This is a genomic window from Staphylococcus sp. HMSC034G07 (assembly GCF_001835975.1).
Lineage (GTDB): Bacteria > Bacillota > Bacilli > Staphylococcales > Staphylococcaceae > Staphylococcus > Staphylococcus ureilyticus.
Window position 1 is genome coordinate 102,487 of the sequence record NZ_KV826593.1, and the last position, 49,228, is coordinate 151,714.

Consider the following 49,228-nt stretch of genomic DNA (forward strand, 5'->3'; position numbering starts at 1 on the left):
GAGGTGACCAATCTTTGAAACGTATCTTTATCATTGCATTGTTATTAAGTGGAATATAAATTTCTTTGCCTTTTACTCTATCAGTGACATGTGCAATTAGTTCAGCTTCACCACTATCTGAAATCAACTTAACTTCTGCCCCTTCATGAATATCTCTTTCTTGTGCTAGTTCTGGAGATACTTCTACGAATGGTTGAGGGACTTTATATGCAAGACCTGGTACTTTATAAGTCATGTTTCCTTCATGGAAATGCTCTAATAAACGACCGTTATTTACATGTAAATCATATTTTTCATTCACTTTAAAGAAATTATCGAAAGTTAAAGGATAGAAATTCGCTTTACCATCTTCAAAGTTAAATCCATCTAAATACAATGTTGGTTGATCCGTGCCATCTTCAGCCACAGGCCATTGTAAACTATTGTAACCATCTAATCGGTCATAGTTCACGCCCGAATATGATGGTGTCAGTTTAGCAATTTCGTCCATAATTTGACTTGGGTGCGTGTAATTCCAATCATAACCTAGTGTTCTAGCTACATCTTGAATAATGACCCAATCTGGTTTAGATTCGCCTTTAGGTTCAAGGGCTTGATATAAACGTTGGATACGGCGTTCAGTATTCGTAAATGTACCTGTTTTCTCTAGTGAAGGACATGCTGGTAAAACTACATCTGCATATGAAGCAGTGAAAGTGAAAAACTCATCTTGTACGACTAAAAAACCAACTTTTTCTAGTGCAGCTTGTACATAGTTGATATTTGAATCAACAATACCTGTATCTTCACCATATAAATACAATGCGTCAATTTCACCTGCGTGAATACCTTCCATCATTTGGTGATTATCTTTACCAGGAACACTCGGTAATGTTTCACCATATTCTCTTTCAAATTTTGCACGAATTTCATCGTCTGCTACTTTTTGGTAACCAGGGAATTGATCAGGCATGCTACCCATGTCACTACATCCTTGTACGTTGTTGTGACCACGAAGCGGATATGCACCAGTACCTGGTTTTCTATAATTGCCTGTTGCTAATAATAAGTTAGAAATTGCTGTAGACGTGTCACTACCAATATCTTGTTGTGTGACACCCATAGCCCACGCAATTGACACTGTTTCAGCATTAACCATTTGATGTGCAAAATCTATGAGTGCTTCTTTTGAAATACCTGTTGTATCTTCGGCAAATTCCATTGTAAATGGTGCTAAAGACTTATGATATTCATCGAAGCCATTTACCCATTCATCTACAAATGCTTTATCATGCAAGTCATTATCTATAATATATTTTGTCACCGCTGATAACCAAACTAAGTCAGTACCAGGTTTAGGTTGATAGAAGTTGTCAGCTCTTTCTGCCATTTCATGTTTACGAATATCAAAAACATTTAATGTGTTGTTATATAATTTATGTCCACGCTTAATGCGAGAAGCAATGACTGGATGTGCTTCAGCAGTATTTGTGCCTATTAAAACAACCATATCAGCAATTTCAAGATCATTGATTGAACCCGAATCACCACCATGACCTACAGTTCTAAATAATCCCTTTGTCGCAGGTGCTTGACAGTAACGAGAACAGTTATCGACATTATTCGTACCAATTACTTGTCTCGCAAGCTTTTGCATTAAATATGATTCTTCATTAGTTGCTTTTGAAGAAGAAATAAATGCTAGACCATCAGATCCGTGAGAAGCTTTTACTTTGTTAAAGTTTTCAGAAATTACTTGTAATGCTTCATCCCACTCTACTTCTTCGAATTGATTATTTTTACGTACTAATGGTTTAGTTAATCTTTCCTCTGAATCAATGTAATCCCAACCAAACTTACCTTTCACACAAGTTGCAATTTTGTTGGCTGGAGATTCGTGTTGAGGTTGAACTTTCAATACTTCTCTTCCTTTTGTCCATACGTCAAAGGAACAACCAACACCGCAATATGTACATACAGTCTTAGTTTTTTCGATGCGTTCTTCACGCATCGCCGCTTCAGAATCAGATACTGCAAATAGTGGGCCATAGCCTGGTTCTGCTTTTTTAGTTAAGTCAATCATCGCAGCAAGTGAACCTGGCTCTAAATCTGTCATATAGCCTGCGTTTCCTTCCATGTTTACTTCTAACATAGCGTTACAAGGACATACAGTTGCACATTGACCACAACCAACACATGATGAATCGTTAATTGTTGTATCATTATCCCAAATCACGCGTGGTTGTTGACGTTCCCAATCAATCGTTAAAGTTTCATTGACTTGGACGTCTTGACACACTTCCACACATCTTCCACAAAGAATACATTGGTCTGGGTCGTAACGATAGAAAGGTCCATAGTCTTTTTCATATGGTTTTTCCTTATATTCATATGTTTGATGTTCGAGACCCCATTGATCCATTGTATTATGAATCTCACAATCACCATTGTTATAATCACATACTGTACAATAAAGCATGTGTTTTTCTAAAATACGATCTAATGCTTCTTTTTGACTTGTTTGTACATTATCATTTTGTGTATTTACAATCATTGGTCTATCTATCGTCGTACTACAAGCACGTTGCATCACACCGTCTATTTCTACTGTACACGTATCACAAGTTTCAATTGGACCAAGCGATTCGTTATAACATATAGAAGGTACAAACGTATCTTGTGATTTAATAAATTGTAGTAAATTTGTGCCGGGTTCCACAAGATAATCTTTGCCATCTAATGTAATAATTAAATGTTCTTGCATATTATTCACCCCTATTAATTTTATAAAGCCCGTGTTTATGAATCAAAGATGTCTGACAACATTCCATCTTAAAAGCCCCACACTTTTTGGTAATGTTATTTATATTGTATATGTAAATCAATAAAATGTTAAGGCTTTCCACTGATTTTTAACTGTTTAATATAAGTTTTAATTTATAGTGTTAAATATTCTCTCTGAAAATTATTATTTTAGTGACAAAAATAAAATACACGCAACCAATACAGTGGTTGCGTGTATTTATTAAATTAGATACCTAAATTATCTTTTATATCGCTTTCTATTTCAGATAATGAACTTTGGCTAGGTACAAAATAATATAGACCATCATCTTGTATGCCACCTTGACCTTCTAATTGATGGCGGTGAACATTATCATTTGCATCTTTATAATTACCTCTAACTTTGTTCAACTCACCTAAAGTCAAATCAGTTTTTACATTATCTTCAACGTGATTCATCAAAGAGTTAAAATGCGTAACTGAACTGATACTTGTCAATTTGTTGGCAAGACCTTGTATAACTAATTGTTGACGTTCTTGTCTACCAAAGTCGCCGCCAGCGCCTTCTTCTTTACGACTTCTTATAAACGCCATTGCTTCTTTTCCATCCATTCGAGACTTTTGTCCTTCATTAAATTGGAATCCATCATATGAGAAGGTAGCGTTACTAGTGACATCAATACCTCCAACAGTATCTATCATATCTTTCATTCCATCCATGTCTATCGTTGCATAGTGATCTATCGGCACATTCAATAGTTTTTCTACTGATTTCACTGCCATGTCAGGACCACCATACGCGTATGCATGATTTATTTTTTCAGTTGTACCTTTACCTACGATATCTGCTTGAGTATCTCTAGGTATGCTCACAATTTCAGTAGATTTCTTCTCTGGGTTGATAGACAACACCATAATCGTATCACTACGCTGTCCTCCGCCATTAGCAGCTCTTTTGGCATCTGAATCTACACCAAATAAAGCAATCGTAAATGGATCTCCATTATTAAGGTTGGCTTCTTTTTCCCTCAAAGATGACTTATCCCTATCCAATGGATTATGTATTGCACCACCGACAGAAAATATTTTAAAACCTAAATACACAACGGCTAAAATTGCTAAAATTAATAATAAACCCAAAAACCACAAAAATACTTTTGCGGGCAACCCCATTTTCTTTTTATTATATTCGTTAGAACGATTCACCTTTTTCATTCTCCATTCTATATTCGATTTTCTATTTCAATTAATTATAGATTATATAGTAAAATTATTTAATGAACATGGTGCTTAAGACCTATTGTTAAATAATTAATATTTTAAAATAATTATTTTTGATACCCAGATCCTGAATTTAGAATCGTCAACATTTCTTTATGACAAGCTTTGTTACTTATAATAAATGGTCCCGCTTTCGCAAAATCTAAAGTTGAATTATTTAACGTCGTCATTGTCAATCCCAATTCTTCAGCGAATAAAAACTGTGCAGCGATATCCCATGGTTTAGGATTTGTATTTACATGTGCGCCAAATTGTCCTAAAATTACGCGCACAGAATCTAAGCCACATGAACCAATGAAACGATATCCAAATGAAGCATCATTTAAATCATGAATCGTATCATCATTCATTACCAAAGTATTAAATGAAATAATCGCGTCTTCTAATTTTAAATCTTCAGGCTGTTGCAATAATTTACCATTCATATATGCGCCTTGGCCCTTGATAGCTTTATAAAGCTTGCCGTGTGGATAATCATAAATGTATGACAACGTAGGTTCACCATCCACAAAGTAGCCTAATATAATGCAATAATCTTCCTGTTGCTTAACTAAATTTGTAGTACCATCAATCGGATCCATGACCCATACATGACCCTTTTTTGCTTGAATACCTTCATTCGATTTTTCTTCCGCAAAAAGTTGGTGATTTGGAAAATGTTGCTGTAAAAATTGCTCAAAATTTTGTTGAATAGATTTATCTACATTAGTCACTAAATCAAATCGATTTTTTTTCGTTGAAGTAACCATTTGTTTTATTAATTGTGGGATAATATCATCTAATGTTGTTAACCAATCTCTAACTAAATTATCTATATCTAATAATGTTTCTTTATTCATTTGCGACCTCCTCTTTAAGCGAATCACTAAATTTTTTCATTTTAATTATTTCATATGTATAATTTGTTTTATTTTATCATATAAATATAATTACGGTAACAAACTATTCGATTCACTATCGTCCGATAAATGATTTCATTATTCTATACCGATAAGTATGATATTCAATAAAATGATAAGAGGCTGAGACAATTTAATTGCCCCAGCCTCTTATAGAAAGGAAAGTAAGTAATAAATATTGAAGATGTTTGCTTAGTAACTCGTACGAAAAAGATGTTAACAAAACTATATGTAATAGCCTACCCCTTTGTCATCTTTTCGCTACCCCCTTGTTACTAATTATTATACTAACATAAACAACTAAAAAATGTAAGCGTTTTCTATAACTTTTTTTAAAACTTTATAAATGTCGTCATTGTCACTTTTATGCTATAATGAATGTAATATGTAATCATTTGGGAGGTGACTTTCTAATGAATAAACGCGAAAGGCAAAATAAATTGGTACAAGCCATACAACAAAATAAGCAAATTACCGCTTCAGAACTCGCGACAGACTTAAATGTATCGAAGCGTACAATTTTAAGAGATATTCAAGATTTAGAAGATCAGGGAGTAAAAATTCTAGCAAAACATGGAAAATTAGGTGGTTATCAACTCCAAGAGACGCCAAATAGTTATGAGCTCGAATTAACTGATAAACAACTCACCGCTTTATTCTTAGTATTGAATGAAAGTCAATCATATACTACACTTCCATATAAAGAAGAGATAAACGCAATTATTAAAAAATGTTTAAATTTACCTTATACGAAAATGAGACGGGCGCTTAAAAAGCTAGACCGATATATTAAATTCAATCAACAAACACATGTTGACTTGCCGCCCATTTTTTCAGAAGTCTTAATCTATTGTACCGAAAGAAATGTGATGGCTATGGAGTATAATAAAAATAATGAGATTATGACTGAAAATGTAATTTTTATAGGCTTATTATGTACAGACGGATTATGGAAAGCAGTTATTTTTGAAATTGGTCTCGGTAAAACTAATGAAATACCTATTGTTGATATCCATGATATTTCATATTCATTTGAGAAAAAAATAAAAACACAAGATATTACTATCAATAACTATCAACAATTTTTAAATCCCACTGAGTCCTAAAAAACTCAGTGGGATTTTTTCAACCTTGTCCATTATGTATATAACGTAATTAGCGTAAAAACAAATGAGATTAAATTATTGAGCATATGAATACTTACACTTGCAATGAGTTTAAAACCTGATTTGATGTATGCATAGACCATAGCAATCGCTAAAATTAAATAACTTCCTATTTCTAATGGAGATTCTGCTCCCATTACATGCATTAGTGAAAATAGAATGGCTGAAATAACCCCCATAACAATAGCATTAAATTTCTTCCCTAATTCACCTATCAGTAAATGTCTAAAAAATATTTCCTCCACTAATGGTGCACCAATTACAATTAACAAAAAAGTAAACGGTAAAAATGACGGCTGATCAAATAAATTCATTAGTTCTAATTCATTTTGAGTTTCATTAAACCCAATACCATTGGGTAACATTTGCATCACCATGTTATAAATTCCACTACAAACCATCATAACAATCGTCACGATGATAAGAAATAAATAATGCTGCTTTATAAATGCTATATTTCTCTTCAAATTTATTTTAAAATCCTTGGTATGTAAAAAATAAAAGCTAAACACAGTAACTACATATGATAGCAGTTGTACAACCACACTTATTTTGATCACTATTTTTTCTGTTAAATGATCTACAAAAATAAAACTAAATAAAATACCAATCACTGTAAAAACAATCATACTTACAATTAAAATCGCAATAAGGAAAAAGTCTTTCCATACAATATCTTTAAAACGATATTTTGTTTTTTCCATTTTTTAATAGCCCCTTTAAGTTCATTTTTAATTTTATAGTGTATATCCTACCATGCTTAACAAAATCAGAAAATCATATTCATCATTTTAAATTTTTTTAAGAAAGGATGCATTTTATGTATAATTTAGAATTTCATCAACTCGCTCAACGCATTAACCAACTATTAAACTTAATTGAAACTTATAAGTTTGCTATCGTTACTCAAAATAAAAAGAAAGCACAGTACAAACAAGATATCCAACAGTTTATTAAAGACGAACTTATCGTGTTTTCAGACATCAGCTTACAACGATTTTCTTTGCCCCATTATAATTATTACCAATTCCTTTTAACCCATGACACCAACCCCATTGAAGAACTCACTATTGGAAATACAATTAAGTACCTCGATACCTTACAAAATCAATTATTGGAAACACAAAAGTTATTGCAAGCGTTTTTGTAATAATATTTCAAAATGACATTTTTTTAAAATTAAAATTGTAATACTTTTTCATGTGTTGTAAAATGAAATCGATTACAGCAATATAGGAGTGATAACAATGCATGGCTTTTCTATTTATTTAGGACAACCCATTGATAAATCATATATTAGACGAATGATTGCTTTGGGATATACGACCATTTTCACATCTGTACAAATTCCAGAGGAAGACGAAACATCTAAATATCGCTATTTGGGAGAACTTTTAAATTATTTATCAGACGAACAACTTACGTATATGATTGATATCAATCCTTCATTGCTGGATCAATCTTTTTATGAATTCTTGCAATCATATCATCATGCGCAATTTATGATTCGTATTGATCACAGTACTTCTATAGAAATTATTAATGACATTATCCAACATGGTTTTCACTGTTGCTTAAATGCCAGCATACTTTCTGAATCACTACTTCAACAGCTTTATGAAAAACTAGATGATTTTACACACTTATGCTATTGCCATAACTATTATCCACGGCCAGATACAGGTCTAACAACTGAATTTGTTCATATTCAAAACTCACTAATTTTAAAGTATAATCCAAACGCAACGATCTTCGGTTTTATTCCAGGTACTACAAAACGTGGCCCCCTTTTTAAAGGTTTACCAACCATAGAATCAACGAGAGCACAACACCCTATTGAAAGTGCACAGCTATTATTAGATCATCTGACAACACAAATTTTGATTGGTGATACTAAAATTAGCGCACCACTAGACGAACAATTAATGAATGTATTATGCCATAGAACTTTCACACTCACAATTGATTTATTAGATATTCAAGTAACTAAGATATTACAGCAACCTCACACTGTACGACCAGACAACCCGCAAGATGTAATTCGCTCACAAGAAGCTAGACACTATTGTACAAGTGAAATTAATGCTTATAATACAACAGTTCGAAACACTGGTACAGTTACCATCGATAATAAACTGAACGGACGTTATCAAGGAGAATTACAACTTTTGAAAACTGACTTACCAGCGCATCCTCACGTTAATGTTATAGGTGAAATTTGTGAAGCTGAGCGCAGATTGATTCGTTGTATGAAGCCCAATGATACATTTAAATTTATTATAAAAACAAGGGAGTAGAAATTTATGAGTGATTTAACTACTGAATCTAGAAATAAAGCGACAATGCATTTAGATGAGATGTCTATAACAGAAATTCTTAAAACAATGAATGATGAAGATCAAAAAGTCCCACAACAAATTAGAAAAGTCATACCAGACTTGACTAAAGTCATAGAAATCACTACAAAACAATTTAGAGCTGGTGGTCGAATTATTTATATCGGTGCTGGAACAAGTGGAAGGTTGGGGGTGCTTGATGCTGCTGAATGTGTGCCCACATTCAATACGTCTCCAGATGAAGTCATTGGATTAATTGCAGGAGGACAAAGAGCCATGACTGTTGCTGTTGAAGGTGCTGAAGATAGTACCTCCTTGGCTGAAGAAGATTTACATCATATTCACCTTAATGAAAAAGACGTTTTAATCGGTATTGCTGCTAGTGGTAATACACCTTATGTTATCGGCGGATTAAAGTATGCGAATCACATTGGTGCACATACTGTTTCAATTTCATGCAATTCAAACACTAAAATAAGTAGCATAGCTAAAAATGCAATTGAAGTTAATGTAGGTCCTGAAGTCTTAACAGGTTCTACAAGATTAAAATCTGGAACAGCTCAGAAATTAATGCTTAATATGATTTCAACAATCACAATGGTTGGCGCCGGTAAAGTTTATGATAACCTCATGGTTGATGTAAAAGCTACAAATCAAAAATTAATTGACCGTTCCATACGCATTATACAAGATATCTGCGACATTTCTTATCAACAATCTGAAAAACTATATCATGCTGCAGATCATAACCTTAAAGTTGCTATCGTTATGCATATGTGTGATACATCAAAAGCAGATGCACAACAGCGTTTAGAAAAAAATAATCACATCGTTAAGCAAGCAATCAAAAATTAAACCAAATACTTAAAATAATTTATGTATATAGGAGGGTTTTATGATGTCTAAAGAACAAAAACTTGCAGAAAGTATTGTAAATGCAGTTGGCGGTTTAGAGAACATGGAAAATGTTATAAATTGCATGACGCGTGTAAGAATTAAGGTGCACGATGAAAATAAAGTTAACTATGATAAATTAAAATCGACAGAAGGTGTAATGGGCGTTGTCAAAGACGACCGTGTACAAGTAGTCGTTGGACCTGGCACAGTTAATAAGGTAGCTGCTCATATATCTGAAATGAGTGGTGTGCGTTTAGGTGAAACCATCCCTCACCAAACTAAAGATTATAAAGCAGAAACTGAAGCAAGAGCCAAAGAAAACAAAGCCGCTTTTCAAAGTAAACAAAAACGTGGCAAATTCAATAAATTATTAAAAACAATCGCTAATATATTCATCCCATTGATTCCAGCATTTATTGGTGCAGGTTTAATCGGTGGTATTGCTGCAGTTTTAAGCAACTTACTAGCTGCAGAGGTCATATCTGGCTCATGGATTACGCAACTTGTTACTGTTTTTAACGTAATTAAAGATGGTATGTTAGCATATTTAGCCATTTTCACTGGTATCAATGCTGCTAAAGAATTTGGTGCGACACCAGGTTTAGGTGGTGTTATTGGAGGAACGACATTACTAACAGGTTTAACAGAAGAAAATATGATCACTAATATTTTTACAGGCGAACCTTTACAAGCAGGACAAGGTGGTATTATCGGTGTTATCTTTGCTGTTTGGTTATTGAGTCTCGTAGAAAAGAGATTACATAAAATTGTACCAAATGCCATTGATATTATCGTAACACCTACGATTACTTTGTTTGTTATCGGATTATCAACAATCTTTATCATTATGCCTTTAGCTGGTTTTGTTTCTGACGGTTTAGTATCCGTAGTGAATGGTGTTATTAATATTGGTGGCGTCTTTAGTGGCTTTATTATTGGTGCTTTCTTCCTACCATTAGTTATGTTAGGATTACATCATATATTTACGCCTATTCATATTGAGATGATTAATCAATCTGGTGCTACTTACTTACTACCAATTGCTGCTATGGCAGGTGCAGGGCAAGTTGGTGCTGCATTAGCGCTTTGGGTAAGATGTAAGAAAAATACTACTTTGAGAAATGCAATTAAAGGTGCACTGCCTGTCGGTTTCCTTGGTATTGGCGAGCCCTTGATTTATGGGGTCACGTTACCTCTTGGTAGACCATTCTTTACCGCATGTATTGGTGGCGGTATTGGTGGTGCAGTGATTGGTGGTATTGGACACATCGGTGCTACCGCTATTGGACCAAGTGGTATTTCATTGTTACCTTTGATTTCAGATCATATGTACTTAGGATACATTGCAGGATTAATCGCTGCTTACATCGGTGGTTTCCTCTTCACCTTCTTTTTAGGTACAACAAAATCAATGAGAGAATCTGATAACTTAGGTGGTTAAACTATGACCAACGTACTTTATAAAATTGATAATATATATGAAACTTTTACAAAAAGTGAAAAAAAAATTGCTGATTTTATTTTAAACGAACCTCATCGTATCATTAATATGTCTGTCCAAGACCTTTCAAATGAAATTAATACAAGTACAGCATCCATTGTACGTTTTAGCAAGAAAATAACAGAAAAAGGGTTTCAAGAACTTAAAATTACAATTTCACGTTATTTGCCTGAAGATGCAATCAACAATAATCATATGGAATTAATTGATAATGAATCCGTCGATATTATCAAGTCTAAAATGTTAGCCCGAGCAACAGATACAATGAGTTGTGTTGCTTCACAAATTGAACAACATCACATCGATGACATCTGTGACACATTAAAACATGCGCGTACCATATTTTTATTTGGTTATGGGGCATCACTCGTTATTGTTACAGATTTATATCAAAAATTATCTCGGATTGGTTTAAATGTGCGCTTAATACAAGAAACGCATTTATTAATGACTACCATGGCTACTCATGATGAACAAGATTGTATTATTTTTGTAACCAACCAAGGTAGTCATAGTGAAATGCAATCTATGGCAAAAGTTGCAACTGACTATAATATACCTATCATCACGATTTCAAGCTCGAACAATAATCCTGTAGCTAAAATTTCTGATTATACTTTAATTTATGGTCAAACTGATGAGAATGAACTACGCATGGCCGCAACAACATCATTGTTTGCACAACTTTTTACGGTAGATATTCTTTATTATCGATTTATTGCTTTAAATTATCAACGTTCGTTAGACTCAATCACACAGTCTAAAATGGCACTTGATAATTATCGTAAACATTTGTCTAAAATCCAGTTTAAACACTAAATCATTGCTACCATCACTTTTTAAATAACATCATAAACGAGAACGACATAGAAATCACATTTTAATAAAGGATTTCTATGTCGTTCTCGTTTTTAATCTATCGCTAACACTATTTATTTGCTAGTTGCTTACTTTACATCGTTTTGAAAAAAGTCGAAAATATTTTTGGCATTATCAGTATTATCAATATTTCCTTTAAATTTATCACTACCAGGGCCATATGCATAAGTATTTACATCTTCTCCTGTATGACCATTAGTAGTCCAACCAGTATTTGATTTGTCATTAATTGGTTTTTGTACAGCATCTTGAACCTTTTGTAATTGACTTTCATATGCTTTTTCATCTTTTTTAAGATCTTTAAGTTTTTTAGCTTCATCTTTTATTTTATTCATTTGATCTTCTGAAACTTCAAAACCGTAACCATCTTTAATGACTTTCTCCACATTTTTGCCTTTGCTAATTTCTTCAGTCATATATTTACCTGAATGTTTCATTTGGTGAATGGCATCTGGGTTCCAAACGTAATCTTTACCTTTCGCAATAGACATACCACCTGTAGAATGATCTGCAGTAGCTACCACAAGTGTATCTGGATTTTCTTTTGCATAATTCATAGCATATTCAAATGATTTTTCAAATCCAGACATTTCTGACATTACCCCAGTTACATCATTTGGATGCCCTGATTTATCTATAGAAGCGCCCTCAACCATTAAAAAGAATCCTTTGTCGTTTTGTTTTAATTTATTTACGGCACTATCAGTCATATCCACTAATTTTGGATTTTTATCTGGTGCGTCTATTTGTAATGGCATATCATTATCTGCAAATAATCCTAATACTTGTTTACTTTTGGAATTTTGTAGTTCATTTTTATTTGTAACCACATCGTAACCATCTTTTTTAAATTTGTTTTTTAAATTGCCATTGTCTTTCCCAAAATACTCAGCACCACCACCTAGTAGTACATCGACTTTATGCTTGCCATTAATTTTATCATTGTAAAATTGTTTAGCAATTTCATCCTTTTTATCACGATCATCAACGTGTGATGCGTATGCAGCAGGCGTGGCATCTGTAATTTCAGCCGTAGATACGAGACCAGTTGATTTACCATTTTCTTTAGCTTGTTCTAATACTGTTTTAACATTATTTTTATTAGCATCGACGCCTATAGCTCCATTATATGTTTTTTGTCCTGAACTAAATGCGGTTGCACCAGCTGCTGAATCAGTAACATTTTCTTTTGGATCATTAGGGTTTGTACGTTGACTCCCTATTAGATATTTATCAAAAGCGGTCTGATCCATTTCTTTAGTATCTGGATTATCTGCAAAATAACGATAAGCAGAATTATACGAAGGTCCCATACCGTCACCGACTAAAAAGATAACGTTTTTAGGATTTTTTGTATTACCCATATAAGCTACATCAGCATTCTGATTTGAATCTTTAGACTCATCTTTTTTCCCTGCAGCATAAGTCCCTTGTACACTCCCTAATGATGAACCGGCAATGATTGTCCCTGCAATCGTAGCAGTAGCTAGTTTATTAAGTATTTTCATATAATAACTCCTTTAGATATGTATTATGACCTCAACTTTATTCTAAAGCACGAGTTTTGAGTGAGTATTTTTATATTGTTAAATTTTTGTAAAAGCATTTATGTAAGTGTACTAACGTAATGACGGATATACAAAAAAAGTCATAAATGATACAAAAAATGTATCATTTATGACTACTTAATATTGCTGACAAATTGATGTGTTATTATATTTTTTAAAGTTGCTGATCATCACTTAATTTATGATAGCCTTTTAGATAATAGAACAATGTCATAAAACCTAAGAACACGATACCAATAACAACTGAAACAACTGTTTCTTTATTAAATAACATGCCGATTAACACCATGATAAAGAACGCCATTGTAATATAATTTGTTATTGCGCCGCCTGGCATTTTAAAAGGATGATTTTTGAGTTCTTCGCTGTGATTTTTTCTGAATCTTAAATGACTAATTAATATCATAAACCACGGTACCATACCTGGTAAAATCGAGGCACTGTATACGTAAACAAAAATACTATCTGCCCCTTTAATAAATAAAGGCAAAATAACATTTAATAACGCACCAACTAAAATACCAATTGCTATTGCAGTAACCGTCCAAATAGGAACACCATTTTTCATAACTTTACGGAAAAATTTAGGTAACATGCCCTTTTGAGATAAGTTCAACGTCATTCGACTAGCGCTAAATATACCAGAATTACATCCTGACATCGCTGCAGTCAAAACTACAAAGTTAATGAGTCCAGCAGCAAATGTAATACCCACTTTTGCAAATGTTGCAACAAATGGACTGCCAATGTTTCCTAATTCATCCCAAGGATAAACAGTTACAATAACGAAAATGGCTCCGATATAGAAAATTAATATACGCCATATAACACCATTAACCGCACTTTTAATATTTTTTTGTGGATCTTTCGTTTCACCAGCAGTAATACCGATTAATTCAACACCTTGATAAGAACCAATTACAATAGAAAGTGCGAAGAAGAAACCAATCCAACCATTAGGCATAAAGCCACCATGTGACCATAAATTAGAAAGACCTATAGCCTCTCCACCATTACCAAGTCCAAAGAAAATCAAACCGAACCCTGCAATAATCATCAAGATAATAGTTACTACTTTTATCATTGCAAACCAAAATTCAAATTCACCAAAAGCTTTAACTGATACTAAGTTAGCACCAGCCAACAATAATACAACTATAATACCTGGTATCCATTGTGGTAAATCAGGAAACCAATAATTCATATATTCTCCAACGGCGATAACCTCACTCATACCTACAACAACCCATTGGAAAATATTACTCCATGCTGTCAGATAACCAGCAACTGGATTTATGTAATCACTTGCAAAGTTTGCAAAAGAACCTGAAGTCGGGTGTAAATATACCATTTCCCCCATAGCTCTCATCACTAAAAATAAAAACAGCCCAGCTATTAAATAGGCAAATATTACTGAAGGCCCTGTCCATTTAATCGTACTTGTCGCCCCCATAAAGAGTCCGACACCAATCGTTCCACCAAGTGCTATCATCCGCATTTGACGTGCACCTAGTCCCCTTTGTAATTCGTTATTCTCATTCATCATTCAAACCCCATCTCATTCAAATATAAGTGAAAATAATTCACTTATTATGACGCTATTATACTATAAATTCTAAAAATTAAAACAATTATTTTTCATTTATGTAAGCCCTTACATATGTTTTTATTTTAGATTACTTTTAGAGAAAACGCAATGTAAATTTTCATTTCAATATGATAGAGAGCAATTAAATACTATATTTAGTTAATTGAGTGTCACTATTTAATTATGATTATTTTGTGAATTATTTCACAAAAACACTGTAACATAGTATACTATTTTTAATTAATAGAAAGTGAGGATAAAGTTTTGAACGAAAAAAATATTAAATGGGATAAAGTTTTTTATGGTAAAGCGTGGGTTCATCATGTCGTAGAGACAATTCGTGCCAAAGATATTTTACAAAGTTTTTATTTAAAACGTTATCTATTACGTGCCGTAATGGCTGGTTTTATTTTAGGTGTGATTACAGTTTTTGTATTGCTCATTAAAGCTTCATTAGCCTCTGATATTCCAATGGGCGTTGCAAATATAGTCGGTGCGGTTGCATTTAGTTTTGCTTTAGTGTTAATACTTTTTACAAATTCCGAATTATTAACGAGTAACTTTATGTATTTTACAGTTGGACTGTATTATCGCGTCATTTCGCCAATCCGCGTTTTTAAAATATTTGTACTCTGTTTTATTGGTAATGCCTTAGGTGGATTGGTGTTCTTCTTATTGATTCGTTCCTCAGACATTATGACACCTGAGATGATGCAACAATTAGAAGCTACAATTAATCATAAAACACTAACGGCAGGTTTTGTTGCCATTCTTATAAAAGGTATTTTTGCTAATTTCTTTATAAATATATCGCTTGTCATAGCTATGCAAATTGATGATGTTTTGGCAAAAATGTTTGTCATGATGTTTGGTGTATCCATTTTCGCATTTATGGGTTACGAACACGTTGTTTATAATACCGTATTATTCGCAGGTGGAGTCGTTTACCAAAGTGATGTACTTTCAGCCATGCCTGCTTTAATCAATTTGCTGGGGGCAGGTATCGGCAATTATATCGGAGGCGGTTTAGTAATAGGCTTGTTCTATGCTTATTTAAACGACCATAAGCAATATCAAAAAAGTAAAGTACAATAACTACAACTTGCGTTATTGTAATGATGAGCTAGAGTCTAACGTTCATGAAGTTATAGTTCCTAATTTTATATGATATAATGCTCAATAGATTTTATTATAAAGGAGTTCAATATGAATAAACATCTATTGAAACGTACAATCACAGTTTCAATTATATTTGGTATATTATTTTTCCTAATCAATTATTTTAGCGATAGTGATGTTTCTGCCGGAAATTTAATGCTAAAAAGTTTACTAACAATTGTTGTATTTGGGATACTATATTACTTAATTTTTACTATTGTAAATTCACCAGAGCGAAAATATAAATTTGGTATTACATTACCTATTTCACTACTAATTGCAATCATAATCAGCGCTATGTTTTCTGCTTTAAAAATCGGTATCATAACTGGATTGATTATTGGTATCATTGCAGGGTATATCTGGGAATATATCGATACTCATAAAAATGGTGGTGATAAATCATGAGTATTTTCATTGGTATTGTTGTTATCATTTTACTAAGTGTAAGTTTAATCCCTAATTTAAAAGCTGTAAAAAAATCTAAAGCTGCTGGAGAAAAAAATCCACGTTTTGCAATTATGGTAGGTATTGATTCTATATTACTCGTATTAGTTATTGTGACACTAATACTTCAATTTTTAAAATAGACTATCATTTTTCATTTCGATATTATAAAACCCCTTATTGAAGCATTTTCCAATGTCAAAATAAGGGGTTTTATATTAAAATTGATTTTGTAAAATAAGATAATATAAGGCCAAAGCTCCCAATAAGTAAATAAGACTTCCAACCATAAATGACCGGAATTGTATTTTTAAGGGGACTTTTTTATTAAAAATAGGTCCTAAAACTAAATTTCCTATTGCTAAAACAATTGGGCCTCCTAAAAAAAATAAAATTAAATAACCATTCATACGTTAGCCTCTACTTTTTTCAAAATATTTTTCAATGATAGCTGTACCTGATATGTCTTTATCTAAATATACTATGTTACTAAAATCTTGTTTTTCCGTCATTTCATTCGTATTTACAATAACATCTAAACCAGCATTCACCGCTGCAGTTGCCCCATTGACTGAGTCTTCTATAGCTAAACAATTAACAGGATTATAGTTTAATCTTTGAACTGCTGTTAAATATAGTTCGGGACTTGGCTTTATTTCTTCTACATCCTCTCGTCCAACAACAACATCAATATACGCATCTAATCCTAATTGATCAAACGTTGGTTGAATATCGTTTCTAAAACTACTTGTCGCAATAGCCATGGGTATATGGCGCACTTTACAATAATCCATAAGTTGTTTCATATGTGTAACTATCGGTAAATGTATACTCGTTTCATTATGCTCTTGATATATTTTTTCTTTACGTTCTTGTCCTAGTTGGTCTTCTAGATACTGATGCAATTCTGAAGCCAATCCCCCAATAGATTGACGATAAAAATCTAAACTAATTTCTTCCAAACCATAATGATTTAAATGTTTATTTATTATTTCAAACAAGTGCTTTTCTGTATCTATAATTGTACCATCAAAATCAAATATCACAGCACGATACATACATTTCCCCTCCTATAATTTAACAAAATTGAATCAAATTATTGTCAGTGTATCATATTTTATACTTCTCTAGCCTATCAAAGACAGAGATAATATAAACTAAGAGAAAAACACGAAAAAATTAATGTTTTCCTCTTAGTTTAGAACTTCATATTAATTTTATCTTAAAATCAATGATACTTACCTTTTATTCCAGTATTTTGCAAGTATTGGACCTGTAATATTATGTATTAAGCTGAACACGGCTCCCGGAACTGCAGATAATGGGTTAAAATGTACTGTAGCTAAAGAAACTGCTAGCCCTGAATTTTGCATACCTACCTCTATCGATACTGCCTTTTTGTCCGGTCGGTCTAATTTTAGGATTTTGGCAAATGTATAACCGAGTATATAGCCAATCAAATTATGAAGAATGACAACCGCAAAAATAAGCAATCCTGTGGCTAAAATTTGTGCTTTACTACTACCAACTACAGATGCAAGTATTAATGAAATAGCTACAACGGAAACGATTGGTAATGCAGTGGCAGTCTTGTCAGCAAATGATTTGAACAGTTTTTGCAGTACAAACCCAATGATTATTGGTATTAAAATCACTTGAACGACTGACCAAAACATACTGATAAATGAAACTTGTAACCATTCATGCGCAAATAAATATATTAAAGCTGGTGTTAACAATGGTGCTAGTAATGTTGAAACACTTGTGATAGCTACTGACAATGCAACATTTGCATTTGCTAAGTAACTCATAACGTTACTAGATGTACCACCTGGACAACATCCAACTAAAATCACACCAATTGCAATTTCTGGAGGCAAATGAAACAGTTTAACAATTAAAAATGCACTTAAAGGCATAATCGTATACTGCAAAACCACACCAATGATTACAGATCTAGGTGCTTGAAATATGATTTTAAAATCTTTGGGGTCTATGGTTAATCCCATACCTAGCATAACAATTCCTAGTAAATAAGGTACCCAATTACTTAAAGTAGAAAGTTGCATTGGAAATATAAAACCAATAACAGCTGCAATAAGCATCCATACTAAGAACGTATTCGTTGCAAACTTACTTACTTTTGATAACATCTAAAACACTTCCCTCTCTGTATTAATAAAGAAGAATGTATCATATTTTGAACATCTAAACAACAGAATTTTCTAAATATTTTGACTTTAAAACCCTAGGAATTTCCAAAAATTTTATACTTCGTTCTAAAGACCTAGTGTCTTCTTTTAAAAAGAGTGGTACAATTTAATAGAATTTAAAACATGTATAATTTTAAGGGCACTAAATATTAATTTTAATATACGTATGTCACTTTATATAGATATGGAGGTATAATATGTTTTTAGATAAAACTGAAACGTTTGTTTTAAACATCAGTGGTTTAAATAAACGTCATATCCGCAAAAATTTGTTAAAACTTTTGAAACAAGTCCACTTTTGTAAATCGTTCAAATTTACTATTTTCAAAAAAAATCATTTATATGCTTTAGAAGTGAATTTACCTAAGCAACAACTACCATATTTGATTAGTTTTCTTAGCTTCCACAATTATTTAATCTATCAAATTTTAGAAAATAATCATGCACAAGACCTACTAGACTTGGATCATTTACTATTATCATCTAAGCGTTTCGAAATCGCTGTTGACGGCCTTCATGATGCATTTATTAAAGACAAAGTTATCGACATTATGAATTTACTCAATCACACTGAAACAATTGTTTATACCTTCAATCGAAATACCATCAACGTTTCTTGTTCGCCTACAGTATTCTCTAAATTAATTCACGCTATCGCAACACACAACATTGATGTTTACAGTGCTACCTACCAACCACGTTTAATGCATAAAACGAGAATTTCTTAAAAACATTAATGTACGACATCACTCACATATACAGTAAAATTGATTTAGCTACCATTTCACGATATTTAATCAACATAAATCATGTATACAAGAATCTAGCATCCAATCATAAACGTCTATTCTTATTGTAATTGTATAGAAATGACGTTTTTTTATGTGGACACTTATAAACAAAATAGAATGTAAGACCCATCTTCGCGCCGTGTATACCATGTCTACTAACAAGCATGCAAAAATTAATTGATGCGTTATTGATAAAAAATTGGACTAATCCATTAATGATTATCATATGGATTAGTCCTTTTTTGTGCATAAGTTTTATATGCAATCTCGTTATTATTTATTTTTTTCTTCAAATACTAAATTTTCAAATGCTTCTCTGACTTGAGGTACAGACATACCTACTACGACTTGCACATTTTTCCCACTTTTCACTAAGCCATGTGCCATTTGTTTATGCGTAAAGTAATCACTATCCTCAACTTTATTGACATCATTCACTGTCAATCTTAAACGTGTCGTACAATTTGTAACGTCTTTAATATTTTCTTTGCCACCTAGACCTTCTAAATAATAGATTGCTTTAGCTTCAAACTCGTTTGCTGACTCAGTTTTTTTAGCAACTTGTGCTTTACCGTCTTTATTTTTATAGTCATCTTTATTATATAATTTCATATCCTTATCGTCTTTTTTACGTCCAGGAAGTGGAATATTAAATTTTATAATTAAAAACTTGAACAAGAAGAAATAAATCGCTGTAAAACCGAAACCTATTGCAATTTGAATAATATAAGTTAACCAGTGATTTTGGGCTAAAGGTATCCAATTCGTAGCAAAGAAATCTAATAATCCTCCACCAAAGTTACCTACTAATCCGAAACCATACATTAACGTATCCATCGTTGCTGCTAAAATTGCATGTAAAACGAATAAATAAGGTGCAATAAATAAAAATGTAAACTCTAATGGTTCAGTGATGCCTACAACAATCGCTGTCAATGTTGCTGGAATTAGTAATGCTGCAATTTTCTTTCTATTTTCTTTTGGCGTCGTTGCATACATTGCTAAAGCAATACCAATTGAACCAAAGACTTTTCCGTTACCTTGTAACATAAAGCCATATGGGAATAATTCTTTTAATGGTTCTTTACTTTTAGCAAATTCATTTACATGTTCGAACCATTCTGCTTTCAATCCATGATTCACAACAACAGGACCTACTTCTATTGGTGCATATATAAAGTGATGTAATCCAGTTGGTATCAATACTCTTTCTAAAAAATGATACAACCACACACCTATATAACCCGAGCCAATAATAAATCCTTGCAGTGAAGAAATACCATTTTGTACCGTTGGCCATATGATGCAAGTAATTAAAGCAATTGGCAACATGACAAAAAATGAAATCGTTACTACAAATGTCAAACCTTGAAATACACCAAGCATTTCAGGTAATTTTTTACTATAATATCTATTATGTATCCATGTGACAATGCTTGAAATAATAATACCGCCTAGGATATTCGTGTCTAATGTTTCTATACCAGCAATCGCTTTTAATCCCGTTACATTTTCTACACCCTTTTCTAAATTTGCTCCGAATGTATGCGGCCATTGCGTTAATATGGCATTGATAAAGGTATTAAACATTAAGTATCCCATTAATGCTGACAGTGCTGCATGTCCAGGTGCTTTTTTAGCTAAAGATAATGGCAAGCCAACAACAAATACCACTTCCATGTGATTAAATATTGTCCAACCACCAGACTCTATCACTGACCATATTTTGAACCAATTTGTACCTTCTTCAGCAATACTCCCCATTATTGAAGGATTTTTAAATAATGTTGCTAAACCGAGTACAATACCAAAAAATGCAAACATCAATACAGGTACAATCATTGCACTTCCAAATCGCTTTATAGCATTCATATAAAGTTCCCCTTTTCTAAATTTCCAAAATAATTCACTTATGATAATTGAATATCTCTCTATTCAAATGATTATGGATCAATTTACCATCGATTTTATAGTAAACGCTTACATCAGAACAATAGTTTGACGCCATTACGAACAATTTTGTACAATAAGATTATATTTTCAAAACTTGAAAATATTTTCAAAATTCTGAGGTGATAACGTTGCTTTTAGATGAACGCATAAATAACAATTTTAATAAATTAAATGAAAACGACCTACAAATCGCTCATTTTATAAACACACATATATCAGATTGTAAAACAATGAAAATCCAAGATTTAGCGGCTTATACACATGCATCAAATGCAAGTATTCATCGTTTTACTCGTAAGCTCGGCTTTGATGGCTACAGTGATTTTAAATCATACTTAAAATTTGAATCTGAACAAGTCCATCAATTACCTTCTGACTCTATGAACGCTTTTAAACAAGAAATTGAAAATACCTTCACTTATTTGGAGCGTATCGATTACGACCTAGTTACTGACAAAATATATCAAGCCGAAACGGTATATTTATATGGCACAGGTTTAGCTCAAATGAATGTTGCGCAAGAAGCTCAAAGAATTTTATTGACCATACATAAAAATATTATTGTATTACATGATGTACATGAATTTAAAATGGTGTTAAATAAAGCTTCTGATAATGATTTGTTTTTTATTATTTCTTTATCCGGCGAGACCGATCACTTATCCGATATAACGAATTTACTGCAACTGCGTCAAAAGTATTTCATTTCTATTACTACGCTTCAAGACAACACCTTGGCTCAAAAGGCAAATTATAATATCTACGTATCAAGTAACACTTTTTATTTAACAAACGGCATTGATTATTCCAGCTTTATCAGCTACCATATTTTTTTTGAAACGGTACTACGTAAATTTAATGAGCGTATACAATACGGTCAATTCACACAAAATAATTAACATATCAAATAAAAGAAAGCTGGACAAATTAATTGTCTCAGCCTCTTAGTCAACATCTCAATTTATTACACAAGTGGGACTGATACATGAGCTTCTGCCCAAATATGCCTGAGTCCCACTTTTAATTTATTGAGTTAGGTTGTAATGATTTTTTATTGTTCCTCTTCATATTCTTCTAGTGTTGTTTGCAGCTTATCAAATAACATTTCAAAACCATGCGCAGTAGAATCATGATATTCCTTTTTCTTTTGCTTATACTCTAATGATGTCAATCTGCGTTCCCTAGGTACATAAGCTGTATAATTAAAAATCATTTGGGTTATGCCTGGTTCTCTTTCAAACATCTCTACTTCAATTGTATCTTCAGAGTCACTTAATTCAGGCATCCCTATCGTCATTACAATATATTCATTTGGGTTCAAAGTAACGTAAGAACCCTTCACTATATTTTCTTTCCCTTTACGAACATCAATAATTTCATAGCTTCCGTTTTGTACAGCGTCTATCTCTATTGATTTATTCGTTCGTTCAGTTGTCATAAACCATTGTTTAAGAAATCGTTGCTCAGTCCAAGCTTGATATACTAATTCAGGTTCAACTTTAAACAGTCTTTCCAACTGAATTTCTACGTTTTCATTTTCCACATTATATCTAGCCATGATTGTTCACCTACTTTCACTCTTATAACTATTCTAACTCATTATACTAGACTTCTAAACAATAATACTATGAAATTCAACTTTCCTTTATATCCCCTTTAAAAGTGATAACCTATTTATTCTATCGTTATTAATCAGTAAACGTCAAAATTTTCCCTTTTTTAATACTATCTTACTTCTTAAAAAATAGGACAAACAGTCTATATCAAATAATATAAACTGTTGCCCTTTCTTTTAATCAACTTTTTTATTTTAATCTTGGTAATCTAAAGAAAATTGCAATTAGGCCACAAACACCTAGAATGATCGGATAAATTGAATACGGCATTAATGAAACTGGTGAGATAGACGCAACGCCTGCTGCTGCTATAACTTGCGGACTATAAGGTAATAAACCTTGGAAACAGCTCGCAAACATATCTAAAATACTTGCAGATTTCCTAGGATCAATCTCGTATTCATCTGCAATATCTTTAGCTAAGGGGCCTGCCATTAATATAGAAATTGTATTATTGGCAGTCGAAATATCCGCAGCACTCACAAGTCCCGCTATACCTAATTCTGCACCGCGTTTTGATTTAACCCTATTGCGTACAAAATTTAATAGCCAAGTGATACCACCATTATGTTGTATCAATGCTACAAGTCCGCCAATTAATAGTGCAATAATCGCAATATCCTCCATACCAACAATTCCTTTTGAGATTGAACTAAGCAAGCCTGACCAGTTGAATGATCCATCAACCAGTCCAATAATCGCAGATAATACGGTACCACCAATCAACACTATAATTACATTTATACCTGCCAGCGCTAAAATCAATACCAATAAGTATGGAATAACTTTAATAAAGTTATAGTCATATGATTTCGTAGTATCTATCTGAGCACCATGCGTTAAAAACCAAAGTACTATAACTGTAAATAGCGCACCTGGTAATACAATCTTTATGTTCACCTTAAACTTATCGCTCATTTTAGTCTTTTGAGTACGAACAGCGGCAATTGTAGTATCCGAAATCATTGATAAATTATCACCAAACATTGCACCACCAACGACAGTAGCCATTGTTATCGCTGCAGATACATCCGTCGCCTGACTCAAACCAAAACCAACCGGCGCTATAGCTGCAACTGTACCGACTGAAGTACCCATTGAAAGTGATACAAACATACAAATGATAAATAAACCGACGATAATTAAGTTTTCTGGAATAAAGGATAGTCCTAAATTTACCGTCGACTTGACTCCCCCCATATCTTCTGTAGTTTGAGAAAATGCACCCGCAAGTAGAAATATTAACATCATCAAAATAATATTTGAATGTCCAGCGCCTTTAGTAAATACATCTACTTTTTTAGAAAATGTTTCTTTTTTATTTATCAACAAACCCACAATGGATGCGATAATAATTGCAACATTGAGTGGCATTATTGAAAAGTCACCAGTAATAACGCCCACACCTAAAAATATACCTACAAAAATGATTAATGGCACAAGCGCCCATGCGTTACCTTTTTTATTTTCCGTCATACAAAACCAACTTTCTTTAACATTACTTTTTTAGTCAATCATTCATTTTGCTTACCATAAAAAATAAAAAACTCTTTTCTCATAGAAGAAAAGAGTAAATCGATACATCTTTAATCTTATCTTCTAGCACACTTTATGCTACTGGAATTGGCACACGCATTACCATGTTGCCGAAGTTTCAATGGGCCAGTCCCTCCACTTCTCTAGATAAGCTATTTTATTTATTTTATAACAGTACACTATTCATGCCACTTCGTCAATTATATAATCATAATATGAAATGATATTTTACTTCAAAGGTTATTCCGTTGGCCGAACAATCGTAAATGTATCACCGATCGTGGCATAATCATTTCCAGCTAAACGGCACACGGCTTCTAGTGCCTGTGCATTAATCTTACTGTCTTCAAAATACACGTTTTCATTAATATGAAACATCACGACTTCTCCAATGATTAGATCTGACCCCTCATCAGTATCTCCTAATGATATAATCCGCTCTAATTTACATTCCATACGTATTTTCGCCTGTTCAATACCAGGTACAGTTATCAGTTCTGAGTCGACAAGGGTTAACGCTGTTCGTTCTAATTCATTTTCAGTACGATCCAATGGTGCAGCTGTACGGTTAATTTGCTCTACGTTTGTTTCATCAGTGATATGTACTACAAAATTTTCAGTCTCTTCAATATTAAGTGAAGTGTCTTTACGTTTACCTTCTGAGCGTCCTGTAGAAATCATAATCATCGGTGGTGCACTGTTCACCACGTTAAAAAAACTGAACGGTGCCGCATTTAACTTACCATTTTTATCTTGAGATGTCACAAAGGCTATTGGCCTAGGTATGACACTACCACTCAATAATTTATAGTTTTGTCTTTTAGACAATTCACTTGCTTTAAAATGTTTCACAAAAATTCACTTTCCTTTCATAAATAAAAAGTGGCTATGTCAAAATGTAAGTGCATAACTGTTCATTTAAGCACGAATCACTTTGAAATAGCCATCTATCAAATTAATCTAATTGTGTACCACCTGTAACCCCGTATACTTGGCCAGTAGTGTAACTTGATTCATCAGCTGCTAAATGAACATAAACGCCTGCTAATTCTACAGGTTGACCTGCTCTGCCAAGCACTTCTTTTTGTCCAAATGTTGGAATTTTGGATTGTGGTTGTCCACCTGATATTTGAAGTGGTGACCAAAATGGTCCTGGTGCAACACAGTTAACACGGATGCCTTTAGCTCCTAGTTCTTCAGACAAACTTTTAGTTAGCGATATGATTGCAGCTTTTGATGCTGCATAATCATGTAAAATTGGACTTGGGTTATAACCTTGTACAGATGACGTTGTCGTAATTGTAGCACCTGGTTCAAGATAATCAATCGCTTTTTGTACAATCCAAAATATTGGATACACATTCGTTTCAAAGGTTTCAGTAAATGACGCTGTATCGAAGCCCTTTAGTGTATCTCTATATTGTTGATGTCCAGCTACGAGTGTAACATTGTCTAATCCACCTAACGCGTGATATGCACGTTCTACTAACTCATAATTGAATTGTTCATTGCGTAAATCACCCGGTATTAGCACAGCTTGTTGTCCTGCCGATGTAATAACTTCTTCTACTTCTTCAGCATCTTCTTGTTCTGATGGCAAGTAATTGATTGCAACATCAGCACCTTCTTTAGCATACGCAATAGCTGCTGCTCTACCAATAGCTGAATCTCCACCTGTTACTAACATCTTTAAACCTTTCAATCTACCATAACCGGTATAAGAAGTTTCTCCACAATCTGGTTTAGGGTTCAGATCTTTTTGTAAACCTGGAACGGGTTGCTCTTGTTTTGGAAAATCTGCATTTGAATATTTCTTTCTAGGATCTTGAGACGCCATGCTTAATCCTCCTCAAAAAATAATGGTTGTAATTATTTTTTACCCAAATTAAATCGCCCATAACACAAGATTATATTTTTAAGTTTCGTTCAATAATTTCTGTACAAATGTTACAAAGTAATCTGGTACTTTTTCTAAAATGCGTTCATCGGGATCATATTTGGGGTGATGTAAATCATAGTCACTATTAGATCCAATAAAAACAAATACACTTGGATACTTGTTGGCAAACCCAGAAAAATCTTCACCAATAGTTAATGGCTGTTCCATTATATTCACATTGTAACCTATTTGTTTAGCAACGTTAATTGCATCGTCTGTTAATTTTTCGTCATTGATTACTGCACCTGGTAATCGTATATATTGTGTTTCAATTTCAACATCAAATACTTCTGCCAATCCACTCCCAATTTCTCTCAATCTCTTCTCAATGAATGTGCGAATACCTTCATCAAAACTTCTCACTGTACCTTGTACATAAGCTTGATCTGCAATAACATTCCATGTATTACCACAAGATACTTCTCCAATCGTTACGACTGCATTATCAAAAGCAGATAAATTTCTGCTGACGATGGATTGAACACTATTGATTAATTGACCTAACACGATGACTGGATCATTACCTTGTTCAGGCTTTGCTGCATGTGCACCTTTACCCTTAATTTTAAATTCAAAGCGATCTACAGAGGATGTCACGGCACCAGATTTCACTGCCAATGTACCTATATCCATAGTAGGATAATTATGATAACCAAGCACAGCTTTTGTACCATCAATGGCACCTGTCTCAGCTAATTTAACAGCACCATATCCCAGCTCTTCGGCAGGTTGAAAAATAAAACGTACTCTACCTTTTAATTGATCTTCAATTTCTTTTAATTTTGTAGCTGTTGCTAAAATACTTGCCATATGGATATCATGACCACAAGCATGCATAATACCTTCATTAGTTGATGTAAATTCATGTACAACTTCTTCATTAATTGGCAAAGCATCTATATCCGATCGAACAGCAATAAACGTATCTCCTTGACCTACTTCAGCAATCAAACCAGTTTCCAACGGTATATCTAAAATTTTAATTTCATAACTTTCTAAAATACGTCTTAATCGTTTCGTTGTTTCATATTCATCATCAGACAATTCTGGAAACTGATGAAATGTACGTCTCCATTTTACAAAGTCTTCATATTGTGGCATGACATGTCACGTCCTTTCTAAATTTATAAAACGTTTAAAAATATAATATAGTATTGTTACAATCACAACGCCGAGCGCTAAATTATTAGAGATTAAAATAAGCACCATCGTAAGTATTACCATGAATCCATTTACTAAAGGTGACTTACGTATAAAGGGTATTGTTCGTCTATCAAATGTATTCAATGAAATTGTAATAAGCACGGTAGCTAAAACAGCCATTGGAATATGTCCTATAATTTCACCAAAAACAAATAAACTTACCAGTAAAAAACTACCGGTAACAAAAGTTGAAACTCTAGAGTTCGCACCCATTGTTACATTAAAACGCGATTGACCAACAAGCGCACTTCCACCATAACCACCAAATAATCCTACTACTAAATTAGCTATGCCTTGACCTATTGATTCACGATTTTTATCACTAGTCGTAGCTGTTACTTCATCCATCATTCTTGCTGTTAAAGTCGTTTGAACGATTGCAACAATAGCCATCATCAAACCATAAAACAATGTAATTAGGAGAAAGTTAACATTTAATATTTCAATAGGGATAGTTGGATAAGGTAGTTTAATATGTATTGAAGACAAATCGTGCACATATTTTATATCAGGTTTTAATACCCACGAAAATATTGTCAGTATAATAATGGATATCAATGGTGCAGGTATAATTTTGATATATCGAGCGCCCAACCAAATAATAAAAAATGACATGATTGCAACGATATAAGTTGCCATAGAAATACCTAAAATATTCTTTAGCTGAGATGTAAATAATAATATACCTAGTGCATTCATAAATCCAATTACAACACCGACAGGTATCAATTCTAACCATTTATTAATTTGAAAATACCCAAATAAAATTTGGATGATACCCATAAATAAGGTTGCTAAAATGACAGCTTGCAATCCATGACTTACAGCTAAAGGTGCTACGACTAAAGATACACCACTACTTGGTGCTGATACCATCAAGGTTCTATTTCCAGTAAAGCTAAGTACAAGCATCATTAAACCAGTACTTAACATACCGATTGTCGGATTCACACCTGCTATAAATGAAAAAGCAATTGCACCAGGTAACAATGCAAGTGCAAGTAATACACCTGAAAGTGTATTCTGTACTATGTTACCTTTCCATTGTTCAATATACCCAGCATTACTCACACCGTACTCACCCCCAAGCCCCTTTAATTACTATACTATCATAATTGTCAAAATATTTTATTAACTTAATTTTTTGCACTTCTAAATTTCTATTTTTAGAAAACTTGAATAAAAAAATAAGAATAGAGCGAGGACAAATCAACATTTTTGATTCCATTCCTCACCCTATTCATCTCTAATAATCTTATTTTTAATTTTAATTACAGTTTCTCTATTAAAGTTTTACACGATTATCAAAGAGCACTTTACCATCTTTAATAACTCTTTCTGTATGATTAATACCATAATGATATGGAATATATTCATGATTAGGTACATCCCAAATTACAATATTTGCTTTATCTCCCTCATTGATGGTACCTGCATCAACGTCAATTGCTTTAGCTGCATTGACTGTCACTGCATTCCAAATTTCATTTGGAGATAATTTTAATTTTAACGCTGCAATAGACATCACCAATTGTAAATTATTAGTCACACAACTACCTGGATTGAAGTCAGTAGCTATCGCAATAGCGCCATCGTTATCTAGCATACCTCTTGCATCTGCATAACCTTCCTTATCAAGATAAAAAGTTGTCCCTGGTAATAATACTGCAACAGTATCACTATCTTTCAACTTTTGTTTACCTTCTTCACTAGATGCAACTAAATGATCCGCAGAGATAGCATTTTCATCAATTGCAAGTTCTAAACCACCTAATGGATCGATTTCATCTGCATGAATTTTAACATCAAAGCCTTGTTTTTTAGCTGCTTCCATGTAAGATTTAGATTCTTCCACAGTAAACACGCCTGTTTCACAGAAAATATCGGCAAAATCAGCATATGGTTTAACTTCCGGCAATAAATCTATCATTTCTTGTAAGAAATCTTGGTTAGACTCCGCATCTTTAGGCACAGCATGTGGCCCAAGGAAGGTATGTTTCATGTCTAAATTATATTTTTTTGCTAATCGATTTGAAACACGCAATTGTTTAAGTTCATTTTCTTTATCCAATCCATAACCACTCTTACTTTCAACCGCTAAGACACCGTGTTGTAACATGGTTAATAGATTTTTTTCCGCTTTTTCAAAAAGTTCGTCTTCCGTCGCTTGACGTGTGGCTTCTACAGTAGAAAGTATACCGCCACCTTGTTCAAGTATTTCTAAATAAGACACACCTTGACGTTTGAGTGACATCTCATGTTCACGTGAGCCTCCATGTACAAGATGCGTATGTGCTTCTACCAAGGCAGGTGAAACGACTTTTCCTGAAGCATCTATTATTTCTTTTGCATCATATGCATCAGAATGTTCACCCGCATAAACAATCTTGCCATTTTTCACAACTACTGTACCGTTTTCAACAATATTTAAATCATTTAATTCTTTTCCTTTTAAAGGACGTTCGGTAGCTTTCGTTAAAATTAATTGTTTAATATTTTGAATGATTAAGTCGTTCATTTTTTATCTCCTTTTCTTGTAATCATTGGAATGTGTATGCCTTTTTCATTTGCTACATTAATTGCTGATTCATAACCTGCATCAGCATGTCTTACTACTCCCATACCCGGATCCGTAGTTAATACACGTCCTAAACGTTTATCTGCTCTTTCTGAACCATCAGCAACTACTACCATGCCTGCATGTAATGAATAACCCATACCAACACCACCGCCATGATGGAATGAAATCCAAGATCCACCTGCAGCAGTATTGATTAATGCATTTAAAATAGCCCAATCTCCTACAGCATCTGAACCATCTTTCATACCTTCAGTCTCACGATTAGGACTGGCTACTGAACCTGAATCTAAATGGTCGCGACCAATTACAATCGGTGCAGAAATTTCACCTTCACGCACAAGTCTATTTAACGCTAGACCCATTTTCGCACGTTCTCCATAACCTAACCACGCAATTCTTGAAGGCAATCCTTGAAACGCAATTTTCTCCTGTGCTAAATCTAACCAACGAATAAGTTTTTCATTTTCAGGGAACAACTTTCTCATTTCTTCATCAGCACGTTCAATATCCTTAGGATCCCCACTTAATGCTGCAAATCTAAATGGCCCCTTTCCTTCGCAGAATAACGGTCTAATATATGCCGGTACAAATCCAGGGAAATCAAAAGCATTTTTTAAGCCATCATTATATGCCACCTGTCTTATGTTATTTCCATAATCAAAAGCGACCGCACCCTGTTTTTGAAATTCTAACATTAGTGATACATGCTTATGCATTGAGGATTGCGATTCTTTCACGTATTGTTTTGGATCTTTATTACGAAGTGCACTTGCCTCTTCTAATGAATACCCTTGTGGCACATATCCATTTAAAGGATCGTGGGCACTCGTTTGATCCGTAATAATGTCAATTTTAAATCCTTTATCTAAAATTGCTTGATGTACATCGACCGCATTACCGACCAAGCCAATAGATAATGGCTTGCCTTGTTTGCGTGCATCTTCCGCTAACGTTAATGCTTCGTCTAAATCTCGTGTTTTCACATCACAGTAACGTGTATCAATACGCTTATCAATGCGTGTTTCATCTACATCAACTCCGATAACAACACCACCATTCATCGTAACTGCCAATGGTTGTGCACCACCCATGCCACCAAGACCAGCAGTTAATGTAACCGTACCATTTAATTTGCCATCAAAATGTTGATTAGCTAGTTCACCAAATGTCTCATATGTACCTTGAACGATACCTTGTGAACCTATGTAAATCCAACTACCCGCAGTCATTTGTCCATACATCATTAAACCTTTTTGATCTAATTCATTAAAATGATCCCAGTTTGCCCATTCAGGTACTAATACAGAATTTGAAAGTAATACACGTGGCGCCTCTTCATGTGTTTTAAATACAGCAACTGGTTTGCCTGATTGAACTAACATCGTTTCATCAGCTTCTAATGAACGCAGTGTGGATTCAATTGCTTCGAATGCCTCCCAGTTTCGAGCTGCTTTCCCTATGCCACCATAGACAACCAAATCTTCGGGTCTTTCTGCAACTTCAGGATCTAAATTATTATATAGCATTCGTAATACTGCTTCTTGTTCCCAACCTTTACATTCAATCTCTAAACCTTTTTTTGCTTTAATATTTCTCATGAACAATCTCTCCTTCATCGATTTTAAATTCAACCTTTGTTTTGATATTTAAAATATCCATAATGCAAATGGAATTGTAATCAGTAGTGTGAGTACTACTCTTTCAAACCAAATAATCACAAGTTTTCCTATCGATATTTTAATTTCAGTAGATAATATAACCGGAACAACGCTTGAGAAAAATATAATCGCTGAAACACTCATGACCGCTACTGTAAATCTTGTTGCTAAATCTGCTGATTGTGCAATCGCAGCTGGTAATAACATTTCAACAATTGAAATCGTTGAAGCCTGTGCTAATACCCCTACATTTTCTACTGGAAAAATGCTGATAAATGGATAAAAGATGTAAGATATATATTCGATTACTGGTGTGAATTCTGCGATTACTAATCCTAGAAAACCAATTGACATGATAGAAGGTAAAATTGCTATAGTCATTACGACACCATCTCTCAAATTTTCAAATACATTGTCAATTAATGACTTAGACTGTTTCACAGCTAATTTTGCTTCTAACCAAGACTCTTTTAACAATGGCATGTTTCTGCGAATCTCTTCTTGATATGGTTGGTCTTTATATGTCGTATGCTTTTCAAATCTGATAGGTGGGAGTTGTACGGTAATAGCAGTAACAATAAATGTCACTGCGAGTGTAAACCAAAAATATAAATTCCAATGCTGAATAATACCTAGTGTGTTAGCTACAATAATCATAAACGTAGCGGAAACCGTAGAGAACCCTGTCGCTACAACTACTGCTTCTTTATGTGTGTAACTACCACTCTTGTAGACTTTGTTTGTTATCAGTAAGCCTATTGAATAACTACCAACAAATGATGCTACTGCATCGACCGCTGACTTTCCTGGTGTCTTAAATATCGGTCGCATTATCGGACGACAAATCACACCGATAAACTCTAACAATCCAAAACCTACTAAAAATGATAAAAAAATCGCTCCTATGGGAATTAAAACACTTAATGGTATGGCTAACTTTTCATATAAAAATGGTCCAATACTTTCTTTTAAAACAAAAGCAGGCCCTATATTGAAAACAACCATGAAAGCGATGAATACCCCTACTACTTTGAATAAGCTAAAAATAATATTTGTTTTCGATTCATTCCACCTTTGATTGAGAAATGGATGAATTGCACCAATAATAATTAAAATCAATACATAATATGGTAAAACTGGTTTCACTATTAGCGTAATCCATTGCACAATATGATCAATCATAATGGTTGATTGACCTTGTATAGTCACAGGAACGAAGAAAAATATAATACCAATCAAGCTATAAATGAAAAATCTCCACATGTACTTCACGCCCCTAACATGAAAGTACGACTCCCTCTATATCTAAAAGTATAATATGTTATTATATAGACTACCAATATCAATAAACTAATTATTAATAGTTTCAAACTATAAATACGCAAATATATAGGAGTGACATTCAGATGAAAATTGTTCAATTAGAATATTTTATTGCTGTCGTTAAATATAATAGTTTTACAAAGGCAGCAGATTTTTTGCATATAAGCCAACCGTCTTTAACTAATACAATAAAAAAAATAGAAGCTGATTTAGGTTATGATTTATTTTTAAGAACGACCAAGGATATCAAAATTACTGAAAAAGGTATTCATTTTTATAACTACGCAATTCAGCTCGTACAAAGTTATCATCAAACGCTAGAAAAAATGTATGATTTAAAAATGGGACATGCACCTAAAATCAAATTTTCTATTCTTGAATCATCAAATCAATGGATATCACAAGTAGTTGCTATGCATCAAAAAGAATATGCAGATCAAACGTATCACGCTTCAGAAGTACATGATCAGAGCACGATATTAGAGCGTCTATTAAATTTTGAAAATCATTTAGGCTTAACCAATGAACAAATTATTCACGAGGATATACACTCTGTTCCTCTATATAAGGAATCTTATGTCCTCATAACACCTAAAAATACCTTTTCTAATAGCAAAAAGGTATCCATTAAATCTTTACCGCTCATTTTACCTACAAAAGGTTCCCAAGTACGTAAGCATTTGGATGACTATTTTAACCGCTTAAATATTCACCCAAATATTATTATAGAGGCAGATCGCTTTGAAGCTTCAACGAATTTCGTTCATCGAGGATTAGGCTATGCCGTCATACCACGTGTCTATTACCAATCTTTTAATGCACGAGATTTAGATGCAATTGAAATTAAACCTACACTCAGTCGTACCATTTACATCAATTACCTAAAAAAAAGAAAGCACCCTGAACGAGTACTTTCTTTTATAGATTTATGTCTTTTTTATTGGAATATTAAAGAATAAAATGATGTAAAAAATTAGCTGATAGCTTTGCAGTACGATTATCGACATCATATTTAGGGTTTGTTTCTGCAATGCTAATCGTAGAGACTTTGTCATTTGGTATAATGCGTTTGGCAAGTTCAAGGACAATATGTGGGAACAAACCTAATACTGCGTTAGCACTTACACCTGGTGCGTATGCGCTATCTATAACATCCATACATATTGTGAACATAATAACGTCATGATTGTGTATAAATCGTTCTACTTTATCTTTTACAGGAGGAGATATTTGATGTAATAATTCCTCAGCATAAACAAAGCCGATTTCTTTTTCTTCCGCATAATCAAATAGGCCTTGTGTATTACCGCCTTGTTGTATACCTAATACCAAATAATCTGCTTGATTATCTTGATCTAAAATTTGCCTAAAGCTCGTTCCAGAGGTAGACTGTGACTCCGCTCTGGTATCAAAATGTGCATCGATATTAATGATACCTAAAGAAGCATCAGGATAAACTTCTCTTATACCTAAATACTGGGCATATGCGATATCGTGTCCACCACCCAATAAAAACGTCTGTTTATGCCTTTGTATTGATGTCGCAACATATTTTGCGAATTCTTTTTGGGTGTCTTCTAAGTCATCATGATCATGTTCTACATTACCATAGTCATATATCTTGCAGTCACTCAACACAGGTAGATTGGCAAATGCTTTCTTAATTGCGTCGGGACCTTCTTTAGCACCTAATCTCCCTTTGTTCAATTCAACACCCCTGTCAACTGCGTAACCTAATAATCCCACACCTTGGCGTGTCTCATGATAGTCATCTTTGATATTTCTAAAATTCACAGTTTGAAAATGTCTAAATTGAGACTTATCTGATTCGCTATCGACTCTACCTGTCCAGAAATCACGCTGTGCTAATTTATACATAATTCTCCTCCTTTTATAACAATGTCTCATTTAAAAGTATACGCTTACATTGAATTCAATTCAATTTATGCTTTTATTTACCCAAAATTTATCTACTTAATTTTATCAAATGACATTAAATTATTTCATTTAGATGTTAGTTTTGGCATTACTATTACATTTCAATGATAAATACCTAAATTTAATTTATTTCTGATTAATAAATATGTATAATTAATGATAAATGATTTTCTGAACCCTATTGGAGGTTACATAATGAATAAACAACGTATATCAGGTTTTCAATGGGCAATAATGATTTTTATTTTCTATATTATTGCTTATGCAGCTCCTATTATACTGAAAGACTTACAAAGTACTATTTCACTTAAGACTTTTGTCTTTGACTTAAGTGCTATAGCACCATTTATTGCTGCGCTTGTTTGTATTATCGTTTTTAGCAAACGTAAGACGCAGTTATCTGGTTTAAAACTAACAATAGATTTAAAAGTGATTGAACGTATTTTACTAGCATTTATTTTACCTTTAATCATTTTCCTGATTGCTATGATAAGTTTTAATATCTTTGCAGATAGTTTTGTATTATTACAAACAGAAGATTTATCTGTTTCAATTACTGCAATTATACTTGGACAACTAGTGATGGCATTCTTAATAGAATTTGGTTTCCGTTCTTATTTACAAAATATTATAGAAACGAAAATGAACACATTCTTTGCATCGATTATTGTTGGTTTATTATATTCCATTTGGAATATAAATATGGCCTTTAGTCTTGAATATACTTTATATGGTTTATTATATACATTTGCATTTTCCATGATTATCGGTGAGTTAATTCGTGCTACAAAAGGTCGCACGATATTTATCGCAACGATATTCCATGCAGCAATGTCATTTGGTCTTGTTTTCTTATTCAATGAAGAACTTGGCAGTGTTTTTGCAATGAAAGTAATTGCATTATCCACATCAGCTGTAGCAGTCGTTTACATTTTATTAAGTATTATTATTCGAGCAATACTTTATTTCTTTACTAAACGTAGTTTAGATGAAGTTGATAGCAATAATTATTTAGATCATGTAAGTGAAGATTCAGAAACTGCTCAAGCAGATGATAGTAATGAAGATACACTCGAATCTGATAATTCAACAACAAATGTACATACACATAGTGGAGACAGTGAGCACAGTGAAACTGCTACATCTCAAACTGAAAGAGCAACAGACAATCATGTCAATTCACATGATGCTAACTCAAAACCATCGACTGAACATGTGAATGACACGGACACTGAGAAGAATCACCGACAAACACAGCACGATGACAGCCGAAACAATATTATTGATGAAAACACGCCACAAACTATAGAGAACAACGATGTCCAAGATGAACGTCAACATGTTGAGACACAGGTAAATGGCGCCGTTGAAAATTCTACTGAAAAAGCACAGGTGGAGACATCATCACCAAAACATGATGATTCTAGTACTTCTGAGCCAACCATACAACAACAAAATAAAAAACGACAACGATCACCTTTTAAACTTAAAAACAAACATGATCATCGTCGCTAATTAACAAAAAGCAGGTTACGCTAATCGTATATTCAGATACAATGAATAAACTTCATGTCTATCTTAATTTATACCGTTAGTTAACCTGCTTTTATTATATTTTGAGTTATGATTTATTTAAAATTTCAACGCCTTTTTGCTTACCTATAATGACTTGATCTGTAACATCAAGAAAATATCCAGTTTCTAAAACACCTACTAAATGAATTAAAAATTCATGCATAGCATAAGGATCGATAGATGAATTCAATGTAACATCAAGGATGTAATTGCCATTATCAGTTATAAATGGGACATCATCCACCATTCGGCGCATCACTTTTAAATTATCGTAAGCTACTATTTTTTTAGAAACTAATAACCAATTAAATTTATCTACTTCTACAGGTAAATTAAAAGTTTGACCTAAGTATGATACACACTTAGATTCATCTACTAAAACAATAAACTTTTCCGCCATGGCATCAATCACTTTTTCTCTAAATAATGCCCCGCCGCCACCTTTAATTAAATTCAAATTGTTGTCTACTTCGTCTGCACCATCAATGGCAACGTCAATTTTTTCTACATCATTGACATCCACTACTCGAATACCTAATTCTTTTGCGATATAAGCAGTTTTATTAGAGGTGCATACACCTGTAATATCAATCTGTTCATGGTCCAACTTCTCAGCTAGTTTTGGGACAAGCAACTCTATTGTTGAACCAGAACCAATGCCCACAACCATACCGTCACTGATTTGGCTTAACGCTTCATTAAATGTACTAATTTTTAACTGTTTCGTATCCATAATGCGTCCCCTTTACATAACTTACTCTCACCTTTATTGTACATGAGATTGAAAAAAATACATAGTTAAAAAATATGTATAAATTTTAAATTAATATATCTTCTTGCATAATTAAATAGCTAGTTTACAATAATAATACATCACCAACTAGGAGGATTGTCATGATTTATCATTTAAAAGCGATTGCTACAGGAAAAATAGAAGATTTACCTTATAGTACTAAAAGACCAATGCGTTCAGCACTTAACAAAACACTTTTCACCGGTAAGATGTGGCTTTCAAAAACCGGTTTTTCTGAAGATGAACAAGAATACAAAGGACATGGCGGGCCCAATAAGGCTGTATGTTTATATAGCGAAAAAAATTACGATCTATGGAAAGATGATGTCACAGATTTACCAGAATATGCAATGTTTGGCGAGAACTTAACGGTCAAAGACTTAGATGAAAAAGATTTGCATTTTGGTGATCAATTTCAATTAGGTGAAGCAATTATCGAAGTTTCAGAGATAAGAGAGCCTTGTTGGAAAATACAAGAAAAGTATAAAATTCCTAATCTTATTAAACGCATGTCCAGTTCATGTAAAACTGGTTGTTACTTTAGAGTAGTTAAGGAAGGCTTTGTTTACGATTCGTCTCATCTTCAGCTCATAAAATTCGGGGAACATGATTCTCTTTTATCTGTATTCGAACTTAATGATATTTATTACAATGACAATAAAAATGTCGTGCGCTTGGCATATGCTTTGAAAAATCCATATTTAACTGAAGAAAGACGACGTAAATTAGAAAAGTATCTAAAACGCGCTCAAAAATAAACATTACAATATGAGTAAATATCCTACACCAATGGCTCAAAAAAAGATTCTTATACAATAAGAATCTTTAAAAATGATATATTGATATAACTCAGGTTAAGCAACTGACCAAAAATGGTATTAATACAACTGCATTTACCTGAGTTTGTCTACTTAATCTATTTTCTGTAATACATTATTATAAATTGCTACTTACTTATCCATAAGTGGTTGTTTGCTTACTTTATATTAATTCAAAACACTTGATACACGCGCAATGATATCATTCTACTTCTTCGCAAGTTTTTTCAGCAATTTTATATGATGTCTTAGAATAAAATGGCTGATTCGCTTCTAAAATTGATGGCGCATCTTCTCCATACAAATTAATATCATTAGGTATGCATTGTGTTTCTAACGTAAATCCTGAATGTGCTTTATAAATATTGAAATCACTTTCCCATTCCGTAGTATCATTAAATGTAAATATCACGACATTGGGCATATCAGTTTCAACAGTCAGTTGAAAATGTTTATTTTCAACTGTCATACCTTGCTCTCCAATCTGAAACGGATGATCTAGACCACCATAACGTTTCATTTGTGATTGAATGTCATGATGCTCACTATTAAAAATATCTTTAAATTGAATGTGATTGCGTGCAAAAACATGTTCTAAATTTAGTGGCTTTTGTTTTGTCACAAAATGATCGTTATCTAATAAATGCATTTTTAATGTTGAACTTGAAATACTATGGTTATCGATAACATTATTATCTCTGTTCAAATTAAAGTAAACATGATTCATAGGATTAAAAATTGTTTTTTCGGTAGTAACGGCTTTATACTCAATTGTCCATTTGTGATCAACGTCATAAGTATGTATCACCTCTAAATCGATATTTCCTGGAAAATAATCATCTGATTGTTGAATTGTAGTGGAAAACACAATTTTCACTTGTCCTACTTGTTCAAATATTTCATAATCAAAATAACATTTATCAATACCATTAAAACCACCGTGAATATTATTTTCACCATCATTCGTATCTAATCGATACGTTGTACCATCCAAATGAAATTCTGCATTTGCAATCCGTCCACCATAACGGCCTACAGTAGCACCAAAATAAAAAGGATTTTGTTGATAGAATTCATCCGCTTCTACCACATTACCTAATACAATATTGTTATCATCATATTTCCATGACACGATACGAGCGCCATAGTTTGTGAAAACAATCTTAGTTGCTTCATTGTCTATCTTAATTAAATCAATACCATTACTTTGTCTTTCTACTTTTGCAAACATCATCAATTACTCCCTTTCAAACCAAACATATTATGATTCACTTAGACTTTCAGTTCTATCTTGAATAAAACTTCAAACAAATTGAATGTATCGAACCACAGTCATGAACACCATCTTTGTTTTATAAAACAAGACATAGGAGTCCTGGTAGTTCTAAAATTCATTGCTTTTAAAGTAAATGAGACAACATTTAAAAATGAGCTAAGGTCAATACGCACTCAATATCTCCCCAAATTATTGAGCAAAATACTTCATCCACTAAAATTTAAAATTCCAAAATAGCTTACTACTCCCCTTAGTAAATATCTTACTTATCTATAGTGTAACAACTTAACTAATTCATTATCTATACTAATTATTCATTCTATCAAATATTATTTAAAATTGTGATATTTTTTCTATTTTTTATAAATATGTTTTATTTGGCATATTCAACAAACTCGAGGACCCTATTTTACAATTCATACTTCATAAAAAAAGTAGGAGTGAAACCATTATGTTGTTTGAGTTTCATTCCCCTACTTATTATGATGATACTTTTAAAAGTTATTTGTTCATCTATAACTCATTTCTATAATCGTTAACATATGTTAATTTTTTCCGAAAACACGTTTCATAGATTTAAACAGACCTTTATCAAAACTTAAGATGGTACCTTTATAACTTCTTACTGCAATGTAAAGCAAGATAAATATGGTTACTATTGATAGACTCATACTTATTACAATTTCCCAAGTAGCTACATCAGGTGTTGATGCACGTAAAAACATGATAAAGGGAGATAATAAAGGAATAAAACTTGTAATCCTTATGATAGTCGTGTCAGGGTTTATAACACCAAACATTGCCGTATATAATGCAATGATACTAATCAACGTCATTGGCATAAGTGATTGATTAATGTCTTCGATACGTGAAGTAATCGATCCCAAAATAGCTGCCAATATAATATAGGAAAGTATACCTAAAATCAGCGATAGTATACCAACGATGATTAATTGTACTGTTAGATCATTCGGCTGTACATCAAATCCTTTAAGCATATCTCCAATATCAAATAACAGTACACTTATAATACCTACTACAATGAAAATACTAATTTGTGTTAATGCCACAGCAATGACGCCACACAATTTAGCAAGTATGTGTGTTACTGGTGATATGCTTGTAATAATCATTTCAATGACACGTGACGTCTTTTCAGTTGCAATTTCCATCGCTACTTGATTGGCATAATTTATGATAATGAAAAACATGAGCATAATACCTGCATATACGATAATCGTATTAAATGTTTTTTGTGATTCACTTAAATGAGTGCCATTCGCACTATCTGAAAGCACTTGTGAGCTTACTTTACTTTGAGATTGCAATTGCTTTAGCTCATCTTCAGATAGGTTCAAACTAGATGCCACAAGTTTGGTTTGGATAGCTGATAAAGTAGTTTGTAATTTTTGTTCATCTGTTTTCGAAACGGTATCCTTACTTAATATTTCACCAGTCAATTTATGATTATCATGTAATTGAATGACATACGCTTTATCTAAACTTTCATTTTTCACTTGTTGATGTGCTTGTGATTCTGTCATTTTTTTAAATTTCGCATCACTATCAAGATGATCACTTTGTGCTTTAACCCCTTTATATATTGAGTCTTGATTGACTACGATACCAATCTTATCAGGCCCATTATCAAATAGATCAACGATTTTATTAATATTAGCTGCCGCCAACATTAATACAACGACAATTGCTGTGAAAATCATAAATGATTTTGTTTTAACTTTACTTTTATACGTAAGTGAAAAAGTAGCCCAAAATTTATCCATTTACCTCACCTACTTTATCTATAAAAATCTCATTTAATGTTGGTTCTATCACTTGAAATCTTTTTACAAAACCATACTGCACAACGATATGATATATTTCCTCTGCAATAGATTCGTCTTCTATTAATGCTCGTATTTCCCTCTTATTGCGTTCCACTTGGATAACCCCATTGATATCATCTATTTCTGGCATCGTTTGATTGGTTTCAATGATTACGCTTTTATTGCCGTGATTTGCTTTCACTTCACCAATCGGCCCTGAAACAACAAGTTCACCTTTATTCAAAATACAAACATCATCACAAAGCTCTTCTACATGCTCCATCCTATGAGAACTATAAATAATCGTCGTTCCTGCATCATTTAAATCTTTTACAGCTGATTTTAATAATTCAACATTAACTGGGTCTAAACCACTAAAAGGTTCATCCAAGATTAATAACTCCGGATTATGTAACATACTTGCTAATAGTTGTATTTTTTGTTGGTTACCTTTAGATAATGATTCAATTTTCTTGTCCCTATTTTCTTCAATATCAAAACGATTTAACCAATAATCAATGGCTTTAGTTATTTCCTTGGATTTCATCCCTTTTAATGTAGCTAAGTATCTTAACTCATCGACCACTTTCATTTTTGGATGTAATCCTCGTTCTTCAGGCAAATATCCAATTTTATCATATATTGATTGGTCGATTGCTTTATCTTTATACAAAATTTGTCCTTCAGTAATCGGCGTCAACCCAAGTATCATTCTAAATGTTGTTGTCTTTCCTGCACCATTACGTCCTAAAAAACCTAGCATGTTTCCTTGTTCTAAATTTATCGAAATATCATTAACTGCTGTAAAATCCTTATATTTTTTTGTAACATTTGCTATTTTTAAGGACATGACAAGATTCCCTCCCTTAAAGTCTGTTAAGTATATATTGATAATAACATTTCACACCTTAAATATACATTTCAAATTGTCTTATATATAGAAGTTCTCATTTTGGTTCTTTCCAATGTTACAGCATGAGTCACAGCAATGATAGGTACAAATGTAGATGATGCTTTTTCAACGCTACAATATTTTAGATAATGTATTAGGAATACATTATCTAAATTTATCTTATTTAAATGAATAAACTTTATAAAAACCCAAGTATCACGAAGCATATTAACAGCCTAACTCGTATACTTGGGTTTATTTTAATTATTGTTCTCTATACATGTCATCAATCTTAGTATATTGATTTGCATATTTATGGCTCGGACCATATTTATTTGTTTTGCGTTCACTATCCAAACAACTAACGACTAACGCATAAATACCAAAACCTATATAGAATGCGTACATCAATACGATGAAAATTATACTTGCAATATGATTCAAATCTGAATCTAATACAGCTATGATTAAAAATATGATGTAAGAAAATACTGTAATGCCTAAATAAATAAGCGGTAATAACATTGTTCTACCTGTATCATGAAACCTTCTAATAAATATTGCCCAATTAGGTATCAGCGTAGCCAAACCGTACACAACAAAATATATTAAACTGATGATAAGAAAAACTACGCTTATCATAATGACTGTTTCAGATTGAGAAGCAGCAGCGCTGATTAATGCAACCAAAGCAATAAAATATACAACGAACGCTGGTACTAGAAAAATTAAATGCCATAAAACCATATACCAATATTCACTTCTGCGTGCACGGCCCTTGAAGTTAAAATAATTTTTCCAAAATAGTTTTAATGCTTCTCCAAACCCAATTTTTCTTTCCAAATTGCTCCCCCCGTTTCAAGTTCATTTGATATAATGTTTATTTAACTTTAATATAGTCATTGATACTTTAACTACACTTTTTAATTTTTAGTAAACTTATAAGGTTATTCTACCAAAATTTACACATGGTTGTAACACAATTTTACAATTTAATAAAAAAGTTTGAAAAACATTTAATTTCTAAAACTATTATATGGAGGATTAGTAAATGGATTTTTTACAGCGAGATACAGTCACTATCGCCAAAGATTTATTAGGCGTACGTGTCATTTTCGAAGATGAATTACATACGTTTACAGGATACATTGTTGAAACTGAAGCATATGTTGGAAAAAAAGATCAAGCTGCTCACGGATTTAATGGCAAACGCACACCCAAAGTAGAATCTTTATATAAACTGGGTGGCACAATTTATGCGCATGTGATGCATACCCATCTACTTATCAACTTTGTAACGCAATTAGAAGGGGTACCTGAAGGTGTACTGATACGTGCTGTTGAACCAGAAGAGAATATTGAAGCAATGCGCTTAAATAGAAACAAAGACGGCTTTGAATTAACAAATGGCCCTGGAAAATGGACTAAAGCATTTAATATACCAAGACATCTGGATGGTTCACGATTAAATGAAGGCCATCTAAAAATAGATACTAAAAACCGTAAATACCCTAAACATATCGAGGAAACACCGAGAATTGGTATCCCCAATAAAGGTGAATGGACACAAAAACCACTTCGTTTTATCGTTAAAGGCAATCCGTACGTTTCCAGAATATCAAAACGTTCTACGGTACCGCCACAGGATACATGGCGTTAAAAAAGGAAACAGAGCTTTATATTTAATATATGCTCTGTTTCCTAAAATATTATTAAACTATTTGAATTATAATCGCTCATTTTAAATGCTCGTCTATGATATATGTTTTACTTTTCTACGCATTACCACAAACAAACTAAAAATTATTTAGAAAGTTTTTTATCTTTATCAAGTAAACCGAATTGTATCGTAATAACAGTACAAACAACAAATATCACAGGATAAAATGTGTATTTTAAAACTTCTATATAAGAAACATCACCATACTGTTCAACCATTAACATACCACTATCATGTGGCAGCACCATTAAGGCACAACAAGCAAATATATCTAATAAGCTTGCCATACGTTTAGGCGGTACCTTATATTCATCACCAATTTCTTTAGCGATAGGCGCAGAAATTAAAATAGCTAACGTGTTATGTGATAAAGCAGCAGAAAGCACACCAGACATTAAACTAATCACATATTCCGCACTTTTACGGCCTTTTGCTTTCTCTTTCATTGTCTTAATGATCCAATCAATACCACCATAATATCGGATTAAAGCCACCAGTCCTGATACTAAAAACGCCACAAGAAAGATAAGGAACATACTTTCCATACCTTCACCTATAGCTTTCGTAAACTGAAATATTCCCAAATTACCTTGAGTCAGACCAATGATACCTGCCATTATAATGCCAATGATTAGCACTAAAATCACATCTAGACCTGCGATTGCTGCTACAAGTACAAATAGATACGGCAGTATATTGATAAAGTTAAAACTTAAGTCACCTTCTACTTTACCCGTTCCACCCACAACTGCATATATCATTGCAGTAATAAGTGCAGCAGGTAGTGCAATCAACACATTCATCTTAAATTTATCTTTCATTTTAGCACCGACACCATTTGTTGCTGCAATTGTCGTATCTGAAATAATGGATAAATTATCACCAAAATATGCACCAGCAATCACAGCGGCACCAGCTGCTGCAACATTTAAATCCGCAGCTTGTGCTACAGCAACACCTACAGGAATAAATGCAGCTTGTGCCCCCGTAGAAGTCCCTAAGGTTAGTGCAGCAAAACCGCTCATAATAAATATCCCAGGTATAAGTAGACTTGGTGGGATTACAGTAAGTCCCATATTCACCATTGCTGTTTTACCGCCCATTTCCGATGTCACCGTAGAAAAAGCGCCTGCTAATAAGAGAATTAGACCTAGATTAACAATACCGGAGTTACCTGCATGTTCTGTAAATATTTCAACTTTTTTAGTGAATTTTGTTTTTCTATCATAGCATGTCCAAGCAATAATGATGCCAATAAAAATAGCAACATGTCTTGGTAATTGATCAAAAGCATCTTCCTTACCCATTATGGTAAAAGTAATACCTACACCAATGTATAACCCTAAAAATATGACTAATGGCAGAAGTGCTAAAAAACCATATTGCTTATCACTTCTATTAAATTCCTGCATAACACTCCTCCTGATAAACCTAGTAATTTTATATGGCATATAGTATATCAAAAAATGAGTAAACACAGAAATTTAAAATCTCACCACGTCTCATGCTAAAAATAAAATGTGAGCATGAGTCAAAATCCAATTGACTTATGCTCACACACTGTTACTTAATAATTAATCTTACAGATTTAGTTGATTTCAGCATCACCTGTATCTGTTTTAATATGAATGAGATTTGATCCATTTCCTACTTGTTTGTTTTTAAACAAGTGATTGTTAATATCCAGCTCTCCTACGTCACTATCAAATTCTATCCGTGTATTGTTAGGCTGTTTGTCCGTGTAATCCATTGTTATATCGCCCACATCCGTTTTCACTTTAACCGGTTTATCAATTGGCATATCTTTGATATCAATTGAGCCAGTATCACCTTCGAACTCACCCGAATTAAATTGAGTTTTTGTCACATACATATCCGCAACATCAACCTCAGCAATTAAACGATCAAATTTTGCATGACTAATATTCAATTCCCCTACATCCGCATATAATTTAGCATAATCCGCTTTTATTTGATCAACCATAATCGAACCGGATTCAGTATTAACATTTAAATGACTTAATGATTTTGGTAAAGTAATCGTGACATCATTATGCTTAAAATCCATAAATGTGATATCAACATTGCTGTCTAAAGGTTTATCTTTCACATATAACGTTCCGTTTTTCACCGTCGTATCCATATTTATTTTATCGTTGGTGCCTCGTGATTCAACTTTAAGTTGATCTCCTCTTTTTAATTTTATATTACTGTTGCTCAAATCTACATTGAGTTTTTTCACCTCAGCATTATTATCATATACTTTATGATAGTTCTCAGTGACTTCTTTCGATTTTTTACTTTCTACTTGAAACTGATTTACCACACCAATGCCACAAACAATCGTTATAATTAATCCAATTATGAAGAGGATAATTAGTGTTTTCTTCATGAAACCCCACTCCTTTTCACCACGTTTATGTTCCATTTGAGATACTTCACACAAATTAAATAAAATGATTTAGTAATTAAATACGTAATCACAAATAACATTAATCCCATACCGAACAATGCACCTACCGCATAAACATCAAAAAGTAATATATTTTCAAACCCATTTAAAAACCCTTTCACTAATAACAATATTGGACTTAAAACAAATGAAATTGTAGTGACAATCAATGAAACAACGATACTCAACACGAAAATAAACGGTACTAAAATTACAAAGAAATTTAATATACTTAAACCCATCACTGCAAAAATGGCATTTCCTACGTCACCAAATTTTTTACTGTCAGCAGCTTTTTCTACAGCAGCTGTCGCATTCATTTCTTTAGCTAAAGTTCTAGGATCTCCTAACTCCTCTGAAATTTGTGCTTCTGATTTACCTTCTTTCAGTCCACTATAAAAATGTGTTTCATATTCATTTAAAATATCTTGTCGTTCTGCATCAGAATCATGTTTTAAATGTTTATGCAATTGTTTTAAAAATTCATTTTTAGTCATTCCATTCACTCTCCTTTATAAATATTTCTACAATACTTGAAAATGATCGCCATTCATGTAATAAATCAGCTAACCTGTCATTACCTTGGTCAGTCACTTTATAATACTTCCTTGCTGGTCCTTCTGAAGAAGGTTGGTAGTATGTCGTGAGTTCTCCATTTTTCACTAATCTTCGTAACAATGGATATACTGTTCCTTCTGCAATACTCATATGCCTCGAAATATTTTGAACGAGCGAGTAACCATACTGGTCATCTCTTTTGATTATTAGCAACACAATAAGTTCAAGTGCGCCTTTTTTAAATTGACTATTCATATGTTACCTCCTATGGGAAACCAGTACTATACATTACACAGTAGCTGTCAAACAGAATATAACACACACTACTGTACATTGCAAGGTACTGTGCTATAAATATCCCTGATTAATTCCCCTTTAATTTTTGCGTATCAGACAATAGTATTATTGTCTGAAGATTACAAATAAAACAATCGCTATTTATTCTATTTAGTATTTAATTCCAAACTAGATTTATGCGATTTAAATATGTATAATAGATAGCATGGAGTTTTGTAAGCACTTTCTTCATTGTCATTTTGCACACGACTCCATCCATATAACAAGACACACAGGAGAGTTTCATTTGAAATATAAGGGGGATTGAAAATGCTAGAGCTAGATGCAATTACTACTTTAGCAATCGCAAGTTTGTTATACCTGTTAGGTATATTTATTGTTAATCATGTTTCAATATTAAGAAAGCTTTGTATCCCAGCACCTGTTATCGGAGGCTTAATCTTCTCGATTTTAGTTGCAATTTTACAATCTACGAACATTATAACAATCAAACTAGATTCTGAATTCATACAAAACTTCTTTATGCTTGCGTTCTTTACAACAATTGGATTAGGCGCTTCTTTAAAGTTACTACGTTTGGGCGGAAAAGTACTCATTTTATACTTTATATTCTGCGGTTTTCTTGCAGTCTTCCAAAACCTAATTAGTGTTTCATTAGCAAAAGTATTAAACATTCCACCATTATTAGGCTTAACAGCTGGTTCTATGTCTATGGAAGGTGGCCATGGTAATGCAGCTGCTTATGGGCAAACTATTCGAGACATGGGGTTTGATTCTGCATTGACCGCAGCTTTAGCAGCAGCAACACTAGGCCTTGTAGCTGGTGGTTTAGTCGGTGGCCCTGTAGTAAAATTTTTAATAACTAAGTATAATTTAAAATCAGAACATGCAGAAGAAACAACAACAGACTATGGTAACGTGAAATCTAATGAATACTTACATAATCGCATGAACCCTACTACAATCTTTTTCTTACAATTTACGATTGTAACTATTTGTATGGCAATTGGTTCATATTTAGGAAATACATTCTCTGAATTAACTGGTATCAATATTCCTATATATGTTGGTGCAATGTTTGTAGCAGTTATCATTCGCAATATTTCTGAATATAATAATTTAAATCTTATTGATATGAAATTCGTTGATAAAATTAGTGACATATCACTAAGCCTTTTCTTATCAATCGCTTTGATGAGTATACAACTTACAGAAATATATCAATTAGCTTTACCTTTAATTATTATTGTTTTAATACAAGTAGTATTTATCGTGTTATTCTCAATTTTTATCGTATTCCGCGGTTTAGGAAAAGATTACGATGCAGCTGTAATGATTGGTGGGTTTATTGGTCATGGTCTAGGTGCAACTCCAAACGCTATGGCAAACTTAGATGTTATTACCAAAAAATTCGGTGCTTCACCAAAATCATATCTGGTCGTACCGATTGTAGGTGCATTTTTAATTGATTTACTTGGCGTCCCAATCGTTACTACATTTATCAATCTATTCTAATGCTGAATTTTGATTTTTAACATAGGAAAGATTCTGAGACATAGATCTTAAAAAAAATAGCACTCTGATGATTCAATTCATCGGAGTGCTTCTTAATTTGTTTCTATACTTCATATTGTTGGCTCGCTTTCTTAGGCGCAGCTTCAGCTTGTCCTGTTCCCTCAAGCGACTCGCCAAAATACAACGTATTCATATGTCATTTCACATTAAAATACTCAAAAACAAGGTCTTATATCAACCAAAATGATGTTAAAAATTATTCTACATGCATA

The 49,228-nt window shown here is 33.0% G+C and carries 44 protein-coding genes, 1 pseudogene and 1 riboswitch; of the genes and pseudogenes, 16 read left to right on the forward strand and 29 right to left on the reverse strand.

The genetic code is table 11. The features are described from left to right. The 3 genes and pseudogenes from fdhF to HMPREF2586_RS01820 form a co-directional block, all read right to left on the reverse strand. A pseudogene (gene fdhF / locus HMPREF2586_RS01810) lies at positions 1-2,743 on the reverse strand (formate dehydrogenase subunit alpha); the annotation flags it as partial. Positions 2,744-3,009: 266 nt separating this feature from the next. After that, positions 3,010-3,936, reverse strand: a complete 927-nt coding sequence (locus HMPREF2586_RS01815; RefSeq protein ID WP_169926881.1) for an LCP family glycopolymer transferase — start codon at positions 3,934-3,936, stop codon at positions 3,010-3,012. 155 nt (positions 3,937-4,091) lie between these two features. After that, the gene (locus tag HMPREF2586_RS01820) at positions 4,092-4,883 is read right to left on the reverse strand and encodes an inositol monophosphatase family protein (protein ID WP_070037580.1); all 792 of its coding nucleotides are present in this window, start codon (positions 4,881-4,883) and stop codon (positions 4,092-4,094) included. A 473-nt stretch (positions 4,884-5,356) separates the two neighbouring features. Here HMPREF2586_RS01820 and HMPREF2586_RS01825 point away from each other — a divergent pair, with 473 nt between their 5' ends. After that, on the forward strand, positions 5,357-6,049 hold the full coding sequence (locus tag HMPREF2586_RS01825; protein ID WP_046208482.1) for a helix-turn-helix transcriptional regulator: 693 nt from the start codon (positions 5,357-5,359) through the stop codon (positions 6,047-6,049). A 32-nt stretch (positions 6,050-6,081) separates the two neighbouring features. Here HMPREF2586_RS01825 and HMPREF2586_RS01830 read toward each other — a convergent pair whose 3' ends face one another. Further along, positions 6,082-6,813, reverse strand: a complete 732-nt coding sequence (locus HMPREF2586_RS01830) for a CPBP family intramembrane glutamic endopeptidase (protein ID WP_070812607.1) — start codon at positions 6,811-6,813, stop codon at positions 6,082-6,084. 116 nt (positions 6,814-6,929) lie between these two features. On the opposite strand from HMPREF2586_RS01830, the gene HMPREF2586_RS01835 reads away from it, so the two are divergent. The 5 genes from HMPREF2586_RS01835 (at position 6,930) to HMPREF2586_RS01855 (ending at position 11,662) form a co-directional block, all read left to right on the forward strand. Next, entirely contained in the window at positions 6,930-7,259 is a 330-nt protein-coding gene (locus HMPREF2586_RS01835; RefSeq protein ID WP_046208484.1) for a hypothetical protein, read from the forward strand. 97 nt (positions 7,260-7,356) lie between these two features. Further along, positions 7,357-8,406, forward strand: a complete 1,050-nt coding sequence (locus tag HMPREF2586_RS01840) for a MupG family TIM beta-alpha barrel fold protein (RefSeq protein ID WP_070657910.1) — start codon at positions 7,357-7,359, stop codon at positions 8,404-8,406. A 6-nt stretch (positions 8,407-8,412) separates the two neighbouring features. Then, positions 8,413-9,300 carry an N-acetylmuramic acid 6-phosphate etherase gene (gene murQ / locus HMPREF2586_RS01845; RefSeq protein ID WP_046208486.1) on the forward strand — a complete coding sequence of 296 codons (888 nt, stop codon included), beginning with the start codon at positions 8,413-8,415 and terminating at the stop codon, positions 9,298-9,300. Between the two features lie 43 nt (positions 9,301-9,343). Then, positions 9,344-10,783, forward strand: coding sequence for a PTS transporter subunit EIIC (locus HMPREF2586_RS01850; protein WP_070657915.1), 1,440 nt, complete (start codon positions 9,344-9,346; stop codon positions 10,781-10,783). Positions 10,784-10,786: 3 nt separating this feature from the next. Then, the gene (locus tag HMPREF2586_RS01855) at positions 10,787-11,662 is read left to right on the forward strand and encodes a MurR/RpiR family transcriptional regulator (RefSeq protein ID WP_046208488.1); all 876 of its coding nucleotides are present in this window, start codon (positions 10,787-10,789) and stop codon (positions 11,660-11,662) included. 128 nt (positions 11,663-11,790) lie between these two features. Here the strand turns inward: HMPREF2586_RS01855 and HMPREF2586_RS01860 are convergent, their stop codons facing one another. Further along, positions 11,791-13,230 (reverse strand): alkaline phosphatase, encoded by a 1,440-nt coding sequence (locus HMPREF2586_RS01860; protein WP_046208489.1) that lies wholly within the window; start codon positions 13,228-13,230, stop codon positions 11,791-11,793. Positions 13,231-13,444: 214 nt separating this feature from the next. Then, positions 13,445-14,833 (reverse strand): amino acid permease, encoded by a 1,389-nt coding sequence (locus HMPREF2586_RS01865; protein WP_046208490.1) that lies wholly within the window; start codon positions 14,831-14,833, stop codon positions 13,445-13,447. Positions 14,834-15,142: 309 nt separating this feature from the next. On the opposite strand from HMPREF2586_RS01865, the gene HMPREF2586_RS01870 reads away from it, so the two are divergent. The 3 genes from HMPREF2586_RS01870 (at position 15,143) to HMPREF2586_RS01880 (ending at position 16,626) form a co-directional block, all read left to right on the forward strand. Then, positions 15,143-15,973, forward strand: coding sequence for a formate/nitrite transporter family protein (locus HMPREF2586_RS01870; protein ID WP_070812608.1), 831 nt, complete (start codon positions 15,143-15,145; stop codon positions 15,971-15,973). A gap of 111 nt (positions 15,974-16,084) precedes the next feature. Continuing rightward, positions 16,085-16,444, forward strand: a complete 360-nt coding sequence (locus HMPREF2586_RS01875) for an SND2/TMEM208 family protein (RefSeq protein ID WP_046208491.1) — start codon at positions 16,085-16,087, stop codon at positions 16,442-16,444. Then, complete coding sequence (locus HMPREF2586_RS01880) at positions 16,441-16,626, forward strand: hypothetical protein (protein WP_046208492.1); 186 nt, start codon at positions 16,441-16,443, stop codon at positions 16,624-16,626. The genes HMPREF2586_RS01875 and HMPREF2586_RS01880 overlap by 4 nt, the downstream gene beginning before the upstream one ends. Before the next feature lie 75 nt (positions 16,627-16,701). Here the strand turns inward: HMPREF2586_RS01880 and HMPREF2586_RS01885 are convergent, their stop codons facing one another. The 3 genes from HMPREF2586_RS01885 to HMPREF2586_RS01895 all read right to left on the reverse strand — a co-directional run bounded on the left by HMPREF2586_RS01885 (position 16,702) and on the right by HMPREF2586_RS01895 (position 18,636). Beyond that, positions 16,702-16,893, reverse strand: a complete 192-nt coding sequence (locus HMPREF2586_RS01885; protein WP_046208493.1) for a hypothetical protein — start codon at positions 16,891-16,893, stop codon at positions 16,702-16,704. A gap of 3 nt (positions 16,894-16,896) precedes the next feature. Beyond that, positions 16,897-17,541, reverse strand: coding sequence for an HAD family hydrolase (locus HMPREF2586_RS01890; RefSeq protein WP_070657918.1), 645 nt, complete (start codon positions 17,539-17,541; stop codon positions 16,897-16,899). A gap of 180 nt (positions 17,542-17,721) precedes the next feature. After that, a complete protein-coding gene (locus HMPREF2586_RS01895) occupies positions 17,722-18,636 on the reverse strand; it encodes a bile acid:sodium symporter family protein (RefSeq protein WP_070657919.1) in 915 nt (304 codons plus the stop codon). A 257-nt stretch (positions 18,637-18,893) separates the two neighbouring features. On the opposite strand from HMPREF2586_RS01895, the gene HMPREF2586_RS01900 reads away from it, so the two are divergent. Further along, positions 18,894-19,424, forward strand: a complete 531-nt coding sequence (locus HMPREF2586_RS01900) for a hypothetical protein (protein WP_046208496.1) — start codon at positions 18,894-18,896, stop codon at positions 19,422-19,424. Between the two features lie 336 nt (positions 19,425-19,760). Here HMPREF2586_RS01900 and HMPREF2586_RS01905 read toward each other — a convergent pair whose 3' ends face one another. Next, the gene (locus tag HMPREF2586_RS01905) at positions 19,761-21,359 is read right to left on the reverse strand and encodes an alpha-glucoside-specific PTS transporter subunit IIBC (RefSeq protein ID WP_070037567.1); all 1,599 of its coding nucleotides are present in this window, start codon (positions 21,357-21,359) and stop codon (positions 19,761-19,763) included. Positions 21,360-21,568: 209 nt separating this feature from the next. Between HMPREF2586_RS01905 and HMPREF2586_RS01910 the strand changes: the two genes are divergently transcribed. Then, positions 21,569-22,339: a MurR/RpiR family transcriptional regulator gene (locus tag HMPREF2586_RS01910; RefSeq protein ID WP_046208498.1), complete on the forward strand. Its 771-nt coding sequence runs from the start codon at positions 21,569-21,571 to the stop codon at positions 22,337-22,339. Between the two features lie 152 nt (positions 22,340-22,491). Here the strand turns inward: HMPREF2586_RS01910 and HMPREF2586_RS01915 are convergent, their stop codons facing one another. The 9 genes from HMPREF2586_RS01915 to HMPREF2586_RS01955 form a co-directional block, all read right to left on the reverse strand. Next, positions 22,492-22,998: an SRPBCC family protein gene (locus tag HMPREF2586_RS01915; RefSeq protein ID WP_046208499.1), complete on the reverse strand. Its 507-nt coding sequence runs from the start codon at positions 22,996-22,998 to the stop codon at positions 22,492-22,494. A 247-nt stretch (positions 22,999-23,245) separates the two neighbouring features. Next, positions 23,246-24,532: a Na+/H+ antiporter NhaC family protein gene (locus HMPREF2586_RS01920; RefSeq protein ID WP_070037563.1), complete on the reverse strand. Its 1,287-nt coding sequence runs from the start codon at positions 24,530-24,532 to the stop codon at positions 23,246-23,248. Positions 24,533-24,645: 113 nt separating this feature from the next. Further along, positions 24,646-24,746: riboswitch (SAM riboswitch) on the reverse strand. Between the two features lie 86 nt (positions 24,747-24,832). Beyond that, positions 24,833-25,444: a flavin reductase family protein gene (locus HMPREF2586_RS01925; RefSeq protein WP_064209351.1), complete on the reverse strand. Its 612-nt coding sequence runs from the start codon at positions 25,442-25,444 to the stop codon at positions 24,833-24,835. A gap of 103 nt (positions 25,445-25,547) precedes the next feature. Further along, positions 25,548-26,429, reverse strand: a complete 882-nt coding sequence (locus HMPREF2586_RS01930) for an SDR family oxidoreductase (RefSeq protein WP_070657920.1) — start codon at positions 26,427-26,429, stop codon at positions 25,548-25,550. 78 nt (positions 26,430-26,507) lie between these two features. Beyond that, positions 26,508-27,632: an amidohydrolase gene (locus HMPREF2586_RS01935; RefSeq protein ID WP_070657921.1), complete on the reverse strand. Its 1,125-nt coding sequence runs from the start codon at positions 27,630-27,632 to the stop codon at positions 26,508-26,510. 6 nt (positions 27,633-27,638) lie between these two features. After that, positions 27,639-28,805 (reverse strand): SulP family inorganic anion transporter, encoded by a 1,167-nt coding sequence (locus HMPREF2586_RS01940; protein WP_070657922.1) that lies wholly within the window; start codon positions 28,803-28,805, stop codon positions 27,639-27,641. A 214-nt stretch (positions 28,806-29,019) separates the two neighbouring features. Then, positions 29,020-30,252 (reverse strand): imidazolonepropionase, encoded by a 1,233-nt coding sequence (gene hutI / locus HMPREF2586_RS01945; protein WP_070812609.1) that lies wholly within the window; start codon positions 30,250-30,252, stop codon positions 29,020-29,022. Beyond that, on the reverse strand, positions 30,249-31,913 hold the full coding sequence (gene hutU, locus HMPREF2586_RS01950; RefSeq protein WP_070037548.1) for a urocanate hydratase: 1,665 nt from the start codon (positions 31,911-31,913) through the stop codon (positions 30,249-30,251). Before hutU ends, hutI begins: the two co-directional genes overlap by 4 nt. Positions 31,914-31,961: 48 nt before the next feature. Then, complete coding sequence (locus HMPREF2586_RS01955; RefSeq protein ID WP_046208507.1) at positions 31,962-33,236, reverse strand: YjiH family protein; 1,275 nt, start codon at positions 33,234-33,236, stop codon at positions 31,962-31,964. Positions 33,237-33,379: 143 nt separating this feature from the next. Between HMPREF2586_RS01955 and HMPREF2586_RS01960 the strand changes: the two genes are divergently transcribed. Then, on the forward strand, positions 33,380-34,255 hold the full coding sequence (locus HMPREF2586_RS01960; protein ID WP_070037546.1) for a LysR family transcriptional regulator: 876 nt from the start codon (positions 33,380-33,382) through the stop codon (positions 34,253-34,255). Here the strand turns inward: HMPREF2586_RS01960 and hutG are convergent. Next, positions 34,245-35,174, reverse strand: coding sequence for a formimidoylglutamase (hutG, locus tag HMPREF2586_RS01965; RefSeq protein ID WP_046208509.1), 930 nt, complete (start codon positions 35,172-35,174; stop codon positions 34,245-34,247). The genes HMPREF2586_RS01960 and hutG overlap by 11 nt on opposite strands. A gap of 255 nt (positions 35,175-35,429) precedes the next feature. On the opposite strand from hutG, the gene HMPREF2586_RS01970 reads away from it, so the two are divergent. Next, positions 35,430-36,749, forward strand: coding sequence for a peptidoglycan release complex CPBP-like subunit SdpC (locus HMPREF2586_RS01970; protein WP_046208510.1), 1,320 nt, complete (start codon positions 35,430-35,432; stop codon positions 36,747-36,749). Between the two features lie 106 nt (positions 36,750-36,855). On the opposite strand, the gene HMPREF2586_RS01975 is transcribed toward HMPREF2586_RS01970, so the two are convergent. After that, entirely contained in the window at positions 36,856-37,545 is a 690-nt protein-coding gene (locus HMPREF2586_RS01975) for a ribose 5-phosphate isomerase A (RefSeq protein WP_046208511.1), read from the reverse strand. Positions 37,546-37,703: 158 nt separating this feature from the next. Between HMPREF2586_RS01975 and HMPREF2586_RS01980 the strand changes: the two genes are divergently transcribed. Then, positions 37,704-38,360 (forward strand): MOSC domain-containing protein, encoded by a 657-nt coding sequence (locus HMPREF2586_RS01980; protein WP_046208512.1) that lies wholly within the window; start codon positions 37,704-37,706, stop codon positions 38,358-38,360. A 262-nt stretch (positions 38,361-38,622) separates the two neighbouring features. On the opposite strand, the gene HMPREF2586_RS01985 is transcribed toward HMPREF2586_RS01980, so the two are convergent. The 4 genes from HMPREF2586_RS01985 to HMPREF2586_RS02000 form a co-directional block, all read right to left on the reverse strand. Then, a complete protein-coding gene (locus tag HMPREF2586_RS01985) occupies positions 38,623-39,651 on the reverse strand; it encodes an aldose epimerase family protein (RefSeq protein ID WP_070657925.1) in 1,029 nt (342 codons plus the stop codon). 590 nt (positions 39,652-40,241) lie between these two features. Further along, positions 40,242-41,480 (reverse strand): ABC transporter permease, encoded by a 1,239-nt coding sequence (locus HMPREF2586_RS01990; RefSeq protein ID WP_070812610.1) that lies wholly within the window; start codon positions 41,478-41,480, stop codon positions 40,242-40,244. Beyond that, positions 41,473-42,372, reverse strand: a complete 900-nt coding sequence (locus HMPREF2586_RS01995; protein WP_070657927.1) for an ABC transporter ATP-binding protein — start codon at positions 42,370-42,372, stop codon at positions 41,473-41,475. Before HMPREF2586_RS01995 ends, HMPREF2586_RS01990 begins: the two co-directional genes overlap by 8 nt. A gap of 306 nt (positions 42,373-42,678) precedes the next feature. Next, the gene (locus tag HMPREF2586_RS02000; RefSeq protein ID WP_064209343.1) at positions 42,679-43,257 is read right to left on the reverse strand and encodes a DUF805 domain-containing protein; all 579 of its coding nucleotides are present in this window, start codon (positions 43,255-43,257) and stop codon (positions 42,679-42,681) included. Positions 43,258-43,465: 208 nt separating this feature from the next. Here HMPREF2586_RS02000 and HMPREF2586_RS02005 point away from each other — a divergent pair, with 208 nt between their 5' ends. After that, the gene (locus HMPREF2586_RS02005; RefSeq protein WP_046208518.1) at positions 43,466-44,074 is read left to right on the forward strand and encodes a DNA-3-methyladenine glycosylase; all 609 of its coding nucleotides are present in this window, start codon (positions 43,466-43,468) and stop codon (positions 44,072-44,074) included. 143 nt (positions 44,075-44,217) lie between these two features. Here HMPREF2586_RS02005 and HMPREF2586_RS02010 read toward each other — a convergent pair whose 3' ends face one another. The 4 genes from HMPREF2586_RS02010 to HMPREF2586_RS02025 form a co-directional block, all read right to left on the reverse strand. Beyond that, positions 44,218-45,546: a Na+/H+ antiporter NhaC family protein gene (locus HMPREF2586_RS02010; RefSeq protein ID WP_070657929.1), complete on the reverse strand. Its 1,329-nt coding sequence runs from the start codon at positions 45,544-45,546 to the stop codon at positions 44,218-44,220. 176 nt (positions 45,547-45,722) lie between these two features. Continuing rightward, positions 45,723-46,526: a DUF4097 family beta strand repeat-containing protein gene (locus HMPREF2586_RS02015; RefSeq protein WP_070657930.1), complete on the reverse strand. Its 804-nt coding sequence runs from the start codon at positions 46,524-46,526 to the stop codon at positions 45,723-45,725. Beyond that, the gene (locus tag HMPREF2586_RS02020; protein WP_070657931.1) at positions 46,523-47,083 is read right to left on the reverse strand and encodes an HAAS signaling domain-containing protein; all 561 of its coding nucleotides are present in this window, start codon (positions 47,081-47,083) and stop codon (positions 46,523-46,525) included. Before HMPREF2586_RS02020 ends, HMPREF2586_RS02015 begins: the two co-directional genes overlap by 4 nt. After that, positions 47,076-47,399, reverse strand: a complete 324-nt coding sequence (locus tag HMPREF2586_RS02025; protein ID WP_046208522.1) for a PadR family transcriptional regulator — start codon at positions 47,397-47,399, stop codon at positions 47,076-47,078. The genes HMPREF2586_RS02020 and HMPREF2586_RS02025 overlap by 8 nt, the downstream gene beginning before the upstream one ends. A 351-nt stretch (positions 47,400-47,750) precedes the next feature. On the opposite strand from HMPREF2586_RS02025, the gene gltS reads away from it, so the two are divergent. Beyond that, complete coding sequence (gltS, locus tag HMPREF2586_RS02030) at positions 47,751-48,956, forward strand: sodium/glutamate symporter (protein WP_046208523.1); 1,206 nt, start codon at positions 47,751-47,753, stop codon at positions 48,954-48,956. Positions 48,957-49,228: the final 272 nt, after the last annotated feature.

Excerpts from the sequence above, each read along its gene's own strand:
- HMPREF2586_RS01890 (WP_070657918.1), bottom strand. The coding sequence starts at position 17,541 with ATGTATCGTGCTGTGATATTTGATTTTGATGGTACAATTATAGATACA.
- HMPREF2586_RS01830 (WP_070812607.1), bottom strand. The coding sequence starts at position 6,813 with ATGGAAAAAACAAAATATCGTTTTAAAGATATTGTATGGAAAGACTTT.
- murQ (WP_046208486.1), top strand. The coding sequence starts at position 8,413 with ATGAGTGATTTAACTACTGAATCTAGAAATAAAGCGACAATGCATTTA.
- HMPREF2586_RS01970 (WP_046208510.1), top strand. The coding sequence starts at position 35,430 with ATGAATAAACAACGTATATCAGGTTTTCAATGGGCAATAATGATTTTT.
- HMPREF2586_RS01825 (WP_046208482.1), top strand. The coding sequence starts at position 5,357 with ATGAATAAACGCGAAAGGCAAAATAAATTGGTACAAGCCATACAACAA.
- HMPREF2586_RS01980 (WP_046208512.1), top strand. The coding sequence starts at position 37,704 with ATGATTTATCATTTAAAAGCGATTGCTACAGGAAAAATAGAAGATTTA.
- HMPREF2586_RS01885 (WP_046208493.1), bottom strand. The coding sequence starts at position 16,893 with ATGAATGGTTATTTAATTTTATTTTTTTTAGGAGGCCCAATTGTTTTA.
- HMPREF2586_RS02020 (WP_070657931.1), bottom strand. The coding sequence starts at position 47,083 with ATGACTAAAAATGAATTTTTAAAACAATTGCATAAACATTTAAAACAT.
- HMPREF2586_RS01880 (WP_046208492.1), top strand. The coding sequence starts at position 16,441 with ATGAGTATTTTCATTGGTATTGTTGTTATCATTTTACTAAGTGTAAGT.
- HMPREF2586_RS01900 (WP_046208496.1), top strand. The coding sequence starts at position 18,894 with ATGTTTTTAGATAAAACTGAAACGTTTGTTTTAAACATCAGTGGTTTA.
- hutU (WP_070037548.1), bottom strand. The coding sequence starts at position 31,913 with ATGAGAAATATTAAAGCAAAAAAAGGTTTAGAGATTGAATGTAAAGGT.
- HMPREF2586_RS01855 (WP_046208488.1), top strand. The coding sequence starts at position 10,787 with ATGACCAACGTACTTTATAAAATTGATAATATATATGAAACTTTTACA.
- HMPREF2586_RS01990 (WP_070812610.1), bottom strand. The coding sequence starts at position 41,480 with ATGGATAAATTTTGGGCTACTTTTTCACTTACGTATAAAAGTAAAGTT.
- HMPREF2586_RS02010 (WP_070657929.1), bottom strand. The coding sequence starts at position 45,546 with ATGCAGGAATTTAATAGAAGTGATAAGCAATATGGTTTTTTAGCACTT.
- HMPREF2586_RS01905 (WP_070037567.1), bottom strand. The coding sequence starts at position 21,359 with ATGAATGCTATAAAGCGATTTGGAAGTGCAATGATTGTACCTGTATTG.
- HMPREF2586_RS01860 (WP_046208489.1), bottom strand. The coding sequence starts at position 13,230 with ATGAAAATACTTAATAAACTAGCTACTGCTACGATTGCAGGGACAATC.
- HMPREF2586_RS01995 (WP_070657927.1), bottom strand. The coding sequence starts at position 42,372 with ATGTCCTTAAAAATAGCAAATGTTACAAAAAAATATAAGGATTTTACA.
- HMPREF2586_RS01895 (WP_070657919.1), bottom strand. The coding sequence starts at position 18,636 with ATGTTATCAAAAGTAAGTAAGTTTGCAACGAATACGTTCTTAGTATGG.
- HMPREF2586_RS01985 (WP_070657925.1), bottom strand. The coding sequence starts at position 39,651 with ATGTTTGCAAAAGTAGAAAGACAAAGTAATGGTATTGATTTAATTAAG.
- HMPREF2586_RS02025 (WP_046208522.1), bottom strand. The coding sequence starts at position 47,399 with ATGAATAGTCAATTTAAAAAAGGCGCACTTGAACTTATTGTGTTGCTA.
- hutG (WP_046208509.1), bottom strand. The coding sequence starts at position 35,174 with ATGTATAAATTAGCACAGCGTGATTTCTGGACAGGTAGAGTCGATAGC.
- HMPREF2586_RS01865 (WP_046208490.1), bottom strand. The coding sequence starts at position 14,833 with ATGAATGAGAATAACGAATTACAAAGGGGACTAGGTGCACGTCAAATG.
- HMPREF2586_RS01850 (WP_070657915.1), top strand. The coding sequence starts at position 9,344 with ATGTCTAAAGAACAAAAACTTGCAGAAAGTATTGTAAATGCAGTTGGC.
- hutI (WP_070812609.1), bottom strand. The coding sequence starts at position 30,252 with ATGAACGACTTAATCATTCAAAATATTAAACAATTAATTTTAACGAAA.
- HMPREF2586_RS01835 (WP_046208484.1), top strand. The coding sequence starts at position 6,930 with ATGTATAATTTAGAATTTCATCAACTCGCTCAACGCATTAACCAACTA.
- HMPREF2586_RS01840 (WP_070657910.1), top strand. The coding sequence starts at position 7,357 with ATGCATGGCTTTTCTATTTATTTAGGACAACCCATTGATAAATCATAT.
- HMPREF2586_RS01935 (WP_070657921.1), bottom strand. The coding sequence starts at position 27,632 with ATGCCACAATATGAAGACTTTGTAAAATGGAGACGTACATTTCATCAG.
- HMPREF2586_RS01915 (WP_046208499.1), bottom strand. The coding sequence starts at position 22,998 with ATGGCTAGATATAATGTGGAAAATGAAAACGTAGAAATTCAGTTGGAA.
- HMPREF2586_RS01875 (WP_046208491.1), top strand. The coding sequence starts at position 16,085 with ATGAATAAACATCTATTGAAACGTACAATCACAGTTTCAATTATATTT.
- HMPREF2586_RS01955 (WP_046208507.1), bottom strand. The coding sequence starts at position 33,236 with ATGTGGAGATTTTTCATTTATAGCTTGATTGGTATTATATTTTTCTTC.
- HMPREF2586_RS01815 (WP_169926881.1), bottom strand. The coding sequence starts at position 3,936 with ATGGGGTTGCCCGCAAAAGTATTTTTGTGGTTTTTGGGTTTATTATTA.
- HMPREF2586_RS01960 (WP_070037546.1), top strand. The coding sequence starts at position 33,380 with ATGAAAATTGTTCAATTAGAATATTTTATTGCTGTCGTTAAATATAAT.
- HMPREF2586_RS02015 (WP_070657930.1), bottom strand. The coding sequence starts at position 46,526 with ATGAAGAAAACACTAATTATCCTCTTCATAATTGGATTAATTATAACG.
- HMPREF2586_RS01920 (WP_070037563.1), bottom strand. The coding sequence starts at position 24,532 with ATGACGGAAAATAAAAAAGGTAACGCATGGGCGCTTGTGCCATTAATC.
- HMPREF2586_RS02005 (WP_046208518.1), top strand. The coding sequence starts at position 43,466 with ATGGATTTTTTACAGCGAGATACAGTCACTATCGCCAAAGATTTATTA.
- HMPREF2586_RS01930 (WP_070657920.1), bottom strand. The coding sequence starts at position 26,429 with ATGGCGTCTCAAGATCCTAGAAAGAAATATTCAAATGCAGATTTTCCA.
- HMPREF2586_RS01820 (WP_070037580.1), bottom strand. The coding sequence starts at position 4,883 with ATGAATAAAGAAACATTATTAGATATAGATAATTTAGTTAGAGATTGG.
- gltS (WP_046208523.1), top strand. The coding sequence starts at position 47,751 with ATGCTAGAGCTAGATGCAATTACTACTTTAGCAATCGCAAGTTTGTTA.